The 50,209-nt window shown below is 65.0% G+C and carries 42 protein-coding genes; 17 read left to right on the forward strand and 25 right to left on the reverse strand.

The features are described from left to right. Positions 1-27: 27 nt before the first annotated feature. The 4 genes from UW3_RS0116390 to UW3_RS0116405 form a co-directional block, all read right to left on the reverse strand. A complete protein-coding gene (locus UW3_RS0116390; RefSeq protein ID WP_010223613.1) occupies positions 28-1,599 on the reverse strand; it encodes a TerC family protein in 1,572 nt (523 codons plus the stop codon). A gap of 260 nt (positions 1,600-1,859) precedes the next feature. Then, positions 1,860-4,316, reverse strand: a complete 2,457-nt coding sequence (locus tag UW3_RS0116395) for a TonB-dependent siderophore receptor (protein ID WP_010223615.1) — start codon at positions 4,314-4,316, stop codon at positions 1,860-1,862. Positions 4,317-4,393: 77 nt separating this feature from the next. Then, complete coding sequence (locus UW3_RS0116400; protein ID WP_010223617.1) at positions 4,394-5,341, reverse strand: FecR family protein; 948 nt, start codon at positions 5,339-5,341, stop codon at positions 4,394-4,396. Further along, positions 5,338-5,853 carry a sigma-70 family RNA polymerase sigma factor gene (locus tag UW3_RS0116405; RefSeq protein ID WP_026001368.1) on the reverse strand — a complete coding sequence of 172 codons (516 nt, stop codon included), beginning with the start codon at positions 5,851-5,853 and terminating at the stop codon, positions 5,338-5,340. The genes UW3_RS0116400 and UW3_RS0116405 overlap by 4 nt, the downstream gene beginning before the upstream one ends. A gap of 172 nt (positions 5,854-6,025) precedes the next feature. On the opposite strand from UW3_RS0116405, the gene UW3_RS0116410 reads away from it, so the two are divergent. Both UW3_RS0116410 and UW3_RS0116415 read left to right on the forward strand, forming a co-directional pair. Next, the gene (locus UW3_RS0116410) at positions 6,026-6,721 is read left to right on the forward strand and encodes a helix-turn-helix transcriptional regulator (protein ID WP_010223621.1); all 696 of its coding nucleotides are present in this window, start codon (positions 6,026-6,028) and stop codon (positions 6,719-6,721) included. A 5-nt stretch (positions 6,722-6,726) separates the two neighbouring features. Further along, positions 6,727-7,512 carry a PhzF family phenazine biosynthesis protein gene (locus UW3_RS0116415; protein WP_010223623.1) on the forward strand — a complete coding sequence of 262 codons (786 nt, stop codon included), beginning with the start codon at positions 6,727-6,729 and terminating at the stop codon, positions 7,510-7,512. A 128-nt stretch (positions 7,513-7,640) separates the two neighbouring features. Here the strand turns inward: UW3_RS0116415 and UW3_RS0116420 are convergent, their stop codons facing one another. After that, positions 7,641-8,813 carry an MFS transporter gene (locus tag UW3_RS0116420; RefSeq protein WP_010223625.1) on the reverse strand — a complete coding sequence of 391 codons (1,173 nt, stop codon included), beginning with the start codon at positions 8,811-8,813 and terminating at the stop codon, positions 7,641-7,643. A gap of 91 nt (positions 8,814-8,904) precedes the next feature. Further along, the gene (locus UW3_RS0116425; protein WP_010223627.1) at positions 8,905-10,809 is read right to left on the reverse strand and encodes a M14 family metallopeptidase; all 1,905 of its coding nucleotides are present in this window, start codon (positions 10,807-10,809) and stop codon (positions 8,905-8,907) included. Positions 10,810-10,882: 73 nt separating this feature from the next. Here UW3_RS0116425 and UW3_RS0116430 point away from each other — a divergent pair, with 73 nt between their 5' ends. Next, on the forward strand, positions 10,883-11,203 hold the full coding sequence (locus UW3_RS0116430; RefSeq protein WP_026001370.1) for a cupin domain-containing protein: 321 nt from the start codon (positions 10,883-10,885) through the stop codon (positions 11,201-11,203). A gap of 47 nt (positions 11,204-11,250) precedes the next feature. Here the strand turns inward: UW3_RS0116430 and UW3_RS0116435 are convergent, their stop codons facing one another. The 10 genes from UW3_RS0116435 to UW3_RS0116480 all read right to left on the reverse strand — a co-directional run bounded on the left by UW3_RS0116435 (position 11,251) and on the right by UW3_RS0116480 (position 18,200). Continuing rightward, on the reverse strand, positions 11,251-11,736 hold the full coding sequence (locus tag UW3_RS0116435; RefSeq protein ID WP_010223631.1) for a DUF2199 domain-containing protein: 486 nt from the start codon (positions 11,734-11,736) through the stop codon (positions 11,251-11,253). 100 nt (positions 11,737-11,836) lie between these two features. Continuing rightward, positions 11,837-12,457, reverse strand: coding sequence for an urease accessory protein UreG (ureG, locus tag UW3_RS0116440; RefSeq protein ID WP_010223633.1), 621 nt, complete (start codon positions 12,455-12,457; stop codon positions 11,837-11,839). Positions 12,458-12,467: 10 nt separating this feature from the next. Then, positions 12,468-13,142: an urease accessory protein UreF gene (locus UW3_RS0116445; RefSeq protein WP_010223635.1), complete on the reverse strand. Its 675-nt coding sequence runs from the start codon at positions 13,140-13,142 to the stop codon at positions 12,468-12,470. Continuing rightward, positions 13,142-13,687, reverse strand: coding sequence for a HupE/UreJ family protein (locus UW3_RS0116450; RefSeq protein WP_010223636.1), 546 nt, complete (start codon positions 13,685-13,687; stop codon positions 13,142-13,144). Before UW3_RS0116450 ends, UW3_RS0116445 begins: the two co-directional genes overlap by 1 nt. A 22-nt stretch (positions 13,688-13,709) precedes the next feature. Next, a complete protein-coding gene (gene ureE / locus UW3_RS0116455; protein WP_010223638.1) occupies positions 13,710-14,189 on the reverse strand; it encodes an urease accessory protein UreE in 480 nt (159 codons plus the stop codon). Positions 14,190-14,198: 9 nt separating this feature from the next. Beyond that, on the reverse strand, positions 14,199-15,902 hold the full coding sequence (ureC, locus tag UW3_RS0116460; RefSeq protein ID WP_010223640.1) for an urease subunit alpha: 1,704 nt from the start codon (positions 15,900-15,902) through the stop codon (positions 14,199-14,201). Continuing rightward, positions 15,899-16,216: an urease subunit beta gene (locus UW3_RS0116465; protein WP_010223642.1), complete on the reverse strand. Its 318-nt coding sequence runs from the start codon at positions 16,214-16,216 to the stop codon at positions 15,899-15,901. The genes ureC and UW3_RS0116465 overlap by 4 nt, the downstream gene beginning before the upstream one ends. A 9-nt stretch (positions 16,217-16,225) precedes the next feature. Then, entirely contained in the window at positions 16,226-16,528 is a 303-nt protein-coding gene (locus UW3_RS0116470) for an urease subunit gamma (protein WP_010223644.1), read from the reverse strand. 9 nt (positions 16,529-16,537) lie between these two features. Next, a complete protein-coding gene (locus UW3_RS0116475) occupies positions 16,538-17,371 on the reverse strand; it encodes an urease accessory protein UreD (protein WP_010223646.1) in 834 nt (277 codons plus the stop codon). A gap of 253 nt (positions 17,372-17,624) precedes the next feature. Continuing rightward, positions 17,625-18,200, reverse strand: a complete 576-nt coding sequence (locus tag UW3_RS0116480; RefSeq protein WP_026001371.1) for a CGNR zinc finger domain-containing protein — start codon at positions 18,198-18,200, stop codon at positions 17,625-17,627. Positions 18,201-18,387: 187 nt separating this feature from the next. Here UW3_RS0116480 and UW3_RS0116485 point away from each other — a divergent pair, with 187 nt between their 5' ends. From UW3_RS0116485 to UW3_RS0116505, 5 genes are all read left to right on the forward strand, one after another. Next, positions 18,388-19,254, forward strand: a complete 867-nt coding sequence (locus UW3_RS0116485; protein WP_010223650.1) for an alpha/beta fold hydrolase — start codon at positions 18,388-18,390, stop codon at positions 19,252-19,254. Positions 19,255-19,360: 106 nt separating this feature from the next. After that, positions 19,361-21,211 carry a caspase family protein gene (locus UW3_RS0116490; RefSeq protein WP_010223653.1) on the forward strand — a complete coding sequence of 617 codons (1,851 nt, stop codon included), beginning with the start codon at positions 19,361-19,363 and terminating at the stop codon, positions 21,209-21,211. Then, positions 21,208-22,095, forward strand: coding sequence for an alpha/beta fold hydrolase (locus UW3_RS0116495; protein WP_010223655.1), 888 nt, complete (start codon positions 21,208-21,210; stop codon positions 22,093-22,095). The genes UW3_RS0116490 and UW3_RS0116495 overlap by 4 nt, the downstream gene beginning before the upstream one ends. Before the next feature lie 124 nt (positions 22,096-22,219). Continuing rightward, entirely contained in the window at positions 22,220-23,194 is a 975-nt protein-coding gene (locus tag UW3_RS0116500; RefSeq protein ID WP_010223658.1) for a quinone oxidoreductase family protein, read from the forward strand. An 18-nt stretch (positions 23,195-23,212) separates the two neighbouring features. Continuing rightward, entirely contained in the window at positions 23,213-24,136 is a 924-nt protein-coding gene (locus UW3_RS0116505) for a LysR family transcriptional regulator (RefSeq protein WP_010223659.1), read from the forward strand. On the opposite strand, the gene UW3_RS0116510 is transcribed toward UW3_RS0116505, so the two are convergent. From UW3_RS0116510 to UW3_RS0116540, 7 genes are read right to left on the reverse strand one after another with little or no spacing between them, the layout of a single operon-like run. Further along, positions 24,133-25,992 (reverse strand): ABC transporter ATP-binding protein, encoded by a 1,860-nt coding sequence (locus UW3_RS0116510; protein WP_010223661.1) that lies wholly within the window; start codon positions 25,990-25,992, stop codon positions 24,133-24,135. The two genes, UW3_RS0116505 and UW3_RS0116510, sit on opposite strands and share 4 nt — an antisense overlap. Continuing rightward, positions 25,989-26,807 carry an ABC transporter permease gene (locus UW3_RS0116515; protein WP_010223664.1) on the reverse strand — a complete coding sequence of 273 codons (819 nt, stop codon included), beginning with the start codon at positions 26,805-26,807 and terminating at the stop codon, positions 25,989-25,991. Before UW3_RS0116515 ends, UW3_RS0116510 begins: the two co-directional genes overlap by 4 nt. A 12-nt stretch (positions 26,808-26,819) precedes the next feature. Beyond that, positions 26,820-27,881, reverse strand: a complete 1,062-nt coding sequence (locus UW3_RS0116520; protein ID WP_010223666.1) for an ABC transporter permease — start codon at positions 27,879-27,881, stop codon at positions 26,820-26,822. Beyond that, positions 27,874-29,445 (reverse strand): ABC transporter substrate-binding protein, encoded by a 1,572-nt coding sequence (locus tag UW3_RS0116525; RefSeq protein WP_010223668.1) that lies wholly within the window; start codon positions 29,443-29,445, stop codon positions 27,874-27,876. The genes UW3_RS0116520 and UW3_RS0116525 overlap by 8 nt, the downstream gene beginning before the upstream one ends. Before the next feature lie 10 nt (positions 29,446-29,455). Next, entirely contained in the window at positions 29,456-30,631 is a 1,176-nt protein-coding gene (locus UW3_RS0116530) for an LLM class flavin-dependent oxidoreductase (protein WP_010223670.1), read from the reverse strand. A gap of 9 nt (positions 30,632-30,640) precedes the next feature. Continuing rightward, on the reverse strand, positions 30,641-31,375 hold the full coding sequence (locus UW3_RS0116535; protein ID WP_010223671.1) for a class II aldolase/adducin family protein: 735 nt from the start codon (positions 31,373-31,375) through the stop codon (positions 30,641-30,643). Positions 31,376-31,387: 12 nt separating this feature from the next. Continuing rightward, complete coding sequence (locus UW3_RS0116540) at positions 31,388-32,446, reverse strand: ABC transporter substrate-binding protein (protein WP_010223673.1); 1,059 nt, start codon at positions 32,444-32,446, stop codon at positions 31,388-31,390. 310 nt (positions 32,447-32,756) lie between these two features. On the opposite strand from UW3_RS0116540, the gene UW3_RS0116550 reads away from it, so the two are divergent. The 8 genes from UW3_RS0116550 to UW3_RS0116585 all read left to right on the forward strand — a co-directional run bounded on the left by UW3_RS0116550 (position 32,757) and on the right by UW3_RS0116585 (position 46,044). Beyond that, on the forward strand, positions 32,757-33,974 hold the full coding sequence (locus tag UW3_RS0116550) for an acyl-CoA dehydrogenase family protein (RefSeq protein WP_010223674.1): 1,218 nt from the start codon (positions 32,757-32,759) through the stop codon (positions 33,972-33,974). Positions 33,975-34,005: 31 nt separating this feature from the next. Then, positions 34,006-35,775, forward strand: coding sequence for an ABC transporter ATP-binding protein (locus tag UW3_RS0116555; protein ID WP_010223676.1), 1,770 nt, complete (start codon positions 34,006-34,008; stop codon positions 35,773-35,775). After that, complete coding sequence (locus UW3_RS0116560) at positions 35,768-37,606, forward strand: ABC transporter ATP-binding protein (protein ID WP_010223678.1); 1,839 nt, start codon at positions 35,768-35,770, stop codon at positions 37,604-37,606. Before UW3_RS0116555 ends, UW3_RS0116560 begins: the two co-directional genes overlap by 8 nt. Before the next feature lie 202 nt (positions 37,607-37,808). Beyond that, positions 37,809-38,963, forward strand: a complete 1,155-nt coding sequence (locus tag UW3_RS0116565) for an LLM class flavin-dependent oxidoreductase (RefSeq protein ID WP_010223680.1) — start codon at positions 37,809-37,811, stop codon at positions 38,961-38,963. Positions 38,964-38,975: 12 nt separating this feature from the next. Then, positions 38,976-40,016 (forward strand): ABC transporter substrate-binding protein, encoded by a 1,041-nt coding sequence (locus UW3_RS0116570; RefSeq protein WP_010223682.1) that lies wholly within the window; start codon positions 38,976-38,978, stop codon positions 40,014-40,016. 30 nt (positions 40,017-40,046) lie between these two features. Continuing rightward, entirely contained in the window at positions 40,047-41,105 is a 1,059-nt protein-coding gene (locus tag UW3_RS0116575) for an ABC transporter substrate-binding protein (protein ID WP_010223683.1), read from the forward strand. 204 nt (positions 41,106-41,309) lie between these two features. Next, a complete protein-coding gene (locus tag UW3_RS0116580) occupies positions 41,310-43,547 on the forward strand; it encodes a TonB-dependent receptor (RefSeq protein WP_010223684.1) in 2,238 nt (745 codons plus the stop codon). A gap of 37 nt (positions 43,548-43,584) precedes the next feature. Beyond that, complete coding sequence (locus UW3_RS0116585; protein WP_010223685.1) at positions 43,585-46,044, forward strand: TonB-dependent receptor plug domain-containing protein; 2,460 nt, start codon at positions 43,585-43,587, stop codon at positions 46,042-46,044. Positions 46,045-46,142: 98 nt separating this feature from the next. Here the strand turns inward: UW3_RS0116585 and nfuA are convergent, their stop codons facing one another. Together nfuA and UW3_RS0116595 are read right to left on the reverse strand one after the other, a co-directional pair. Next, positions 46,143-46,727, reverse strand: coding sequence for a Fe-S biogenesis protein NfuA (gene nfuA, locus UW3_RS0116590; protein WP_010223686.1), 585 nt, complete (start codon positions 46,725-46,727; stop codon positions 46,143-46,145). 85 nt (positions 46,728-46,812) lie between these two features. After that, a complete protein-coding gene (locus tag UW3_RS0116595) occupies positions 46,813-49,113 on the reverse strand; it encodes a fatty acid cis/trans isomerase (protein ID WP_010223687.1) in 2,301 nt (766 codons plus the stop codon). Between the two features lie 156 nt (positions 49,114-49,269). Between UW3_RS0116595 and UW3_RS29675 the strand changes: the two genes are divergently transcribed. After that, positions 49,270-50,209: homocysteine S-methyltransferase family protein (locus UW3_RS29675; protein ID WP_010223688.1), on the forward strand; the 940-nt coding region annotated here is incomplete at its 3' end.

Below are 50,209 nucleotides of genomic sequence, written 5' to 3' on the forward strand. Positions count from 1 at the left end.
CGGTGCTGGTGCTGATCGCTGAGGGCGTCAGGCACCTGCTGCGTCAACGGCGGCGTTCGGTGTAAGGCGTACCTGCCGCACCCGACGCTCCTCCACCGCGACCACGGTCATCTTCCAGCTATTGCACACCAGGCTGTCGCCGACCATTGGCAAGCGATCGAGCAGGCTCATGACCAGGCCGGCGAGGGTCTGGTAGTCCTCGGTGGGTTTGGCGGCAAAACCGGTGCGCGCCTGGATCTGGCTGAGGTTCAGGGCGCCGCTGACGACAAAGCCCTGCTCGTCTTCGACAATGCCCGGCCCCTCGACCTCACTGGCATCCGGTAGCTCGCCGGCAATCGACTCGAGGATATCGGTCATGGTCAGCACCCCGGTGAAATCACCGAACTCGTTGACCACGAAGGCAATGTGCGTCGACTGGTTGCGCATCTGCTCCAGGGCGTTGAGGATGCTGAAACTCTCCAGCAGGTTCAGCGGCACCCGGGCCAGGCTCTCAAGGTCGGGCTGATGACCGGCCAGCAGCTCCTTGAGCAGCTCCTTCTTGTGCACGAAGCCCAGGGGTTCTTCGATGCGCCCGTCGCGAATCAGCGGCAGGCGCGAATAGGACGAATGCATCAGAGCAGTGCGAATCGCCTCGGCCGGCTGCGCCAGGTCAATCGCGTCGACCTCGGCCCGAACCGTCATCACCGTCTTGATTGGCCGCTCGGCAAGGTTCAGCACGCCGCTGATCATCACCCGCTCGCGGCGGTCGAACAGCACCTGCGCTTCACCGCCTTCAACCAGGTCGGCGATCTCCTCGCCAACGTCGTCGGCCTCGACCCGACGCCCGCCCAGCAGGCGCATGACCGCATGGGCGGTACGCTCACGCAGCGGCCGGTGCTGCTGCAGGCTACGTTTGCGCCGGGCACGGGCCAACTGGTTGAACAGCTCGATGAGGATCGAGAAGCCAATGGCCGCATACAAGTAGCCTTTGGGGATATGAAAGCCCAGGCCCTCGGCGGTGAGGCTGAAGCCGATCATCATCAAGAAGCCCAGGCACAGCATGATCACCGTCGGGTGGTTGTTGACGAAGCGGGTCAACGGCTTGCTGGCGACAATCATGATGCCGATCGAGAAGACCACCGCGATCATCATGATCGACAGTTCCTCGACCATGCCCACGGCGGTGATCACCGCGTCCAGGGAGAACACCGCATCAAGCACCACGATCTGCGCCACGATTGGCCAGAACGCGGCATGCCGCACGCTGCCGGTATTTTGCGCAACGTGGCCTTCCAGGCGCTCGTGCAGCTCCATGGTGGCCTTGAACAGCAGGAATACACCACCAAACAGCATGATCAGGTCGCGACCGGAGAAGTGCTTGTCGAACACCTCGAACAGCGGCGCAGTCAGGGTCACCATCCAGGAAATGCTGGCCAGCAGGCCCAGGCGCATGATCAATGCCAGCGACAGGCCGATCACCCGCGCGCGGTCGCGTTGATGGGGCGGCAACTTGTCGGCGAGGATGGCGATGAATACCAGGTTGTCGATACCCAGTACCAGCTCCAGCACAATCAGCGTGGCAAGGCCCAGCCAGGCCGTGGGGTCGGCTAGCCATTCCATGGGCGATTACTCATGTGCGGGAACAGGCGGGAAGCGTCACAAGGACGGGAGAAAGGCCGGAACGGCCGGGTACTGGGGGGCTCCGAGAACGAAGTCATGTCAACCTGAAATCAATTGGGGAAGTGATCCTACAATTGCAGCAGTCTTTTCTCACAGCATGAAACTATTTCAAATTCTGTAAGGCTTGAGCGGCGGCCCGCACATCAAGGGCGCCGCTCTTGCCTTACCTGTGCCCTCTGCGGTTACCCCGCAGGCTGCCCTTAGAAGCTCCAGCGCGTGGTCAGCATGAAGTTGCGCGGATCACCGTACAGGTTGCCGCCGTAGGCGGTATTGCCGGCAATGCTCTGGTAGTACTTCTTGTCGAACACGTTGTTCAGGTTCAAGCGCACATCCAGGTGCTCGGAGGCCTGGTAGCTGAGCATCAGATCGACCAGGGTATAGGCCTGCTGCTCGATACGGAAACGGCTCTCGGTGGCATAGAAGTTGTTGCCCTTGTTGTAGATCTGGTTCTGCCGGTACAGGCCGCCGCCGACCTTCCAGCGTTGCAGTTCACCCGGCAGTTGATAGGTGGTGAAGGCCTTGAACACATGGCGGGGAATATCAGTATCGAACAGGCGCCCCTCGTTGGCCGGGTTGCTGTCCTTGACGTATTTGACCTGGGCAAAGGTATAGCCCGCGCCCAACTCCCACCCCGGCAGAACGGTGCCGTTGAGCTCAAGCTCGATCCCTTCGCTGCGCAGTTTGCCGGCAGCCTCCGCGCAACTGGGCACCAGCGCCGAACACTCATTGATCTCAAGCGTCTTGGCGCGGTTTTGCTGGTCGATGCGAAACACTGCGGCACTGGCATTCAAACTGCCGTCGAAGTACTCGCCCTTGATCCCGAGCTCATAGTTCTTGCCCTCCATCGGCTCGATCGCGGTGCCCGCCGCGTCCAGTTCCGACTGCGGCTTGAAGATGTCGGTGTAGCTGGCGTACAGCGAATGGTGCACGTCCAGGTCATAGATGATGCCGGCGTAACGCGTGACATGACGCGTCACCGAGTAGTCGCTGCCGGTTGGCGCGCGGCTGCCGTTGCGGGTACGGGTGTCGTTGTCGTACCAGTCCAGGCGCCCGCCGAGGATCAGCTTCAGGTCGTCGGCCAGGTTGAAGCGGGTGGTCAGGTAGGCGCCGGTCTGCGAGGTCTCGCGATCCTGATGCCAGTAACTCAGGTCCAGCTCGCGCTTGGGCAGCGAGCCCGGGTCCCAGTTGTAGATATCCATGCCGATCGCGTCGTCGCTGTAGTTGCCCTTGCCTTCGAAGGTCAGCTCACGCCGGCTGGCACCGACCACCAGTTCATGGGTCCGCCCGAGCAACTGGAAAGGCCCCGATGCGTAGGCGTCGTAACTGCTCTGCTCATCGTCATAGTGGTACTGGCCCAGGTACTGACCGAACACCTCGCCCTCATCGCCCATGCGTTCGGTCATGGTGCCCAGCATCTTCAGGTCCGACCAGGTGCGGCTGGCGGCCAACAGCAGTTTCCAGTCGTTGTCGAAGCGGTAATCCAGGCGGCTGAACACGGTGGTGTTGTCCTGGTCCCAGTACTCCCAGTCATTGCCCAGGTAGGTCTTGCGGGACAAATGCAGGTCGCTGCCATCGATTGCCGTTGGCAGGCCACCCCAGGTCGCGGTGTTGTTGACGCGCTGGTTGGAGACGCCGAGGGTCAAGGTGCTGTTGTCGCTGAGGTCGGCCTCGCCAATGGCGTAGAACACCGAACGCTCGCTATCGGTGACGTCCTGAAAGCTGTTGCGCGTCTGGTACGCCGTGACCACCCGCCCGCGCAAGGTGGCGTTGTCGTTGAGTGGCCCGGAAGCATCCACTTCGCTGCGGTAGTTGTCCCAGCTACCGGCGCTGGCGGTGATGCTCACGCGCGGGTCCGCGGTCGGGCGCTTGCGCACCATGTTGATGGCCGCCGACGGCGTACCCGCCCCCTGCATCAGCCCGGTGGCGCCGCGCACCACTTCGACGTGGTCATAGATGGCCATGTCCGGCGCCGAGTTCATGTCCCGCGACAGGTAATGCGACAGGTCGTTGGACAGCCCGTCGTTCATCAGGTTTTCCACGGTAAAGCCACGCGCGTAGAACGTCGGGCGCTGCGGGCCATCCTTGGTCATGGACATGCCGGGGGTGCTCTTGAGCACATCCTCAAGGCTGCGCAGGTTCTGGTCGTCCATGCGCTGACGGGTGATCACCGTTACCGACTGCGGTGTCTCGCGAATGGTCAGGGCCAGCTTGGTCGCCGTCTGCATCGGCCCGGTGGTGTAGGAGCCACTGTCTTCGGTGATGCTTCCCAGCACCTGCCCATTGATACTGGTGGCGCCCAGTTCCAATGCCCCATTGGCGGCGGGCACCTCGACCAGCACATAGCCATCGCTGCTCGCCTGTGCCTGCAATGCATGGCCCCGCAGGACCTGGGCGAACCCTTCCTGCACGGCGTAACTGCCCTGCAGACCGGCGCTGGCAAGGCCTGCCACTTGCCCGGCATTGAACGAGATGGCCAGGCCGCTCTCGCGGGCAAAGCGGCTCAGCACGTCACCCAAAGGGCCGCCAGGAATGTCGTAGCGTTTTATCTGCTGCTGGGCCTGTAGCGGCTGGGCCGCCAGCAGAGGCACGGCGCCGAGGGCGAAGTGGACCGCCAGGGTCAACGCACGGCAGGGCTTGAATGGCTTGGGTGAAAGCATGTTCCCGACTCTCCGATGTATTGGGCTAATACAAGGACGCTCGGGTAACAAGAACTGGAAGCGTTTGATAATAATTTTTATTCGAGCCTGACACGGGTCAGCCACGGCGTGTAGTGCTCGACCCGGATCGGGAAGCTGCGCGCCAGCAGGCGCAAGGCCCGCTCGCTGTCGTCGGCAGGCAGCACCGCGGTGACGTTCAGGTGCGCCAGAGCCTTGGCATCGAACAGCAGGTAGCCCTGGTGATTGCGGGCCAGGCGCTCCAGCACCTCGCTCAAGGGTTGTTCGCGCACCAGCATCTGCTGCCTGGCCCAGGCCTGCTCCTGGCCCGAGGCATCCACTGCCTGCACCGCCTGCATGCCTGAGGCACTGAACTGCACCTGCTGTCCGGCGCTCACCGTCTGGGTGCTGGCGCCGCTGCGCACTTCGGTGCTCGACTCGATCATCACCAGGCGCGTGCTTTCGTCCAGGCGCTCCACCCTAAAACGCGTGCCCAGTGCGCGAATGCTGCCATGCTCGGTCACCACCCGGAACGGCCGGGCGGCATCCTTGGCCACGTCCACGAGGATGTCACCGCTGAGCAACCGAACGGTACGGGTCTGCGCGTCGAACTGCAGGTCGACCGCCGTACGGCCCTCCAGGCTGATCCGACTGCCGTCCGGCAATTGCTCGCTGCGCCACTGGCCCGTACCGGTGCGCAGATCGGCCATCAGGTAGGCCGGCGGATAATGCTGGAGCAAGGCAGCGCCGGGCAGCAACAGCGCCAGGCTGACGGCCAGCGCCTTGAGTGCCTGCTTGCCGGGGGCTCGCGCCGTCACCCGCTGCAAGGCGGCACGGGCCGGCGCACGCGGCAGTTCGCGCAGCGGTGCGAGGCTGCCTTGCAAACGCTGCACGGCGTCCAGGTGTTCATCGGCCTCGGCCAACCAGGCGCTGAACGCCTGCTGGTCGGCAGCGCTCGGTTCATCATCCAGGCGTACCAACCATTCGGCCGCCTCGCGCAACACCGCGGCGCTGGGTGACGGGCTCATCGTGCCGACTCGCTGGCGGCATGACACTGCAGCAAGGCCTGGACCAGATCGTTCTGCACGGTTTTGCTCGAGACCTGGAAGCGCTCGGCGATCTGCGCATGGCTCAGGCCTTCCAGGTGGCGCAGGATAAACACCTGACGTGCGCGCGCACTCATCTGCTCCAGCGCGCGGGCAATGTGTTCAAGGGCATTTACGGCCGCCAGCAGTTGTTCGGGTGAAGGGGCCTGCTCGAGGTGCTCGACGTGCCGCGCGAGTTCTTCACGGTACGCCTGCTCAAGCTTTTGCCGACGGCCGCGATCGACCAGCAGGCGGCGCGCCACCGTGGCCAGAAACGCTCGCGGCTCGCGCGGCGCCACGTAGGCACCGGCATTGAGCAGGCGCACGAAAGTGTCCTGGGCCAGGTCGGCGGCATTGTGCGGACAGTCCAGGCGCCGTCGCAGCCACCCCAGCAACCAGCCGTGATAGCCCTTGTACAAGGTGTCGAGACTGTCAGCAGGAGGAGGCACTTTCATCGGCGCAGGCATTAAATGAGAATGGTTATATCTTAAGTGTCTGAGCCGGGCGGACGCAATCCTGAAGGGCCCTAGCGGGTGGAGATGCTGGACATAAAATCTACAGTTAGTTGATATTTCAACTACTAGTTGATAATTTGACCGCGACCATTCAACTCCCTCGAAGGCCCTGATGAAGGTTTCCAGCGCATTGAGCAGCGAACGACAGCTGATCCTCGGCGTACTGCACAGCACCCTGAAAATGCTCAGCCATGCACTCGGCTCCCATACCGAAATCGTCCTGCATGACGTGCTCAACCCGCAGCGCTCCATCCTCGCCATCGCCAACGGCCATGTCACCGGGCGCCAGGTCGGTGATTCGGTGTTGGCCGGGCCGCGTCATGACCAGGGTTTCGCCGCCGTGCGCCGGGCGATGGACGATCGCTCCAGTAGCGAGCCGATCGTGGTCGAGAACTACGCCACCCTCGCCCCCGACGGCCGCCCCTTGCGCAGCGCTACCGTGGTTTATCGCGACAGCAGCGGGCAGCCGTTTGCCAGCCTGTGCATCAACACCGACCTCAGCGCGATCGCTGCCGCGCATCACGTGCTCGCAGGCCTGCTGGGGCTGGCCAGCGCACCTGCGCCAGTGCCGGATGAATCCCGGGACATGGAACAGTTGATGATCGAAATCATCCAGGACGCCTGCCCCGGCGGCGTGCTCGGCATGAAGAAAGCGCAAAAGATCCAGGCCGTGCGGCACATGCAGGAGCGCGGCCTGTTCATCGTCAAGGGCGGTATCGAGAAAGCCGCCGCCACACTCGGCGTGACCCGCTACACCATCTACAACTACCTGGAGCAGATCCGGGCGACAGACAACGGACAGGGATGAGCAGCATGCAACTTGAAATGTTCCAGGTAGACGCGTTTTCAGCCACGGCGTTTGGCGGCAATCCGGCCGCAGTGTGCCCGCTTGAGGCCTGGTTGCCGGATGCGACGCTGCAGCAGATTGCTGCCGAGAACAACCTGTCGGAAACCGCCTATGTGGTGCGCAATGGCGAGCTGTTCGAATTGCGCTGGTTTACCCCGACGGTAGAAGTCGACCTGTGTGGCCATGCCACCCTGGCGACCGCCTGGGTGCTGTTCGAGCAGTTCGCTGAACAGCGCGACACCCTGCGCTTTGCCACCCGTAGCGGCGAGTTGCGGGTTCGCCGTGACGGTGCTCGCCTGGCCATGGACTTCCCGGCCAAGCAGCCACAAGCCGTGGCAGTGCCCGATGGCTTGTTGCAGGCCCTGGGCCTGGAGCGGATCGAGGCGCTGTACCGCACCGATGACTACCTGGTGGTGGTCGAGGATCAAGCGCTGATCGCCGATCTTGAGCCCGACTATGCTGCGCTGGCGGCCTTTGACGTGCGCGGTATTGCGGTCACGGCCCCGGGCAAGCACTTTGACTTCGTCTCGCGCTGGTTCGGCCCGCGGGTAGGCGTCAATGAAGACCCGGTCACCGGCTCCGCGCACACCTCGCTGGCCCCCTACTGGGCCGAGCGCCTGGGCAAGCGCAGCCTGACGGCCGAGCAAGGCGGCGTGCGCAAGGGCCAGCTGCACTGTCAAGTACTGGACAACGGCCGGGTGATCATCAGCGGTGAGGGTGCGCTGTACCTGCGCGGAACGATCTTTATCTGAGCAGGCTCAACAACTGGCTGCCCTGGCCACAGGGCTCGGCTGGCGCAGAACCTGTGGGAGCTGGCTTGCCAGCGATGAGGACCGCCCAGCCAGCACACCCGGTGGCGCCTGGATTGCGACCGCTGCGCCTAAAGGGTCCTTGGCAGGTAGCTATGCAGTTGCCGCTCGACCCACCAGGACAACGGCAGGGTCAGCAGCAGGAGCGCCGCCAGGCCGATTACCGCCGCAGTGATGCCGGACCCATCGCCTAGGCGGCCGAACACCACCGGCGCCAGCGCGCCGCCACCAATGGTGCCGGTGTAGAACAAGGCAAAGGCCTGATCGCGCCTGCCCGCCCCCGCCAGTTCCGGCACCACGCCGTACAGCACCGACGAGGTGCCATTGAGCACCAGGCCCAGCAGCGGCAACAGCGCCATCATCGCCGCTAGCGGCAGGAACAACATCAACAGGATCAGCAACGCAGTGGCCGACTCGGTGAACCACACGGTTCTCATCATGCCAATGCGCGCACCCAGGTAGCCGCACACCAGCTTGCCGAAGGCGCCGCCGACAAACAGCAGCATCAACGCCAGGCCGATACCCGCGGAGCCGGCGCCCTTGCCTTGCAGCAAAAACGGTAGAAAGGTAAGAAACCCCATGCGCACGGCGCTGTCGAGGGTGCCGGTCAGCAGCAAGGCGGCCAGGCCGCTGCCGGAGTCGTTACCACGGGCAGACACGGTTTTGCGCGGGCTCGACGGCAACGACGGCTGCGGCGCAAGCAGCCACCAGAGTACGCCGGCGGCAGCCAGGCCAAGCAGGCCCAGCACGGTGACGCTGGTTTGCCAACTGGTTACCAGCAACAGCAAACCGACCCCGGCAGGCACCAGCATCTTGCCGATATCGCCGGCAAAATTGTACTGCGCCAGCGCCTCCTTGACCCCGCCCCCGGCCTCATGGGTGTCGGTGACCAACGACGACGCCAGGGGGTGCTGGGTACTGGCGCCAAGGCCGCCCAGCAACAGCGCGAGCAACAGCACAGCGAGGCCACTGGCCTGCCCGGCAACCAGGTAAGCCAGCCCGGCCAGGGCGGTGCCGCCGACCAACAGGCGCTCCCGGCCCCAGCGCTTTGCCGCGCGGCTGGCCAGCAGTTGCAGGCCCGCCATCATCCCGGCATAGGCGCCACGCAGCAGGCCGACCTGAGCAAAACTCAGGGCGAACTGCGCCTGCCACAGCGGCAGCAATACGTAGATAACGTCGGTAAGGCCGTCGTGCACGGCGTGGGCCATGCTGGCGGCGAAAAGCGAGCGACGGCGGATGTTCATGCAATGTAGGCTCTGGCTGAAAGACCAGAGCCTTTATAGATCACCGCTTTTGCCCAAGACCAATACCGATTTCAGACCGATTGATACCCGGTCAGTACACCGCGCCCACCGGATAGACAAACGCATTGACGTCATAGAACGGCGTGCGCGCGTAGAACCAGTGCAGGCGTGCGCTGGGGCTGGCGGCGAAGGCCTTGTCGTTCTTGAGCTTGCTGTCGAACTCGGCCTTCAGTTCCGGGCTCTCGGCGAGCATTTTGCGCGCCATGGGTTCCATCACGTATTCCTCCGGCTCTTCAGCCGCCACCAGGGTCGAATTGAAGAAGCCCCAGGCCCAGAACGAGTCCGGGCTTTCGGGGTATAGCAGGTTGACCGCCAGCACGCCCAACGGCTGGTCGGTATCGATCACCACCGAACCGGCCGGGAAGGTCTGCAAGCGCTCCAGCGGCTTGGCCACGCCACTGACCAGCAAGCGCCCTTCGTAACCGGGGATCTGGTTGCTTTGCGTGCGATCGGGTTCGAAACCACCCGCCACTTTCACCTCATCCATGCGATACAGCGTAACGGCAATCGGTGTCGGCTTGTCGAGAGTGGTCATGTGGATGCCATGGGCCTTGAGCCGGGCGATCACCTCGCGCCACTGCCCCGGCACCACGTACTGCCGGGGCCGCTTGACCACCAGGTCGGGCTCGGTGTTGCCGGTGACCGGGACCTTGAGTTTTTTCGCCGTGTTGCTCCAGACAATGGTCCTGGCGCCAGTAATCGGCGACTGCTCATAGCGGTAATCACCTACGGTAAACGCTGTGGTCTGGGCCTTGCCCGGCTTCCAGGTCAGGGTCACCTGCTCTTGCGTCTCCAGGCGTTCGCGGTCCTGGCGGATGGCTTCGTTGAGCGACACCGCCTGATCGCCGATCACCTGGAACATGCTCTTGAGCATCACGTAATTGCCCAGCACCTGGGTCTGGTACGGGTGCAATGCGTGTTGCTCGATCAGGATCGACGGTACATTGCGGATATCGCCGTACTGGTTGGAAAAACGTGCGTAGTCCGTGCGGTACGGGTAGTAGCCCTGGCTCGGGTCCTGGTTGCTGTTGAGGCTGATGCACTCGTGCACCACATGGCCGTCGGCCTCCAGCGCCTGGTACACCGGTGCGCGCATGACGTTGTCCATCCAGGCGCTGCTGGCCGGCGACCAGCCATTGCCATTGTGGCAATACGAACTGTCGTAAGGGTACATGGCGCCATCAGTGGAGTGGGTGTCAGCGAAGAAACTCAGTTGGTAGGTGTTGAACACCCAGGCGACGTTGCGGATTTCGGCACTGTCGAGCTTGGTGAAGTCACGGTTGAGGTTGTAGTTCAGGCCGTTGACCCGCCAGCCGGTTTCATCCGGGCCGTTCTGGTTGATCCGCCCGTAGGCACTGCGGCGCAGGTCGCCGTCGACATTGACGGTGGGAATGAACAGGATGTTGACCTTCTCCAGCAAGGCAGCCAACGGTTTGTCACCCGTGGTCATGTCACGCAGGAGCATGAACATCGCATCCTTGCCATTGGCTTCGCCCGGGTGAATCTGGGCCTCGACGAAGATCGTCGGCTTGCCCGATTCATTCAACCCGGCCGGCGATTTGTCGACCTCAAGGGAGGCGATGGCCATCAACATCGGGTGACCTTCGGCGCTTTTTTCCGGCAGGTCGTTGAGCACGATATTGCCACCGGAGGCCGCCGCCAGGCGGGTCATGTAGGCGCGGGTTTCGTCGTAGTTGCTGGTCTGGCGGAATTCGCTGGCTTCGGCCTGGGTGATCAGCGGGTTGTCCGGCTTGGCAAGGTAGCGGGTGCTGGTCAGGGTCTGGGCGAACATTGGCGGCAGGATGCGCTGCTTGGCAGCCGGCGAATAACCGCTATCGTCGATGTAGGACGGCGCGCTTGGCAATGCCGCCAGAGCTGGCAGGGCCGCGCCCAGCAGCATTGCAACAACGAGGGGCCGCAAAAGCGGGTGTTTCATGATCAATCCCTATCATGAGTGGCAGGTGCCCACCTTAAACCACAACGTGCAACCAGACGAGAGCCAGGCCACCATGCTCGACAACCTGTTTGATCCACTGCCCACGGCGGGCGCACAAGAGCACTTCGAACAACTGCTGACCCGCCCGGGGCTGCGCATTGAACGCATCGTCTCCCACGGCCAGGCCAGCCCACCGGGGTTCTGGTACAACCAGGCGCAGGGCGAATGGGTGCTGCTGCTGGCCGGGTCTGCCGGGTTGCGGCTGGAACATGAGCCTGCCGAGCGGGTGCTGCGACCGGGGGATTTCATTGATATTCCGGCGCACTGCCGGCATCGGGTCGAATGGACCGACAGCACCCAGGCCACGGTGTGGCTCGGGGTACATTATGACTGATGGGTGGCATAGGCCTGGCCACCCAGCACGATACGGGCCTGGGCCTTTCAGGCGAAGATCACGCTGTACTCATGCGCGCGGTGCAAGGAAATCCCGTTGGCCTGCTCCACGGCCAACGGGTGGCTGCTGGCGCTCAGCGTCACACTGGGGCGTGAGGTCGGCCCGCTCAACTGCAGCAGGCCTTCCAGCCCCAGGGTCTCTGGCAGGTTGGCAATGCTGTTGGCCAGGCGTACGGCAAAAGGCGGCTCGCCAGCCTGGCCCTCATCACGCCAGAGCTCGCAGACACGTTCGAAATCGCTCGGCTGCAGTTCAACCCAGATACCGATGCAGTAGCTATCGTTCATTTGCGCCACGGCCAGTGGCAACAGTGCCCGCAGAAAAAACCGCTCGCCGGCGATCACACACCAGTCGTTGCTTTCCCTAACCTTGTGCTCGCGCTCCTCGGCGCTAAGCGCGAACAGCGCATCCGGACGCCGGAACGCCAGTTCACCCAGGTCATCGGCGTGGTCCTTGCCGCACTGACTGCACATCATCAAAGTTGCCTCCTGCATTGGATCGAGTCGTTGGGGGTGGCGACTCTATCAGGCCCACGCATTCCTGCGGAAGCTGGCTTGCCAGCGATGCTGTTGACGATCACAGCGGTTTCAACATGCCCCGCTCGACGATGAAATCGATCACCTGCTGCAAGCCTTGCCCGGTCTTGAGGTTGGTGAAGGTCCACGGCCGTTGCGGGCGCATGCGCTGGGTGTCCTTTTCCATTACCTCCAGCGAAGCTCCGACGTAAGGCGCCAGGTCAATCTTGTTGATCACCAGGAAGTCCGACTTGGTGATCCCCGGCCCGCCCTTGCGCGGGATTTTTTCACCTTCGGCGACATCGATCACGTACACGGTCAGGTCCGCCAGCTCCGGGCTGAAGGTGGCGCTGAGGTTGTCGCCGCCGCTCTCGACAAAGATCACTTCGAGGTTGCCGAACGTGCGCGCCAGTTCTTCCACCGCCGCCAGGTTCATCGAGGCGTCCTCGCGGATCGCGGTGTGCGGGCAACCGCCGGTTTCCACCCCGACAATGCGCTCGGGGGCCAGGGCGCCGGCCTCGGTGAGGATGCGCTGGTCTTCCCTGGTGTAGATGTCGTTGGTCACCACGGCGATCTCATAATGGTCGCGCATGGCCTTGCACAGCGCTTCGAGCAGCGCGGTCTTGCCGGAGCCGACCGGGCCGCCGACACCGACGCGCAGGGGTTGTTGGTAGCTTTGCATGGGGGTTTCCTCAGGATCGGAACAAGCGGGTGTATTGGGTTTCGTGCCGCGCCGAGGCAATCGCCAGCAACGGCAAGCCGCCGCCGAGCTGGTCATCGCCAAGGGCCAGGGCGGTTTGCAGCACCTGGGGTAGAACTTCGCTCAGGTCACGCAGCAAGGTCTGTGCCGCTTGCTGGCCAAACGGCACCAGCTTGACCCCGGCCATCACCGCGCCTTCGAGCCAGGCATAGCCGTGACCAAGGGCCAGATCACGCAACGGGATCTCCCAGTGCACAGCCAACCAGGCCATGCCACCGAGCTGGCTGAGCTCCAGCGACGCACGCCATTCAGGCGCCTGGCCCAGTTGCCAGCCATCGAGCAGGCGGGTCAGGGCCATGCCGCGTTGGCGTTCTTCCAGGCGTAGTTCGGCGGTTTCGCGGTTGGCCAGTAAAAACCGGCTCCAGCGCGCGAACGCCTCGGCATCGTCATCCAGGCAAGCTTGATACAGCCGCGCCAGCAGCGGCCAGTCGAGGTGGCACAGGGTGTCCTCGATCTGTTGGCATTGCCAGTTGCGAAAACCTTCGGCGCCCTGCACCCAGCCGGCCTCCACCGCCCACTCCAGGCCTTGCGAGTAGGTGAAACCACCCACCGGCAGGCTCGGGCTGGCCAGTTGCAGCAAGCGCAGCAGCTTCAGGTCGTGGCTCATCAACCGGCCAGCACCAACGCGGCGCCGGCCAGCAGGCCGCCAGCGAAGGCCTTCTGCAAGCCCTGGTGCCGACGCAGCAGGCATCCCGCGCCAAAGCCGACCAGCAACAACAGGCCACTGACGCTGACGAACCCTGCGCTGAACACCCAGAACGCGCCCGGGCTGGCTTCAACGCCATGGGCCCAACCGTGGAACAGGGCAAACAGCGGCATGGCCAGGGCCAGCAACACCTGGCGGCTGGGCACCAGCAGCGCCGCGGCGGCCACCAGCAGCGAGCCGATGATCATGGTTTCCATGCCGAGCACACCGCCGAACACGTGGCCCATCAGCGCCCCGCCGAACATCGCGCCCAGGGTCAGCAACGGCAGCGCCAGGGTGCGCCCGGTCAGGGCCGCGAGCACGCCGGTGCCGAGCAGCATCAGCAAGTGATCAAGGCCGGTCAGCGGGTGCAGCAAACCGTCCTGCAACGGGTTGGCGTCATGGCCGGGGTGGGCGAACGCCGGAACCGCAACCAGCAGCAGTGCGAGGGTAATGAGTTTTTTCATCGGGCAATCTCCTTATCGACAATCAGTGCTGAGCGACGCGAACGAACAAATGGTCACTGTGGGCGTGGCTGTGCGGCGCGCTCTGGTAGGCACCGGCTTCAGGCTCGAACGGCGCCTGCTCGAGCTCCACCTCCAGGCCCAGGCCGCGGACCATCTCATCGAGCACATGGTCGTGCTGATAACGCACCAGGCCGGCCTCGATCTGCAGCGGTACATGGCGGTTGCCCAGGTGGTAGGCGGCGCGGGCCAGCAACAGCGGATCGGCGCAGCGCACCGTGGACACCTGCTCGGCCGCCGCCAGCACGCGAATCACCTCGCCGCCCTGCGCTTCGCCAAGCAGTTCGCCACCGCGCAGCAACTGCCCGCGTTCGAGCATCAAGCCGGCCTCGCGGCCATCGTCGAGGGTGACGCGCACGCGGCTCTTGATGCGCGTGTCGACAGTGAGGGTGACGGTGCCGCTTACCTGGGCGGTGTCGCTCAGGCGACGGGTCAAGAGGATCATGCTCGCTCCTTAAAACAGAAAATAACGCTGGGCCATCGGCAACACCGTGGCCGGTTCGCACACCAGCAGCTCACCGTCGGCGCGCACCTGGTAGGTTTGCGAGTCGACCTCGATCATCGGCAACCGGCCGTTATGAACCATGTCGCCCTTGCGCACCGTGCGGCAGCCTCGAGCCTCGCCGATCAGGCTGTGCAGCCCCAGTTGCCGGTGCACGCCACGGTCGATCGCCGCCTTGGACAGAAAGGTCATGCGCGTGGCATGGCGCGCGGCGCCCAGGGCGCCGAACATCGGACGGTAGTGCACCGGTTGTGGGGTCGGGATCGAGCCGTTGATATCGCCCATGGGTGCCATGGCGATCATCCCGCCCTTGATCACCAGCGCAGGTTTCACCCCGAAGAACGCCGGCGCCCAAAGCACCAGGTCAGCCAGTTTGCCGGCCTCGATCGAGCCCACTTCATGGGCGATGCCATGGGTCAGCGCCGGATTGATGGTGTACTTGGCGATGTAGCGCTTGACCCGGAAGTTGTCGCTGCGTGCGCTATCTGGCGCCAAGGGGCCACGGCGCAGTTTCATCTGGTGCGCCACCTGCCAGGTACGCAGCACCACCTCCCCGACCCGGCCCATGGCCTGGGAGTCGGACGAGGTCATGGAAAACGCCCCGAGGTCATGGAGGATGTCTTCGGCGGCAATCGTCTCGCGGCGGATGCGCGACTCGGCGAAGGCCACGTCTTCGGCAATGCTCGGGTCCAGGTGGTGGCAGACCATGAGCATGTCCAGGTGCTCGTCGACGGTGTTCTGGGTGTAGGGCAAGGTCGGGTTGGTCGAGGACGGCAGCACGTTGGCAAAGGCTGCGGCGCGGATGATGTCCGGCGCATGGCCACCGCCGGCGCCTTCGGTGTGGAAGGTATGGATGGTGCGGTCGCCAATGGCCGCCAGGGTGTCCTCGATGCAGCCGGATTCATTGAGGGTGTCGGTGTGGATCGCCACCTGCACGTCGTGTTCTTCGGCCACGCTCAGGCAGCAGTCGATGGCCGCCGGGGTCGAGCCCCAGTCTTCGTGCAGTTTCAGGCCGACGGCGCCGGCTTCGATCTGCTCGCGCAGGGCCTCGGGCCGTGAGGCGTTGCCCTTGCCCAGCAGGCCGATATTGATCGGCAACTGGTCGGCGGCCTGGAGCATGCGCGCCAGGTACCAGGGCCCGGAGGTGCAGGTGGTGGCATTGGTGCCGGTGGCAGGCCCGGTGCCGCCGCCGATGAAGGTGGTAATGCCCGAGGTCAGCGCTTCTTCGACCTGCTGCGGGCAGATGAAGTGAATGTGCGAGTCGATGCCGCCAGCGGTGACGATCTTGCCTTCGGCGGCGATCACCTCGGTGCCCGGCCCCACCGCCAGGGTCACCCCCGGTTGCACATCGGGGTTGCCGGCCTTGCCGACGCCGACGATGCGCCCGTCCTTGATGCCGATGTCGGCCTTGACGATGCCCCAGTGGTCGATGATCAGCGCATTGGTCAGCACCAGGTCCAACGCCTGGGCGGCAAGCATCTGGCCCTGGCCCATGCCGTCGCGGATGACCTTGCCGCCGCCGAACTTGACCTCCTCGCCATAAACCGTGAAGTCCTTCTCGACCTCGACCCACAGCTCGGTATCGGCCAGGCGCACGCGGTCGCCCACCGTCGGGCCGAACATGTCGGCATAGGCCCTGCGCGATATCCGGCTCATGCCTGATTCTCCAGCTTGCCCATGACCTTGCCCTGAAAGCCGTAGACCTCGCGTTTGCCGCGATACGGCACCAGGTGGACGGTGCGTGCCTGGCCCGGTTCGAACCGCACGGCGGTGCCGGCGGCGATATCCAGGCGCAAGCCACGGGTCGGCTCGCGCTCGAACACCAGGGCGTTGTTCACCTCGTAAAAGTGATAGTGCGAGCCGACCTGCACCGGCCGGTCGCCGTGGTTGGCGACGGTGACGCTGATTACCGCCAGGCCTGCATTGAGTTCGATGTCGCCGTCGGCGACCTGTACTTCTCCGGGAATCATCCTGCGCTCCTAGATGATCGGGTCATGGACGGTGACCAGCTTGGTGCCGTCGGGAAAGGTCGCTTCCACCTGCACATCGGGGATCATTTCGCTGACCCCGGCCATCACCTGGTCGCGGCGCAGCACTTCGCGGCCCAGGTTCATCAGCTCGGCCACGGTGCGCCCGTCGCGGGCACCTTCCATCACCGTGGCGCTGATCAATGCCACCGCTTCCGGGTAGTTGAGTTTCAGGCCACGGGCCAGGCGCCGCTCGGCCAGCAGCGCGGCGGTGAACAGCAGCAGTTTGTCTTTCTCTCGCGGGGTCAGCTCCATGGCGTTCTCTCAAGTGGCCCAGATCCGCGGCGGGCATGGCGCCAGGCCGACCACGACGGGTCGCAAGGCGTGCCAGAGCCGCTGCAGGGTAAGTTGCAGGCGTTGGTTGTCGTGGTCGAGCAGGCGTACCACCAGCAGTTGGCCGAGCAGGGTCGCGCCGGCCGGGGCGCCCAGGTCTTCGAGCAGGGCGCGGCTGTGGTCGAGCAGTTCGCTGCTGGCCGGGTAGGCGCAGAAGGTCGCTTGCAGGGGGAAGCCTGCGAGCTTGTCGAGCGGCCCGCCGTCGATGCGCAAGCGTTCGTGCAGGCCCGGGTCGTCGGCCACCTCGATGTGCAGGCGACTGTCGAGGGCGCCGTGGCTGAAGGTCTCGCCCATCACCGGGCGGCCCAGGCACAGGGTTTCCCAGGCCAGCAGGCGCGCGCCAGGCGCCAGGGTAAAACGGTTTTCCAGATGCACGCGGGCGCCGGCAAAGCAGATGTTGCCCTGGGGCAGCCATTCGAGCGTGCTGTCTTCGGCCAGGCAGAAGTGCTGCTGGAGAATCGAGGTCGGGCCGGCGCTACGGTAGAACTTGGTCGCTCCGGGCATGGTCAGCAGCGCATGGCTACCCGCCTCCAACTGCACATCGAGCAGCAGCTTATCGCCACCGACCACGCCGCCTGGGGGGTGCAGCACATAGACGTGGCACGGTGCGCCTTCGGGATAGAACGGCCGCTGCACCAAAAGAGGACCGAAATGGCGCCGCGCACCAATACAGGTCCTGGTCTCGCCCCGGACGAAACGCAGCCTGAGCTCGGCGCGCCAGCCGGCATCAGCGTTGACCTGGTCGGGGAGTTCGGGGAGCGACATGCCTCAGGTTCCAGTAAACGCTGCAGCTATCGGGCTACAGGCGCATTTGCAAGAAACAACCTGCGCGCTCAAGCCAATGCGGCGACTTGCAGGTTTGACCAATCGATCAGCAATCGATGGCAGAGGCAAAGCACATAGCGGGCCAAGATGGCGCGCTGGAGGGGTTTGTTTAAACCGCCGGCATGCACCGGTTTAGCGCTGCCCGGCTGCCGGGTGTTTAAACCCGGGCATCAGAGCCTTCCTACAATGGCGGCTACTCCTGGCGCAGGCGCTTGCGGTGCTCGGCGACTTTATGCCGGTTGCCGCACACCGCCATGCTGCACCAGCGCCGACGGTGGGACTTGGTGCGGTCGTAGAACCAGAGGATGCAGTCCGGGTGTTCGCAGGTCCTGACCAGGCTGAAGTCGCCGCCGGCCAACAGCTCGGCCGCTTGCTCGGCCAGGGGCGCCAGCAGTTGCTCGGCCGAACGCTGCTCGGCCACTCGCAGCAGTTTCGGGCCATCGTGGTTGTCCCACAGCAGTTGCCCGTGGCTGGCGCCCTGGGCCAGGAAGCGGTTGAGGATCGCCGGATCGCCGCGCCCGCCCGCCTTGCGTTGCTCGACCAGCGCGCGCAATGACTCGCGCAAGGTAACTGCCGCTTCCAGCAAGGCGCCCTTGGCCAGGCGCGGCACCGCCCCCTGGTGCAAGCCCAGGCGCTGCAGCCAGGCCAACACGTCGGCATCGCTGTGCCAGAAGTCGGTGCGCTGGCCGTCGACGATGGCCACGGTGTTGAGCATGTCCAGCACCGGGTGATCGGCAAGGACATAGGGTTCGGTGATGGCGTCGGTCATGGCCGTTCTCGGCAGCGGGCGTGGCTCCATGGTAACCCTTATTTTCAGCGTTTCAAGTTACAGAGCCGCTCATCGATGAGCTTATTGTAACCCTTAAAATGAGTTTGACAGGTTACTTGAGCCGTGCAAGATTTGTTTGCGTAGTAACCCTTCATATCAACTAAACAGGTTACAGAGGAACAGTCCGATGAGCACTCCTGCCCCAACCGTGCGCTACCAGTTCGTCGACGCCGACGGCATTCGCGTGTTCTACCGTGAAGCCGGCGAGCCCGGTGCCCCGGTGTTGCTCCTGCTGCATGGCTTCCCGAGTTCATCCCATCAGTTTCGCGACCTGATCCCGCTGTTGGCCGCGCACTTTCACCTGATCGCCCCGGACCTGCCGGGTTTCGGCTTCACCGAAGTGCCGGCCGCGCGCGAGTACCGCTACAGCTTCGATGCCCTGGCGCAGACCCTCGGCGCCTTTGTCGAGGCGCTGGAACTCAAGCGCTACGCGATGTATGTGTTCGACTATGGCGCGCCCACCGGCCTGCGTCTGGCCGTGGCGCACCCAGAGCGGGTCACGGGCTTCGTGTCGCAAAATGGCAATGCCTACTTTGAAGGGCTGGGCGATGCCTGGGCGCCGATTCGCGCCTATTGGGCCGACCCCTCTGCCGCCAACCGCAAGACCGTCAGCGACGCGGTCCTGCACCTGGAAGGTACCCGCTGGCAATACCTGTATGGCGTGGCTGATCCTACCCTGGTCGCGCCGGAGTCCTACACCCTGGATGCGCTGTTGCTCGAGCGCGCAGGCAACAAGGAGATCCAGCTCGACCTATTCCTCGACTACGCCAACAACCTTGAGCGCTACCCGCAGTTCCAGGCGTTTTTGCGCGAGTATCAGGTGCCTTCGCTGATCATCTGGGGCAAGCACGACCCGTTCTTCATTGCCCCGGGGGCCGAGGCCTACAAGCGCGACAACCCCAATGCCGTGGTCGAGCTGCTCGATACCGGCCACTTTGCCCTGGAGACTCATGCGCCCTGCATTGCCCGGCGAATTATCGAGGTGTTGGCCTGACTGCCCTGCTGGCACCTCGTCGCCCGGCACCGGCGCCGCACTGGATAAGCGCAAAAACCGCCCCATACTGATAGCACTACGCCTCTAGCGGACCGAGGGCCGGGCCATGAGCCGAAACGTTGGTTTGATTGCCGTCGGGGTGGATCACACTGGCATTCTGGATTCGTTGAAGGGCGCGGCCAGCGGGGCACTGCAATTTGCCCGCTGGCTGGAGGAGCAACAGCAGTTCGGCATCAGCCCGAGCATCAGCGTGCTGACCGATCAGAATGACCAGGTGGTCGAAGCCAAGGCGATCCAGACCGCCGCCCGCGACTTGCTCGCGGTCGGCGGGCTCGACCTGTTGATTCTGTATTTCTCCGGGCACGGCATTGTCAAGAACGGCGCCGATGAACAAGTCTTGCTGTCGAACGTCAAGGACTACCCCGACGAAGCCATCAACATTGCCGCAACGGCGCTCAACGCCCGCCATATTGGCGTACCCCATGTCGTGATCATCTCCGACGCCTGTCGCAATGCGGTCGACCCCTTTGGTTCATTGGGCCAGGTCAGTGGCAGGCCGGCGGTGAAACGCGGTGCGGTGGTCGGCATCAAGCCCGGCAAGGTCGATATCTTTTACGCCACCGAACCGTCACAAACCGCCAAGGAGTACAAAGGCGAAGGCTTCTTTACCAAGGTCCTGCTCGAAGCGCTGCAAAGCCCACCGACAGAAATTTGCGAGACCTGGCCGGGCTCCAGCGTGCCGATCATTCCCACCTGGCTTCTGGAAGACTACCTGTACAACCAGGTGCCGACCCGCGCCCAGCAGCAAACACCGCGATTCGAGCAAACGCCGGACATCATTGTCCAGGCGCGCCAACCGCTGTTCCTCGGCTATGCCAGCCCGCCGCTAGTCTTTGCGAGCCCTTCCCCGCTGCCTGGCCCCGGGCCGCTGGACTACGGCCTGCCGGCTGGAGCCGGAGCACCCTACTTTGAGCAAATCCAGATCCTGCCGCTTCCCGATCTGTTTCCAGCAGACCTCAGGGTCACCAGCCGAAACCAGGCGATACAACAGGTGGCCAGCAGCTTTCTCAAGGAACCCGAGGCGTACATCAGCACCACATTGCTTGAACAAGCCGGCCTCGACGAAGCCTACCGGCGCAACCTGCAGCGCTACACAGCACTCCCCCAGAGCCTGGCCGAAAGCGGATTGCGCATCATCGGCAGCCAGGCCATCAGCGTGCTGGTGGCCCCCGGCCAAGCGGCGCCCCTTGTGCAAACCCATGACCAGCAGAGCATCATCAGCCTGGCGCCGTCTGCTCAGGCACAGTCAGTCATCGTCACGTTCAGCGACGACACCCTGATCGTCTTGCCGGTCATGCCCGGCTACATCGGCACAGTCCACGTAGACGAAGGCCTGGTGCAGTCGGTTTCGTTCGAGATGGGTATGACCCTGGCCCAGACCTTTGCGCAAACTCCGAGCAGGCGCCTGCACCTGCACCACCTGCAAGCACTTGCCGCAGCCTTCGCCAGCAGCGCCAAACTGCGCACCTTGGCCGCGACCCAGGCATCGAGCTTCGCCGATGTCCTGCGCCAGGAAAAGCGACTGGACCCGACCTTGGGCATCTACGCCGCCTACGCCTATCTGCTGGCCGCTGACGACCAAGGCGTGCGTTCGGTACTGAGCTACTTCCTTGACTACCAGGCATCGTCCCAACCGCCTTTGCCCGTGCCGTTCGATGTGGCTTTGCTCGCCGGCGCCCTGGCATCCGGCAAGCGCAAGGCACGGCCGCTGATCGCCCCGTTCTGCCCGATGATGAGCCTGGGTTGGACAGTGCTGGCAGCCCATGGCAAGAACCAGAAGCTCCACCCTGCAATCCTCGAAGCCGGTAAATACCGGCTCAATACTGAATGGTCGACCTTTCGCCGCCGCGATACCCAACCGCTTATCGAAGCTTTTCTACAAGGAGAGTTGTCATGAAAGTCGTGTTCATCCATGGCCGGTCACAACAAGGCAAGAACCCGCTCACCCTGCAAAACACCTGGACCAATGCCTTGATCAAGGGTTTTGAAGACATCGGTTCGCCCTACACTGGCGTGGTCGATGTGGCCTTCCCTTACTACGGCGATCTGTTGTTCGACGAAACCTACCGCAGAGCGCAGAAAGACTTTCAGGTACTCACCGACAAAGGCGCCGACGCCGCGGCCCCGGGTGGCGAGGAAGAAGAGTTCATGCGCCAGGTCATTTACGACATTGCCAAGCAGCAAGGTATCAGCAAGGAACAGATCAACGCCGAGGCCAATGGCGAGATGCTTGAGAAAGGTGTTCAGAACTGGCGCGGCGTGCTGGCGGCCCTGCGCCTGCTCGATCAGTTACCCGGTGTCGGCGCGACCTCGGTCGAGTTATTCACCCGCGATGTGTGGTACTACCTGACCGAAAAAACCATCCGTGACGCGGTCAATACGTTGGTCGATGCGCAGCTTCCAGAAAACGATCCGTGCATCGTGGTGGCCCACTCCCTGGGTACCATCATTGCCTATAACCTGCTGATGAACCGGCCTGCTCGCAGCAACATCAAGGGCCTGGTGACCCTCGGCTCGCCCCTGGGCATTGAAGCCATCCTGAGCCGGCTGCCCTCCAACGGTTCGCCGCGCAAGGCCCCGGATGGCGTACCCAGCTGGGTCAACATTCGTGACAAACGCGATGTGGTGGCGCTCTACGAAATTCCCGCCGCGCGGTTCAGTGGAGCACCTGCGGTGCAAAACCACAGCAACGCCAGCAACGGCAGCGATAACCGCCACGGCATCGTCGAGTACCTCAACGACACAATCGTAGCGGGCGTATTACGGCCTTTGCTGGCATAAGCACGTTCAAACCCTCAGACTCGTGCACTGGCTGCTGCAATCAACTGCATGCAAGCCGATTGCTGGACCCTGGTTGAGAAAATACCCTTGAACGCACCTTAACTGTGTTTCAGGATTCTCAACCATGGTCATGCACATCCGCCTCCAGCAGACTGGCGCACCACGTGTTCTGCACCTCGAACAAACCACCGCGCAAGTACCCGGCCCCGGCGAGGTCTGGCTTGAACAGGCGGCGATCGGCGTCAACCCGCTGGACGTCAGCCAGCGCAAGGGCGATGTGCGCATCGCCCTGCCCTCGGGCCTGGGCCTGGAAGGCGCCGGGACGGTAGCGGCAATTGGCGCGGGGGTCAGCGGCATCGCTGTCGGCGAGCGCGTCGGCTACGCCACCGGCCCGCTGGGCGCCTACGCCAGCGCCCGGCTGTACCCCGCCGAACGGCTGGTCAAACTCCCGGACACGCTCGGCCTGGACCACGCCGCCGCGCTGCTGTTCAAGGGCATCACCGCCCACTACCTGCTTCACAGCACTTACCCGGTCGGGCCCGGCACGCGGCTGATGATCTACGGCGCCGCCGGTGCCCTGGGGCAGTTGCTGGTGCCCTGGGCCAAGCACCTGGGCGCGTTTGTCATCGGCGTGGTGTCGAAACCAGAAAGTGTCGCCCGCGCCCGGGCCGCCGGCTGCGACGAGGTGCTGGTGTTCGACGCCGCCACCCTGGCTGCGCAGGTGCTGGAACTGACCCAGGGGCAGAAACTCGACGTGGTCTACGACCCGATTGGCCGGGTGTCGTTCGAGGCCTCGCTGGACAGCCTGCGCCCACGCGGCTTGCTGGTGTCCTGCGGCATGGCTTCGGGTGCACCACCGGCCATCGAACTGAGCACCCTCAACGCCAAGGGCTCGTTGTTCATCACCCGCCCGTCGCTGGCGGCGCACACGGCAACGGCTGCCGAATACCAGCAACGTGCCGGGGAGGTGCTGGCGGCGGTGGCGGCAGGTATCATTCGCCCGCAGATCTGCAAGCGTTATGCCCTGGCCGACGCCGCCATGGCCCATGAAGACCTGCAATATGGACGTTCACAGGGCGCGATCATCCTCACGCCCTGACCTACCGAGGTAGCCCCGATGGACCCGTTCGACAGTCGCCAGGCCGATGAGCTTGCCACCCTCCTGGCGCTGTTCGAGCAAGGCTCGTTTGCCGCCGCCGGGCGCACGCTGCAGCGCCACCCGTCGGTGCTGTCCAAGCGCCTGGGTGCGCTGGAGCAGCGCTTAGGGATTCGCCTGGTCGAGCGCACCACCCGCCAGTTGCGCTTTACCGATGAAGGCGCACGGCTGGTGGAGCGCCTGCGCCAGGCCGCAAACCTGATCAGCGAGGCCGAACGCGAAGCAGCCCAGGGCGCTACGCAGATTCGCGGGCGGCTGCGCATCGCCCTGCCCTCGTCGATGGGCCGGCTGTGGCTGAGCCCGATGCTCGCCGAGTTTGCCCTGGCGTTTCCCGAGGTACAGCTTGAGACCGAATACGCCGAACGCTTTGTCGATATCGTCGCCGAAGGCTTCGATGCCGCAATCCGTATTGGCGAGCTGGCCGACAGCCGGCTGGTGGCGCGCAAGCTCTGTGAGCATCGGCGTATCCTCTGCGCGGCGCCGGCCTACCTGCAACAACACGGCCAGCCGCAAACACCGACCGACCTCGCCCGCCATAACTGCCTGGGTTTTACCGGGCTGCGCTCGTACCCCGAATGGCGCCTGGCAGGCTTTGGCCAGCAGCAGACGGTAAAAGTACGCGGTTCGCTGGTCAGTAACGACAACGAAGCGCTACTGGCCGCCGCGCGCGCCGGGGTCGGCATCCTCGCCGGCGGTGACTGGCTGATGCAGCACGACCTGGACAGCGGCCGCCTGCTGCCGGTGCTGCCCGACTGGCAACTCGATAGCGACGCCGGCATCTACTTCGTGCGCCCCGGCGCCCGCTACAACAGCGCCGCGACCCTCGCCTTCAAGCAGTGGATCGAGGCGCGTTTTGCCAACGGCGCGCCCTGGCGCCGCCGCTAAAGCGCTGCTGCCAATCTCGGCGTATGGGCCAGCAGGCTCTGGGTGTAGCGGTCTACCGGCCGGTCCAGCACCTGATCCACCGGGCCTTGCTCGACGATGCGCCCTTGCTTGATCACCACCACCCGGTCGGCAATCGCCCGCACCACGCCCAGGTCGTGGGTGACGAACACCAGGGTCATGCCCTCGCCTTGCAGTTGCTTGAGCAGGGCCAGGATCGCCGCCTGGACTGAAACGTCCAACGCCGAGGTCACCTCATCGCAAATCAGCACGCTCGGCTCGCACACCAACGCGCGGGCAATCGCCACCCGCTGGCGCTCGCCGCCGGACAGCTGGTGGGGGTACTTGTCGGCGACCGTGACCGGCAAGGCCACCCGTTGCAGCGCCGCCTCGATACGCGCCCGGCAGGCCTGGCCCTTGAGCTTGAAGAAGTGCTCCAGCGGTGCCTGCAGACATTGGCCAACAGTCTGCCGGGGGTTCAAGGCCCGGTACGGGTTCTGGAAGATGTACTGGATGCGATGGCGGGTAGCGCTGGGACGTTGCCGGGCCAGCAGGCTCAGCGCCTGGCCATCGAAGCGCAGCTCACCCGTAGCGTTGTCGCCCAGGCCTGCCAGGGTACGGGCCAGGCTGGTCTTGCCCGAGCCAGACTCGCCGACCACCGCCAGGCACTCCCCCGCCTGTACGTCCAGGGCCAGGTCGAACAGCACCGGCCGGTCGTAGGTCAGGTTGAGGTTGCTGATCGCCATTAACGGTGCCTGATCCGCCCGCGTCGCCCGTACCTGCGGCGCCGCTGTCGGCGCCAGCGCCTCAAGCTGCGGATGCAGGCAAGCGACCTGTTGCCGGGCCTCAAGCGTTTGCAAACCCGGCTCCCCCTGCTCGCAGGCCGCCGTACGCCGAGGGCAGCGTGGTGCGAAAGCACAACCGTTGGGGCGCTGGCCCGGTGCCGGGGCATGGCCCGGGATCGCCTGCAGCGGGTGCTGGCGGGCAACGTCCGGGATCGCCGCCAGCAACCCCAGGGTATAGGGATGGCTGGGGCGGGCGAACAACCGTTCGCGGCTGGCCATTTCGACGATGCGTCCGGCGTACAGGACCAGCACCCGGTCGACCAGGTCCTTGATCACCGCCAGGTCGTGGGACACGTACACCGCCGCCACGCCCTGCTCTTTGCACAGCCGGCGCAGGGTTTGCAGGATGTGCGCCTGGGTGCTGACGTCCAGGGCCGTGGTCGGTTCGTCGAGCACGATCAGGCGTGGCCGCAGGACGAACGCCAGGGCGAGCATCACCCGCTGCTGCTGGCCGCCGGACAGTTGATGAGGGAAGCGCTGCAGAAACTGCGCGTCGCCCGGCAGGCCGACGTCGACCAGGGTCTGTTGCAGGCGCTGTTGCTGCGCGGCTTTTGGCAACTGCGGTTCATGGGCGTGCAGGGTTTCCAGCAGCAAAGGGCCGATGCGCAGGGCCGGGTTCAGGGCTTGCGCCGGGTCCTGGGCGACATAGCCGATCAGCCCGCCACGGGCCTGGCGCAGGGGCTCGCCGTGCAGCTCAAGGAGGCTGACGTCGGCAACCTGGATATGCCCTGCGGCGATGCGCGCACCGCGCCGGGCATGGGCCAGCAAAGCGGTGGCCAGGGTGGTCTTGCCCGAGCCGGACTCGCCGACCAGGCCGAGGATTTCGCCAGAGGCCAGGGTGAAGTTGATGTGGTCGATGATGTCGGCGCTTGTGTTGAGTTCAACCCGCAGGTTTTGCACCTGCAGGGCCGGCCTCTCGCGGGTCAAGCCCGCTCCCACAGGGTTCGGTGCATGCAGTTCCACTGTGGGAGCGGGCTTGACCCGCGATGGGGCCAGTGGGGCATATGAGTTCATCGACGTTCTCCCGCGCTATGCCGGGCAATGCCTTCGGCGAAGATATTGGTGCCGTAGGCGAACACCCCGATCAGCAACGCCGGGGCCAACACCGCCCAGGGCTGGACCAGCAGGCCGGCCTGGTTTTCGTTGATCATCAGGCCCCAGTCGGCGGCCGGAGGCGCTACGCCGTAACCGAGATAGCTCAGCCCCGAGAGCATGCCGATGCCCCAGGTGAGCATGTTGCCAAAGTGCACCAGCAACGGCGTCAGCACATTGGGCAATATCTCGCGCAAGAGGATGCGCGTGCGCGAAAAACCCATCATCTGCGCCGCCTCGACGAACTCCTGGCTGGCCACCGCCACCGCGCTGCCACGGGCCAGGCGGATCACCCCGGGGGTGAAGGCGATGGCCACGGTGAGCACGATCAACCACGGCGCCCGGCCAAGCATCGAGACAATCAACAGCACCAGGATCAAGTCGGGAAACGCCAGCCAGACATCCGCCAGCCACGTGATCGCCTGGTCCAGGCGCTGGCGCGACAAACCGGCCAGCAGCCCCAGCACGGTACCGACGATCAAGGCGATGGCCGCTGCCGCCAGCGACATCCACAAAATCGACAAACCGCCATTGAGCAACCGTGACAGCACGTCATGACCAAGAAAATCATGGCCCAGCGGCGCGTCACTGGCCGGAGTACCGTAGACACCGCCAACCATGTCGGTGGGCGCATGGGGGGCCAGCCAGGGGCCGAACAGGGCGAGGAGGACGATGGCCAGGGTCACCAGGGCGCCGCGGCGAATCTGTGGCTCACGCCACCAGCGTGCATAGAACATGGGCTATTCCTTTCAAGGGGCTTTGGCCGCCGGGCGCCGCCACCAGCTCTGGATGCCGCGGCGGTTGCGCTGGATCAGGGTGGCGCGGCGGGCGGTGCGCAGTTTCGGGGTGAGCAGAACGGTAAGCAGGTCAGCCACCAGGTTGATCAGCACCACCCCGAGGGTGATGACCAGCACCACGCCCTGCACCAGCGGCAGGTCGCGCATCTGGATCGCGCTATTGAGCTGGGTGCCGATCCCCGGGTAGCTGAAGATCACCTCGGCCAGCAACGCACCGCCAATCAGGGTGCGCAGGGTCAGGGCCACGCCCTGGATCGCCGGCACCAGGGCATTGGGCAAGGTGTGGCGCCAGACGATGCGCCATTCGGCGATACCGCGCAGGCGCGCCGCGCTGACGTAGTCCGAGTCCAGCGCTTCGATCATCGAGGCGCGGACCATGCGTGCCAGGTACGGCAGCGACGACAGGCTCAGGGCGAAGATCGGCAGCAACAGGTACTCAAGCTGCTGCCACAGGGCCTTGTCCGGGTCGAGGATCGACACCGCCGGCAGCAGATTGACCTGGGGCATGGAGAACAGCAGCACCAGGCCGATGGCCAGCAGAAAGCCTGGCGTGGCCTTGAGGAAAATCAGCGCCGACAGGCCAAAGCGGTCCAGGCGGCTGTCGCGGCGCAAGGCCAGGCTGACACCGATGCTCAAGGCCAGCGGCACCACCAGCACCAGCACCCCGGCCAGCAGCGCCAGGGTATTGCTGAAGCGGCTGAAGATGATCGAGGCTACCGGCTGGTTGGAGTCCAGGGAAATCCCCAGGTCAGCGCGCAGCACCTGGCCGAGCCAGCTGAAGTACTGCACCAGGATCGGCCGGTTCAGGCCCAATTGCTCGCGCAGGGTCAGCACGCTTTCCAGCGGTGCCTCGGGGCCGAGAATGACCCGCGCCGGGTCCGAAGGCAGCGCCTGGGTGGCGATGAACACCACCAGGCTGATGACCCAGGCGGTGAGCAGGCCGTAGCCCAGGCGGCCGATGAACCACGGCAGCCAGGCCGGGAGTCGGGAGGTTCGTGCGCACGGTTCAGGCATGGTTCAACCACAGGCTGTCAAAACGCCAGGAGGCGAAGGTGGTCTGTTCGCCGTGCAGGCCGCCAACCTTGCTGGAGGCGGCATCGAGCACGTCGGTAAAGCCCCAGATCAGCAAGCCGCCGCGCTGGTGCTGGATGGCCTGGGCCTCATGTACCAGTTGCTTGCGCCGCTCAAGGTCGGGCTGGCCGAGGGCCTGGGTGAACAGCTCGGAGAAACGCTCATCGCGAAAATTGCTGCGGTTGTAGATCGCCAGCGGCGCGTCGTTGTGCAGGCCGGTGGCAAGAAAGCCACGGGCTGGCGTGGAGCCTGGCGACATCAGCCACTGTTCTTTTTGCGGGCCGTTGAACACCGAGCTGTCCACCGGCGTGACCTTGACTTCGACCCCGGCCTTCTTCGCCTGCTGGGCGAACACCAGGGCGGCGTTGACTTCGTTGGCAGTGGTGGTCAGCTCGACGCGCAGGTCGCTGGCGCCGGCCTGGCGCAGCAGCGAGCGGGCCTGGTCGAGGTCGTGGCCGCGCTGGGCGATGGCGTGGTTGTAGGTCGGGTCCTGCGGTGAGTACAGGTCGTTGGCGATGCGCCCGAAGCCATTGAGGCCACGGCCGATCAGCTCCTGACGATCAGCCAGCAGGCGGAAGGCCTGGCGTACCCGTTCGTCCTGGAACGGCGCCTTGGCGGTGTTGAGGTTAAAGCCACTGAACGAAGTGGTCGGCGACACCACCAGTTGCAGCCGCGGGTCGGCCTTGATCAAGGCGCTGTGCTCGGCCTGCACGCCGCTGGCAACGTCGATCTGCCCGGCGCGCAACGCCGCGACCCGCGACACCTGGTCCTTGAATTCAATGATCTCCAGCTCATCGGCATACGGCTGGTTGGGTTTGAAGTAATTCTCGAAACGGCTGAACAGCGCGCGCTGGCCCGGCACGAAGCTTTTCAGCCGGTACGGCCCAGCCCCCACCGGGTTGCTCACCGGGTGGTAATCGGTCGGCACGATGCCGCCGAAGGCGATCAGGGTTTCATCCAGCGGGAAGAAGCTGCGGCCCTGCTTGAAGCGGATCTCGATGGTGCGCTCATCGAGCTTGCGCAGGGCCTGACGGTCGATGGCGCCGACCAGCCCGGCAAACGGCGAAGCCAGTTTCGGGTCGGTCAGGCGCAGGATCGAGAACAGCATGTCGTCGGCAGTGATGCTCTTGCCATGGTGGAACTCCAGGCCCGGCTTGATGCGGATGGTCCAGGCGCTGGCATCGGCGTTGGGCTCGGCAAACTCGGCCAGGCCCAGGCGCGTGCTGACGTCGTCGTTCCACTCCCAGAACTTGCTGTACAGCGCCCAGCCGCGAATGATCCCGCCGCCAGACGGCTTGTGCGCATCGAGGTTGCCGGCCTGGTCGCCGTCGATGATGCCGACCCGCAGGCGCCCACCGCGCACCGGCTGGGTGGGGCGGCTGATGGCACCGACCACGGCAGGCTCACCGCCGCCGCAGCCGCTGAGCAGGCTGGAGCCTAGCAACAGGCCGCCACCGACGGCCAGGCTGTTGCCGAGGAACACCCGGCGGGAAAATTCGTTTGGCATGGGCAACTCCTTAAGCCGGTTCGGCAACCGTGCGCGCACTCAGGCGCGGAATGTCGAAACCGTGGTCCAGGTCCAGCAAGGGGAACAGCAGGTCGGCGACCCGGTGGGCTTCATCGATCAGCGGGAAGCCCGAGAGAATGAACGCCGAGGTGCCCTGGGCTTGGTACTCGCGAATCCGTTCGGCCACCTGCTCGGCGCTGCCGACCAGATAGGTGCCGGCCGCAGGGCCGAGGATGTTGAAGCCGAACAGGCTCGGGCCGGTCCAGACGTTGGGGTAGATCTCAAGCTCCCGCGCGCTGGGCAGGCGGCCGTCGCGGATACTTTGCACATTGCGCTGGATCTGCGGGTTGTCGCTGGTGAAAGTGTCCAGCGTTTGCCCTGGCGGCAACTGGCGCTCGATGGCGGCGCGGGCGGTGGCCAGCGAGGTCTGTTGCAGCAGCTTTTCGGCGTGGGCCCAGGCCTCTTCTTCGGTTTCGCGGACGATAATCTGCAGGCGCGTGCCGAAGGTCAGTTCGCGGCCGATCTTCGCCGCCTCCGCCGCCACCCGGCGGAACTTGTCGCCAAGCTTTGGCGGAGTGTCGGCAAAACTCAGGTAGACATCGAGCAGTTGCACCGAATGGGCAACCCCCGGGCCCGAGGTACCTGCGCCCCACAGCGGAACGCTTGCGCGTTTTGGCGGATGCCAGCCTCCGAGCGGGTGGCGCGCCGCCGCAGCCGGGCGCGGCGCCAGCTTGACGTACTGACCGTCGAAGCCTGCGGTTTCACCGGCGTAGATGCTCTGGAAGGCGCGCCAGTATTCCAGGCTGAACTGGTAGCGCTCATCGTGCGGATAGTGCACACCGAGGGGGGCCAGGCCGGCATCGCTGCCGTTGACCACGTTGAACAACAGGCGGCCGTTGGAAAACTCATCGAAGGTCAGCGCCCACTTGGCCAACACCGCCGGCGACAGCTCGCCCGGGTGCTGGGCGACCAGAAAGCGCAAGCGCTCGGTGGCGTCGATCAGCGCGGCGGCCACCGCCAGGCTTTCATTGGGGCTCGAGCCCAGCAGCGAGCCGTAGTAGCCGAGGCGATCGCTGGCCACCGCCAGTTGCTTGAGGTGGGCAAAATCGGTCTTCCAGCGCCCCTGGGCTTCCCATGGATAAGGGCCGTCGGGGCTGGTCAGGTACCAGAGAATCTTGACTGCCATGGTCTTTCCTCAGGCGCGAATGCGGTCGGTGGCGGGAATCAGGCCCAGCTCGTTGGCCTTGTCGATCAGCTTGCTCATCTTCCATTGCTGGGTGAGCACGCCCGGGCCGAAGGGCCGCGAGCCACCGATGGCTTCGGCCAGCAGTTGCAGTTGCGCGCCCTCCTCCAGCAGCACGATGAACTCGGCGGTGGCGCGCAGGCCGTGCTGCCCCCAGACCGTGGCGCCGCCGTTGGCTTCGAGGATGGCCGGGGTGAACGGGTTCTCGACCAGGCGTTCGAGGATGAAATCGACCTCGTCCTGGCGCCGGTCGATGTAGGTTGGCAGCTCGCGGGCCAGCTGGAAGCGCTGCACCGGCACATAGTTGAACGGCAAGGTGCGCTGGGTCTGGGCCCAGGCCCCCAGGTACGGCGAGTGCACATGGGACACCGTGGTGATCTGCGCCTGCTCGCGGAACAGCTTGGCGTATCGGCCCAGGCCGCCCTTGCCCTGGCCATGCACCAGGTTGCCGGCCAGGTCGCTGACCGTGGCCTGCAGCGGTTTGCGGTACTCCCACGGCCCCGGGTAGTTGACCGACACCAGCAGCTCGCGGCCCGGTACCCGCTCGATAAAGCCGACGGTGCCGTTGGCGGTGATGGTGTTGGTTTCGCGGAACACGGTGAAGGCCTGCTCGGCCTCGTTGATCACCTGCTCGATGAAGGTTTTCAGTTCGGCATCGATCAGGTGGTCGCTGGTCAGTACAGTCATGGCAATGCTCCTTTAAGCGCGGGCGCGGCGTTCGGCCAGCAATTGTTGGGCGGCTTGCAGTGGACGCGGGTCGACCCAGTCGGCCAGGGCAAAATCGGCTTCGAGAAAGCCGTGCAGGTTGAGGAAGGTTTTCTGGATGTCGAGGTAGGCCAGGCGCTCGGCCGAAAGGTCCGGGGCCAGGGTGGTATGGAAGTCGCCGCGGTAGGCTTGATCGACGCCTTCGGCACCGGCGCGGGTTTCGTCCTGAAGGATGCGCAGCAGGCCGGCGCGGTTATCGCGGGCCCAGTCGGCGGCGCGCAGGGTCTGGGCGAGAAAGCGCACCACCAGCTCGAAGTGATCGTCGAGCAGGCTCTGGTGCACGGTGATCGGCCGTGGCGTGCCGTTGTTGATGCGCAAGCGTGGGTCTTCGATCTGGTCCAGGTCGATACCCACCACCAGGCCCAGGCGCCGGGCAGCGTCGGCGGCGGCAGCGCCCTTGACGTAGACCGCATCGACCTCGCCGCGCACCAGGTAATCCAGGCCCGACCACAGGCGCTGCAACCCCTGCTGCGGGGTCGGTGCATCGTCCTGGGAGTGCAGCGCCACTTCCACCAGCTGGACATCATCGAAGCTCAGCCCGGCCAGGCTCAGGGCACCTTTGTAGCCGTGCAGGCTCATGGCCCGGGCGATGCTGCCGGGGCGGTTGGCGCCCCAGGCCGGCAGAGCCAGGCGCTTGCCCTTGAGGTCAGCGGCGCTGCGAATGCCTGAGTCGGGGCGAACCAGGATGGTCTGCCACTCCTCGATCCAGGTCAGGCCGATCAGGCGGCTCGGCGCACCGGCGGCGCGGGCGGCCAAGGCCGGGACATTACCGCCCTCGCGAAACAGCCCGGGCAGTTGGTGATCGTAGTGGTGATGGCCCAGTTGCCGGGCTTCCTGCAGGGTGTGTACCGGCAGGCCGTCGGCGGCGAATTCTTCCGTGAGCCAGCCCAGGGTATAGGCGATGCCGGAAGCGGTCGGCACCGGGCAGCGGGTAAACCAGAGTTGCTCAAGCGAAGTTGCGGTAGGCAGCGGCAAGGTGGCGGCGATTGTCATGGGCATGCTCCATCAAGCGGATCGAATCGGCCAGGTGGCCTTTGCCTGAGGTATTGCAGCGCCCGTGCCAACTCGGCAAGGCCCTGATTTCATTGAACTTTGCCCTTTGTCAAAGGCATCGACTGCTGATCTGCCAGCAGTTGTGCCGCAGCCTTGCTGCTGCCAGAGCAACAATCACCCGCCGATTGCTGCTCCAGCAACACCCGGCCTTGGCAAACGCTGCGCAAGCCTTGCTGCGCGGGGCTTTGCCGCCAATGGCACAGAACCTGCTCAAGGCCCTGGGTACCTGTTCATTCAAGGAAGCCCTATCGTGAGTACCCTGCCCCGTCGCCTGCACAGCCCCGCCCAGGCCATCGCCGCGGCCCATGAGATTGCCGAGGCCATCGCCGCCCTCGCCGCCGACCCGTTGCTCAACCGCGAACTGCCCCGGCGCCAGGCGCAGTTGCTGTCCGACAGCGGCATCACCGCCATCGGTGTACCCGCAGCGCTGGGTGGCCTGGGCGCGTCGGTAGAAACCATCGTTGAAACCGTGCGCATCATCTCCCGCGCCGACGGCGGCGTCGGCCAGTTACTGCAGATTCACAACGTGATGCTGCGCGGCGTGCTCAGCGGCTACCCGGACGAGGTGCGCGACGGCGTGGTCAGCGACGTGCTGGCCGGCAAGCGCCTGGGCAATGCCCTGGCCGAGGTCGGCGGCAAGAACAAGTTCGCCCTCAAGACCCGGGTCGAGCGCCGCGCCGATGGCAAGCTGATCCTCAACGGCAGCAAGTTCTACTCCACCGGCGCCTACCTGGCCGAGTGGATCTCGCTGACCGCCGCCAGCGATGACGGCGGCGCCGGGGTGCTGCTACAGCGCGACACGCCCGGCCTGACCCTGGTCGACGACTGGGACGCCTTCGGCCAGAACAATTCGGTCAGCGGCACGGTGATCTTCGACAACATCGAACTGGACGAGCGCTACGTACTGCGTCGCCAGGGCCCGATGAAGCGCACCGGCCTGACCTTCCCGCAGATCCTCCACGCCGCCATCGACACCGGCATCGCCGCCGGCGCCTTGCAGGCCGGCATCGACTACCTCAACCAGCACGCCCGGCCGTGGGTCGAGAGTGAGGTGGAACGGGCCAGTGACGAGCCGCATATCATCCGCCAGATCGGCGAGTACGCAGTGGCCCTGCGCGCGGCCGAATCGTTGCTGCGCGACGCCGCGCGAACCTTCGACGCCCATGAGCGGGAGCCGGACAACAAGGCCCTGGAAGACGAGCTGATCCTCTCGGTGGCTACCGCCCGCGCCCATGCCGATGGTGCTTCGCTGAAAATCTCCAGCGACATCTTCTCGCTGCTCGGTGCCAGTTCATCCTTGAGCAAGTGGAACCTCGACCGTTTCTGGCGCAACGCCCGCGTACACACCACCCACGACCCGATCCGCTGGCGCCTGCACCACGTCGGCAACTACTACCTCAACGGTATCGACCCGGGCGAATACACCGCCATCCTCACTGCCAAGCAAAAGGCCGGCGCCAGCCGCTGAGCACACACTTTCCTTCTGCCGCGAGTCCTTCATGAGCCCTCGACACCCGCTGCTGCGCAGCCTGGCGATCTACCGCGAAATGCCCTGGCGTTTCGCTCTGGTCGCCGGGCTGTTCGTTTCCATCAACCTCGGGCTGGTCGGGCAGCAATGGCTGATCGGCCACGCCCTCAACGAGGTCAGCGCCGGCACGGCGGTGCAGCGCCTGGCCGATGATAGCCTCGACAGCCAGCGCGCCTGGCGCTGGTTCTGGCTGATCCTCGGCGTGGCCCTCGGCCGGGCGCTGTTGCAGTACGCCGCCGCCATCGGCTCGCTGATCCTCGGCCAGGCATTGCTGACGCGCCTGCGCGAACGCCTGCTCGAACAGGTGTTGCGCCTGCACCTGGGCTATCACTGGCAGCATGGCATGGGCGAGATGGTCACCCGCACCACTCGCGATGCCGACAAGGTTCGCGATGCGCTGGTGAGCTTCTGGCGGCAATTGATCGAAACGCCGTTGGTGGTGCTGGCCACCGTCGGCCTGCTGGCCTGGTACGACCCGTTGCTGGCTCTCGGGCCGTTGCTGCTGACGGTGCTCGGGGTGTGGATTTTCGTCCTGCAGACCGAGCGCCTGGTGAGCCTCGACCGCGCGGTCGGCGCCGCCTACGACCGGGTCAACCAGGACCTGGCCGAAGGCATTGGCTCGGTGCGGGTGATCAAGTCGTTCGGCCTGCAGGCCCAGCGCATCGCCGGCTTCGAGCGCCAGGTTGTGCAGTTCAGCGCCCTGGCCCGCCAGGCCCTGGCCTACGCCAGCTCGCGGATACCGCTGCCGCAGGCGGTGGTGGCGCTGGGGCATGTGTGGATACTAGTGATGGGTGCACGATTGGTCGCAGAAGGCCGGATCGGCATTGGCGAACTGGTGACCTCGCTGCTGATCGCCACCACCCTGGTGTTTCGCATCGAAGGCATTGGCCGGGTGATGCAGACCTTCGCCGACGCCCGCGCCTCGGCCGGGCGTATCTGGCAGTTGCTGGATGCGCCGGCGCTGATTGTCGGCGGTAGTCAGCGCTTGCCCGAGGGGCCGTTAGGGCTGAGGCTCGAAGACGTCAGCGTGGCCGCCCCCGGCGGTGGCCAGGCGATCCTGCGCCACTGCGCCTTCGAGCTGGCACCCGGTGAAACCGTCGCCCTGGTCGGCGCTACCGGCACCGGCAAGAGCCTGCTGGCCAGCCTGTTGCCTCGCCTGACCGATGCTGCCGGAGGCCGTGTGCTGCTCGGCAACGCGCAATCCGGCTGGCAGGACATTCGCGACCTGGACCTGAGCGACCTGCGCCGGCGCGTGCATGTACTGCCCCAGGAGAGCTTCCTGTTTGCCGACAGCCTCGCCGCCAACCTGCGCCTGAGCGCCCCCGGCGCCAGCGGCCAGCAACTGCTCCAGGCCCTGCACCAGGCCGCCGCCGAGGATATCCTCGAACGCTTGCCCGATGGCCTCGACAGCCCGCTCGGCGATCGCGGCGTGACCCTCTCCGGCGGCCAGCGCCAGCGCTTGTGCCTGGCCCGGGCATTGCTCGCCGCGCCCGCCATTCTCTGCCTGGACGACGCCACCAGCGCCCTCGACGCGCACAGCGAAGGCCGAGTGCTGGACAACCTGCGCCGGCAACCACAGGCCACTACCCTGCTGTTGATCGCCAGCAAGGTTTCCACCGTGCAACGCGCCGACCGCGTGCTGCTGCTCGACAATGGCGCCATCGCCGACAGCGGTACCCACGCGCAACTGCTGCAACGCAACCCGACCTACCGTGACCTGCTGGGGATCGACCATGGCTAAGCCACTGCCGGGCAACGCCCTGAGCGATATCGAAATCGAAGAACTGCTGGCCAAAAAAGCCCTCGACCGCAGCATGTTCCAGCGCCTGCTGCCGTTGCTGCGGCCGGTGCGCAAGCAGATCGCCTGGGTGATTGGCCTGGAGCTGGTGCTGGTGTTCACCGTGTTCCTGCGCCCTTGGTTCGTCCGTGAACTGCTCGACCGCGGCCTGATCCACGACGGCAACCGCTGGCTGCTCGCCCAGCCACTGGTGCTATGGCTGGGGTTGGGGCTTACGGCCAGTTGGCTGGGGCGTTTTCTACTTGCCGGGGTGTCGCAGTACATTGCCGGCAGCGCCGCCATCGGCGTGCTCAACCAGTTGCGGGTGCGGGTGTTTGCCCATGTCCAGGCCTTGAGCGTCGGCTACTTCGATCGCACCCGCGCCGGGCGCATCATTTCCCGCGCCGACCGCGACGTCGATGCCCTGGAGCCGCTGCTGATCCAGGGCCCGCCGGAGCTGCTCGGCGCCCTGCTGCGCTGTAGCCTGGCGGCCGTGATGCTGTGGCTGATCGAACCGCTGTTCTTCTTCAGCCTGATCGGTAGCGTGCCCTTGCTGCTGGCGGCGACCTGGGCCTTCAAGCGCATCGCCCAGCGCAACTGGGCCAAGGTCGCCGAACAGCGCAGCCGCTTTACCGCGCACCTGGTCGAGAGCGTCAGCGGCGTTCGCCTGTTGCAGCAGACCGGCCAGCAAGCGCCGAACCTGGCGCGCTACCAGCAGTTGCTGCACGCCTTCAACAACGCGCTGATCGTCGGCAGTTTGCGCTCGGGCTGGTTCGCGCCCTTTACCGCCCTGCTCACCGCCGCCGGCATGGCGGTGCTGGTGCTGGTCGGCGGCTACAGCCTGGCCGCGGGCACCGTCACAGTCGGCCAGGTGGGCGAGAGCCTGTTCTACGTGATGCTGTTCCTCGGGCCATTGCAAGAGCTGACCGACCTGTTCGAACGCTACGCGACCGGTTCCGCCTCGGCCCAACGGATCTTCCTGTTGCTCGACACGGCGCCGCAGATCCTCGACCCGCTTACCCCGGTTGACCTGCCCCGGGCCCGTGGCGAGGTGCATTTTCAACAGGTGCAGTTTGCCTACCTGCCACAGCCGGCCCGGCCGGTGATCGACGGCCTGGACCTGCGCATTCATGCCGGTGAAGTGCTGGCGATCGTCGGCCCGTCCGGGCATGGCAAAAGTACCCTGGTGCAGTTGCTCACGCGCTTCTACGAAGTCGACCGGGGCGCAGTGACCCTCGATGGCGTCGATATCCGCCAGCTCAGCCAGCAACAGTTGCGCCGCCATGTGGGTGTGGTGCTGCAGGACAACGTACTGTTCAACGGCAGCATTCTCGACAACCTGCGCCTGGCCGCACCGGATGCCGAGGATCAAACCCTGATTGCTGCGGTGCGCGAGCTGGGTGCCGACGAGGTGCTGGAGCGCCTGCCCCATCGCTACGACACCCAGGTCGGGCCGCTGGGCAGCCACCTGAGCCAGGGCCAGCGCCAGCTGGTGTGCCTGGTGCGGGCGTACCTGGCCGACCCGGCGGTGCTGGTGCTGGACGAGGCCACCTCGGCGGTCGACGTGCACACCGAGCGGCGCATCCAGCGGGCACTGCGGCGGCTGTGCGAGGGGCGCACGGCGATCATCATCGCCCACCGCCTGGCGACCATCCGCGATGCCGACCGGATCGTGCTGATTCGCGAGGGCAGGCTGGTGGAGCAAGGGCCGCATCAGCAGTTGTTGGCCAGGAGTGGCGAATATGCGGCGTTGTACCGGCGCTATCAGCATGGTGCTGAACTGCAAGCTAGTTGAGGGCCTTTTCGCGGGGCAAGCCCGCTCCCACAGCCTGTGGGAGCGGGCTTGCCAGCGATGCTGTTGTGCTGCAACCGCCGCAGCCACTGCTGACCCGCTGCTGCCCTGGCAACACCCCTGCCCTCAACCCCCTGTAATTCCGGGCCCGCGCGGCGTGGCATGGGCGTTGCACCAGTGTCCTCACATTCACCGAGGAACAGCCATGAGCACCGAATTCTTCTGGCGTCTGCCCCTGGGCACCGACGGCCCGCAACTGAGCACCGACAAGCACAACCGCGGCAGCTTCAGCCACACGCCCGGGCATATCGCCCCCGGCCTGCTGCAGGACGGCAGCGCCGACGGTTTCACCTACATCGACTACATCGCCCAGGTGGCCAAGGCCGCGGAACTTGCAGGCTTCGAAGGCGCGCTGTTGCCCACCGGCCCCGAGCCGTGGATCGCCGCCGCGGCCCTGGCCCGGGAAACCCGCCGGCTGCGCTTTCTGATCGCCTTCCAGGCCACCTGGACCCTGCCCGCCTACGCCGCCCAGCAGGCGGCGATCCTCCAGCACCTGAGCCACGGGCGCCTGGACTGGAACATCATCACCGGCGGCAACCCGGCCAGCCAGCGCGCCCAGGGTGACTTTCTCGACCACGACCAACGCTATAAGCGTACCGGCGAGTTCCTCGACATCATCCAGGGTTTGTGGAGCAACGAGCGCTTCTCTTACGACGGCGACATCTACCGCCTGGAAAACGGCGCACTGCCGCCGCACCTGGGTAACGAACGCAAGCCAGGGGTGTACTTCTCCGGCTTCTCCGAGCCGGCACTAGAAGTCGCCGCCCGCCACGCCGACGTGTACCTGAACTGGGCCGAGCCGGTTGAGCAGCTCAAGCCGCACATCGAGCGGGTACGTGAGCTTGCCGACAAGCAAGGGCGCACGGTGCGCTTCGGTCTGCGGGTCGACCTGTTCGCGCGTGAAACCGAAGAAGCCGCCTGGCGCGACCTGCGCCGTCAGTTCGACAAGCTCGGAGGCAAGCCCAGCGCCGTCTCCACGGCCTTCACCAGCGCCAGCGACTCGGTCGGCGGTGCACGGCAAACCGCCTATCACCAGAACATCCAGCGCTTCGACGACCTGATCATCGGTCCCAACCTCTGGGCCGGATTCGCCAAGGCCAAGCCTGGGCCGACCGTGGGCCTGGTGGGCAGCCACGAGCACATTGCCGAGCGCCTGGCCGAGTACCGCGACGCCGGCTTTTCGACCTTCATCCTGGCCGGCAACCCGCACCTGGAAGAAGCCCTGCGCATCGGCCAAGAGGTGCTGCCGCTGGTGCGTCAGGCGCCGCCCGCCGCCCTGCCCCTGACCGCTACTGCCTGACCGGAGCCTGACATGAGCACACCCCTCGATACCCTCTGGTACACCCGCTGCCCGGTGCCCACGGGGCTGGGCATCGCCGTGCAGCAAGGCTGGTTACAGGACAGCCTGCGCAGCCTCGGCACCCAGGTGCAGTCGATCCGCGAGGCCGACGATGCTGCTGTGCGCGAGTCGCACTTCGATCACAGCCTGCGCCATTCGGTGCGCCATGGCGGCAGCATCCCGGCGATCTGGGCCCGCGCCCAAGGCCGTGCCACGCGCCTGATCGGGCTGTCCTGGGCCGATGAAGCGCAGTTGATCCTGACCCGCGCCGACAGCGGCATTCACAGCATCCAGCAGCTGGCTGGCAAGCGTTTCGGCTTGCCCGACCGCGCCCGCGCGCAGATCGACTTCACCCGCGCCCAGGCCCTGCGCGGGCTGGAAAACGCGCTGAAACTCGAAGGCTTGCAGGTCGGCGACTTGCAGCTGGTCAACTTCCGCTACGACAGCGGTTTCAGTGACAGCCCGGTGCGCGTTGTTGCCGGCAGCAGCGTGACCAGCAGTGAAGAAGCGCGCAATCTGGAATTGATCGGCCTGCTGCGCGGTGACGTCGATGCGATCTTTCTCAAGGGCGCCAGCGCCGTGCAGCAGGCCCATGATTTCGGTCTGCGCACATTACTGGACATCGGCGCCCACCCCGACCCGCTGATGCGCAGCAACAACGGCACGCCGCGCACCCTGACGGTCGACCAGGCGCTGCTCGACCAGCACCTGCCCGTCGCCACCCGGGTGCTCGACAGCGTGCTGCGCGCCGAAGCCTGGGCTCACCAGCACCCGGAGCAGACCCGCCGCTACCTGGCCCTGGAAACCAACAGCAGCGAGTACTGGGTCAGCCGCGCCTACGGCGAAGACGCCCACAAGCGCCTGCACACCGCCCTCGACGAACAGGCCATCGCCGCCCTGCAGGACTTCATTGCCTTCCTGCAGCGCTGGCGCTTTATCCGCACGGCGTTCGATGTGCGCCAATGGATCGACCGCCGCCCCATGGATGGGCTGCAGACCACACTGGCCGGCTAACCGGCCACTCTACAAGGACTGGAACCCACGATGAGTACACCCCTCGACACCCTCTGGTACACCCACAGCCCGGTGCCCACCGGCCTTGGCATCGCCGTGCAAAGCGGGCGCCTGGCCGAAGCCTTCCAGCCGCTGGGCACCTCGATACAGTCGCTGCGTGAATCCAGCGAGCGCGAAGTGCGCGAAGCCCATTACGACCATCACCTGCGCAACTCGGTGCGCCACGGCGGCAACATTCCGGCGATCTGGGCCTATGCCAGCGGCGTGCAGACCCGCGTGCTGGGCCTGAGCTGGGCCGATGAAGTGCAGTTGATCCTGACCACCGAAGACAGTGGCGTGCGCACGGTTCGCGACCTGAAGAACCGCCGCTTCGGCCTGCCGAAATGGGCCAACGTGCAGATCGACTTCACCCGCGCCCAGGCCCTGCGCGGGCTGGAGAACGCGCTGAAACTCGAAGGCCTGAGCGTGGCCGATGTCGAGCTGGTCGACTACCCCTATGGCGGCACTCACAGTGATGAACAGGTCACCCATGTGCATGGCGCAGCGGTGACCCTGGGGGTGAACCGGGTCAGCCGGCGCAACAACGAACTGATCGGCCTGCTGCGCGGGGATATCGATGCGATCTTCCTCAAGGGCGCCTCAGCGCTGCAACTGGCCCACGAGTTCGGCTTGCGGGTGGTGATCGACACCGGCTCCCACCCTGACCCGCTGATTCGTTCGAACAACGGTACGCCGCGCACCTTGACCGTGGATATCAACCTGCTGGAGCAGCACTTCGGTGCCTGCAAGCGCATCGTTGACGTGCTGCTGCGCACCGAGCAGTGGGCCTGGGCCAATGCCGATGAAACCCGGCGCTACCTGGCCCGTGAGCTGAACACCAGCGAGTATTGGGTGGCGGCGGCCTATGGCGAGGATGCCCATCGGCGCTTGCGCACCACGCTCGATAGCCGCTCGATCGAGGCGTTGCAGGATTTCACCGATTTTCTCCATCGCTGGGCCTTTATACCGCGGCGCTTCGATGTGCGTGAGTGGATTGATTTCAGGGTGCTGGAGGCGGTGATCGGCTCCACTTCGCGGGTCGCTACCTGATCGCGGGGCAAGCCCGCTCCCACCCTGTAGGAGCGGGCTTGCCCCGCGATTGCTGCCCCAGCAACAGGAATTCCACACCCCCTGCTGAATAGCTAACAATCACTCCCCAAAAATCCATTAAACACCCTTAAATACAGTAACTTACAAACATGGCACAAACCCTGCTCTATCCCCTTCAACTGCACATCCGGGGAGACCAGCAGCATGCACACACTTAACCCAATCGCCACAGGCATCGGCCTGAGCATCCTGCTGGCCAGCCAGTCGCAACTGCTCAGGGCCGACGACAGCACCACACCGGCCCTGAAGACCGTCACGGTCACCGCCCAGCACCGCGAAGAAACCCTGCAGGAAGTCCCTGTGGCGGTCACCGCCGTGCAAGGCAGCAGCATCACCGCCGACGGCGTTCGGGCCATGGGCGACATCACCACGTTCATCCCCAACGCTTCAGCGAAGAACCCCGACGGCGACGGCCGCCCGCGCTGGTACATCCGCGGCCTGGGCACCGGCGACACTGGCGCTGCCACCGTCTACCCGGTGGGCATCTACGCCGACGACGTCTACCTCAATGCGCCGGTGGCCGGCGGCGGCCCGCTGTTCGACCTGGAACGCATCGAGATCCTGCGCGGCCCGCAAGGCACCCTGTACGGCAAGAACACCACCGCCGGTGCGGTGAACATCATCTCCAAGAAGCCGGGCTTCGAGACCGACGGCTTTGGCACGATCGGTTTTGGCAGCAAGAACGAGCGCATCCTCAGTGGTGCCATCGGTGGCGCGCTGGTCGATGAGCGCTTGGCCGCACGGGTGTCGCTGTACTCCGAAGAGCGCGATGGCTTCACCCACAACCTGAGCAACGACCAGACCTACGGCGACGTCAACAAGAAGGCGGTGCGCGTGCAGTTTCTGGCCAAGCTCAACCCCGACCTGGAAGCGCTGTGGAAGATCCACGGCCGCCAGTTCAAGGGCGATGGCAGCAGCGGTTCGCTAACGCTCGGCCGCTACTACAACGTCGGTTACCAGCGCCCGGAAGGCCGGCGCATCGAGCTGAACGTCGATGAAGATGCCAAGCTCGACCACAACGGCACCTCGCTGACCCTGAACTGGGACATCGGCGACTACACGCTGACCTCGATCAGCGCCTACGACTACATCCGCAACCAGCAGCTCAGCGACGCCGACTACACCCCCTATGAAGTCAACGGCGCCGCCGACAGCGACAACCGCTACGACCAGTATTCCCAGGAGTTTCGCCTGGCCTCGCCGCAGCAGGAAACCCTGCGCTGGATGCTCGGCGCCCACTACTTCCACGAAACCCTCGACAGCAGCGCCCTGCGCACCGTCACCCCGGGGCCGACGCCCAATGGTACGGGCTCCAACCAGACTGGCGGCGTGGTGGACTTTCGCGACCTGAGCTACACCCACAAGACCGACAGCTACGCGCTGTTCGGCAACCTGGCTTACGACGTCACCGACAACCTGACGGTGACCGGCGGCCTGCGCTGGACCACCGAGAAAAAGGACATCGACCTGGACCTGGTGCAACTGACCCGCGCCACCGCCAACGGCCCGCTGATCCCGCTGACCGCCAACGGCAGCAACGGCTCCCAGGAAGAAGCCAAGCGCTGGGATGCCTGGACCTACGACCTGACCCCCGAGTACCGCATCAATGACAACCTGCGGGTGTTCTTCCGCTACGCCCATGGCTTTCGTTCCGGTGGGTTCAACACCGGGCTGTCGACCAGCCTCGCGCAGTTGACCACGGTCGATCCGGAAGAGCTGGACGCCTACGAGCTGGGGCTTAAATCCGAATGGCTCGACCATCGCCTGACGGTCAACGCCAACCTGTTCTACTACGACTACCAGGACATCCAGGTCAACCTGCTGACGGTCAACAACGGCATCCTCACCACGGCGCTGACCAACGGTGCCAAGGGCAAGGTCAAGGGCGCCGAGCTCGAAATCGAGGGCCAGCCAACCGACGCCCTGCACCTGCGCGCGGCGCTGTCGTTCCTCGACACCGAATACACCGACTTCAAGAACACCAACCCCACCACCGGTGCTGTCACCGCCGACTACAGCGGCAACAGTTTCGTGCGTTCGCCGCGCTACGTGGTGTCGCTGGGTGGCGACTACACCATCCCGCTGGAAGTCGGCGGCAAGCTGGTGGCCGGTGCCGATGTCAGCTTCCGTGACCGCGAGTACTTCCTCGCCGATCGCCAGAGCAGCGCCGACCAGCCCCTCAACCAGCCGCACTACACCCTGGCCAATACCCGCCTGACCTGGTTCAGCCCGGATGAAAAGCTCAGCGTCACCGGTTTCGTCAACAACCTCACCGACCGCCGCTACCAGGTCCACGGCCGCCCCAACGGCACCGCCGGCCAGTACGTGATCACCTATGGCGACCCGCGCACCGTGGGCCTGAGTGTCACCAGCCGGTTCTGATCGCTGCACCTTTTGCGTCTTACAGGAGTCTGTTCCCATGTTCCGACCTACCCCCAAGGCCAGCGCCATCGCGCTGGTCATCGGCGGCTTCGGCGCGCCCGGCGTTTACGCCCAGGCGCCCGCCGCCAGCGACAGCAAGCTCGACACCGTGGTGGTGGTCGGCACCCGTCGCAGTGATGTCACCGCCCTGGAAAGCGCCGCCCCGGTGGATGTGCTCAGCGCCGAGCAGTTGCAGGAAACCGGCGCGCAGGATTTGTCCGCTGCCCTCACCGCACTGTCGCCGTCGTTCAGCTTCCCGCAGTCGCCGCAAGGGGCCTTTGCCGGCTCCATTGCCCAGGGCGCTTCGTTGCGCGGCCTGGCCTCCGACCAGGTGCTGGTGCTGGTCAACGGCAAGCGCCGCCACAGCAGTGCCAACGTCACCCGCCAGGGCCTGGCCAACGGCCGCGGTGCGGCGGCGGTGGACTTGAGCCTGATCCCGCTCAGCGCCATCTCGCGGGTGGAGATCCTGCGTGATGGCGCCGCTGCCCAGTACGGCTCGGATGCCATCGCCGGGGTGATCAATATCGTGCTCAAGGAGAACGACGCCGGCGGCAACATCGGCTATCGTTTTGGCGGCTACGCCAAGGGCGACGGCCTGCAGCGCAAGCTCAGCGGCTGGAAGGGCCTGGCCCTGCCCAACGATGGTTTTCTCAACCTGAGTTTCGATGCCGGCAGCCAGGACCCGGCCAGCGACACCCGCCCGGACAACCGCATTTTCTACCCCGGCTCCCCCAGCATCAACAGCGAGCGCGAACAGAACAACCGCTACCGCACCTGGAACTGGGGCTCGGGCAATGTCTCCGACCAGTACAACCTGGTGGCCAACAGCGAGCTCGGCATCGGCGACGGCCTGACCGCCTACGGCTTTGCCACCTACGCGCACAAGAACACCGACGCCGAAGGCTTCTTCGACCCGCCGACAACCCTGCGCAACAACTACGGCAGCGTGGCCCTGCAGCGCTACCCGGACGGTCGTTTGCCGATCACCCGCTACAACCTTGAAGACTATGCCGTGACCGGTGGCGTGCGTTACGAAGACGAGCAACTGGGCAAGTTCGACCTGGCGGCCAACTACGGCAACGACACGCTCAAGTCCACCGACCGCAATGCCATCAACCCCAGCTGGGGCAACGCCAGCCCGCAGAAGATCTACACCGGCGAGCGCGAGAACGAACAGACCAACCTGACCCTGGACTGGGTCCGCGACTTCCCTACCGACCTGCTGGCCAAGCCGCTGACCCTGTCGGCGGGCCTGGCCTGGCGCAAGGAGCACTACAGCCTGAGTGCCGGCGAAGCGGCTGGCTGGCAGAACGGGCCGCTGTTCAACACGCTCGACCCACTGAGTGGCCGGCGCATTCCCGGTTACTACGCAGGCATCACCCAGGTCGATGCCGCGTCGCTTGAGCGCAAGGTGTTCGGTGCCTATGTCGATGTCGAAGGGCAGATCACCGACAAGTTCCAGGCCGGGGTTGCGGTGCGTTCCGAGCATTATTCGGACTTTGGCGACACCACCAACGGCAAGCTTTCGCTGCGCTACGACTTCACCCCGCAAATCGCCGCACGCGGCAGCATCAGTTCCGGTTACCGCGCGCCATCGCTGGTGCAGAGCGGTTTGTCGTCGTTCAGCGTGCAGGTGGTCGAACAGCCTTCAGGCAGCGGCAACTGGGTCGAAGTACAGCAGCGCACCCTGCGCGCCGACAGCCCGGAGGCGGCCTTGCTCGGTGGCCGCGCATTGAAGCCCGAGGAGTCCACCAACCTGTCCCTGGGCCTGGTCTGGCGCCCGCTGAGCAACGCTTCGGTGACCCTGGATGCCTACCGCATCGATATCGACAACCGCATCACCCTCTCCGACCAGTTGCCCAGCAACGTGGTCGGGCCGATCTTTGCCGGCACGCCCTACGCCAACATCCAGAGCGCGGCGTTCTACACCAACATCGCCGACACCCGCACCGACGGCCTGGAACTGGCGGGGCAATACCAGTGGGACTTGCAGCAGTTTGGCCGGCTCAACCTCAACGCAGGCGTTGCCAAGACCCGCACGCGAATCACCGAGCTGCGCGATGTCGGCGGTATCAGCGGCGAGCAGATCGTCGGCCGCGCCACCCAGGGCCTGATCGAACACGGCACGCCGGAAGACAAGCTGACCTTGAGCGCCAACTGGCTGTACGAGAACTGGGGCGTGACCCTGACCCAGCGCCGTTATGGCCAGTGGCAGAGCCTGAACAGCAGCAACCCGAACCTGGACCAGACCTTCAGCCCGCAGTGGATCACCGACCTGGACCTGAGCTACAGCTTCGACCAGGGGCTGAAACTGTCGGTGGGCGCGATCAACCTGTTCGACAGCCATCCGGACAAGCTCGAAGGGCCGCAGTTGTACGGGGTGCCGAAGTATTCGATTACGTCGCCGGAGGGGGCGCAGGGGGCGTTTTACTATGTGAGTGTCAGTTATGACTTTTGAGGCTTGAAGACCGCCATCGCTGGCAAGCCAGCTCCCACAAGGTTCGGTGCATGCTGTACCTGGGGGAGCTGGCTTGCCAGCGATGGGGCCCTATGGAGCTAGTAGTAGGCGTTCTCTTTCTGACTGTGGTCAGTCACATCACGCACACCCTTGAGTTGCGGAATACGCTCGAGCAAGGTCCGCTCGATGCCTTCCTTCAAGGTCACGTCGGCCTGGCCGCAGCCCTGGCAACCGCCACCGAACTGCAGCACGGCAATACCGTCCTCGACCACTTCGATCAGGCTGACCTGGCCGCCGTGGCTGGCCAGCCCCGGGTTGATCTCGGTTTGCAGGTAGTAGTTGATACGCTCGTTGATCGGGCTGTCTTCGTTGACCATCGGCACCTTGGCGTTCGGCGCCTTGATGGTCAGCTGGCCGCCCATGCGGTCGGTGGCGTAGTCGACCACGGCGTCCTCGAGAAACGGCACGCTGACCGCGTCGAGGTAGGCGGTGAAGGATTTAAGGCCCACCGCTTGGTCTTCCGGCTTCTCTTCGCCCGGCTTGCAGTAGGCAATGCAGGTCTCGGCGTAGGTGGTGCCCGGTTGGGTAATAAAAATGCGAATGCCAATACCCGGGGTGTTCTGCTTTTCCAGCAGATCGGCCAGGTAATCGTGCGCGGCGTCGGTAATAGTTATGGCGCTCATGGAAGTTCCTCACAGACTTGTCGGCAGTTTACGCCAACCTGGCCGCCGAACAAAGTCCTAGTAATTCTGTCGGAAAAGATCATGTTCAGAGATTCTCGTAGCGGTTCATGTCGAGCACGCCCGACTCTACCGGCTCGGTCTCCTTGATGTAGCTGTCGAGGTCATGGAAGTACTGCCAGAACTGCGGATGGCTGCGACGCACGCCCCAGCGCATGACAATACGCTCGAACTTGGCGGTGTCATCACGGGCCGCTTCCAGGTCCTCGACGAACTCCGGCACATCACTGGCCGGGACGTTGAAGATGAAGTTCGGGTAGCTGCTGAGCACGCCCGGCACCAGGGTCAGGGTGTCCAGGCCCGGCTGGTAACGGTAGGCCTCGCCGAGCATGAAGGCGACGTTGCTGTGGGCGCGGTTGCGCAGCAGGCTATAGACCTGGCGCTGGCCGCCCGGCCCTTCGATGCGCAGCATGGTCGCTTCCGGCAACTGGTTGATCACCTTGAGGCCGGCCGCCGGGCGTGATACCAGGCGGCTCAGGGCCTGTTCGACATCGCGGAACGCTTCGCTCATCTGCGGGCGCGAGCAGTAGGCACCCTGGCAGCGGTTGATCGGGTCGGGCGTGGCATTGAGGCTGCCGGTACGCTGGATCAGCTTGAGGCCGAAGTCACGCTTGGGGTCGCGTTTGTCCAGCTTCAGCGCGCTCGGGGTGTCGGTGTCGATGTCCTCATAGTCCATCCACATCTTCACCTTGCCGCTGTTCTGGTACCAGTCGCCGAGGATCGCAGCACGGGCATCGGCCGGCATCAGGCGCAGGAAGTTGACCTCGGCGCCATTGCGGATCAGGTCGAAGTACAGCCGCGTCTGCGCCTGGTGCGAGACGTTGCCATAGACGTCGAAGTTGACCGCCAGCTGGTAATAGGTGCGCTCGAACAGCGGGTAGTCGAACAGCCAGATGGTCTTCGGCACGTCACCGATCAGGCCCTTGCTCACCGAGGCGCTGTCGAAGTGGCGGAAGATGGTCAACAGCGCGTTGTCATTACCGGCCCACAGGGTCGACCAGCTCGGCGGCGGGACTTCGGCATAGGCATCGCGGCGCAGCTTTTCGTACTCGTTGCGCTTGTCGCGGTAGGCATGCCAGAGGGTCAGGATGCTGCCGACGTCGTCGATCTGCCCGGGCATGGCCAGCAGCGGCGTGGCCTGGCCGCGATACTCGGCATCGGTCAGGTAGCGGTCGTGGGCCGGTTCCTGGAACAGCGTCCAGAAGTTGTCGCGGATCACGTCGGTGGCGATCTGGCCACGGCACACCGGGCCACGGATGAAGGTGCGTACGAAGTACTCGGCGTTATCGAGCATGAACTGGTAACGGGCCACCGCCGGAATCGCTTCGAAGGTCTCGAACGGGTTGGCACGGTGGCGCGGGCCATAGCCGGGCAGCGCATTGGCGTGCCAGTCGCCGCTGTAGAACAGCTGCTTGACGCGCTTGAGCTTCTGCGGGCCCATCGGGTAGGTGATGTGGGTTTTATGCACGATCACGCCCTGCACCGGCATCAGCCGGTAATAGAAGTCGGTGCCCGGCGGGTCGTTGGGCCGGCGCGTGGCGATCAGGTCGATCGGCTGGCCGCTTGGCGTGCGCGAACGCACCCACTGGAAGAAGTGCCCCTGCTCGCCACCGACAAAATGAATGTGGGCCAGGAACAGGTGCTCGTACAGCCAGCGGCCGACCAGCGCTTCGGTCGAACCCGGGCGGTTGAGCAGCGCCTCCCAGTCGGCGATCTGCGCGGCCTCTTTGGCGCTCGGCTGGATCGGGTTGTGCTCCACCGGCGCACCGGCCGCCAGCCAGCGTTGCAGGGTCTGGTACTGGGCATCGGTGAGGCCGGTGACCGCCAGCGGCATGCCCTCTTTCGGGTGCGCGCCGGCATAGGCGTCGAACTCGCCGGGCAGCGGGCACATGTTGTTGCGGTTCAGGCCCAGGACGATCTCCTCGGGCAGCTTGGCGTTGGGCGTCAGCGGGGTTTTGTGCCCCAGTTCGAGCATCCGCGCCATCAGCGCAGCCTGGCTGCCCTGGTTGTCGAGTACCGAGTAAAAGCCCTTGCGCTGCCAGGCTTGCGTGCTGTTGGCGTCGTAGAACAGCCGCGTCGGCGCCACCGCCGTGCTGCGGTCGCCCTGGTACACCGGCACTTTCGAAGCGCCCCGCGAGGCACCCTCGGCACTGCCCAGGTTCAGCTGGCAGGCCGCGTCGTTGCAGGCGTGGCAGGCCACGCATTTCTCGGTAAAGATCGGTTGGATGTCCCGGGTATACGAAATAGCCGAGCTTGATTGAGGGGCTTGCCCCAACGCCACGCCGCTGATGAACAGAGCGAAAGCGCCGGCAAGTAAGCGATGCACCATGTGCCGAATGTCCTGGGTATTGATAGCTTCACGATTCTACCGGTGCTGGCGGCGTGCCAACATGAATGAAATTCATGTAAATCTTCAACACGTCTAAAAACCGCGCAGCTTTGTTATTATTCCGCAACTTTTGTTTTTGCCCGACCAGGTAGTCCTATGTCTGACCGCAGCGCTCGTTTCCAAGCACTTCAGCAAGCACTCAAAGAGCGCATCCTGATTCTCGATGGCGGCATGGGTACTATGATCCAAAGCTACCGCCTCGAGGAACACGACTATCGTGGCACGCGCTTCGCCGATTGGCCAAGCGATGTCAAAGGCAACAACGACCTGTTGCTGCTGTCGCGCCCCGACGTCATCGCCGCTATCGAGAAAGCCTACCTGGACGCCGGCGCCGACATTCTCGAAACCAACACCTTCAACGCCACGCAGATTTCCCAGGCCGACTACGGCATGGAAGCACTGGTCTACGAGCTCAACGTGCAAGGCGCGCGCGTCGCCCGCCAGGTGGCCGACGCCAAGACCCTCGAGACGCCGGACAAACCACGCTTCGTTGCCGGCGTACTCGGCCCGACCAGCCGCACCTGCTCGATTTCCCCCGACGTCAACGACCCGGGCTACCGCAACGTCACCTTCGATGTGTTGGTAGAAAACTACATCGAGGCCACCCGCGGCCTGATCGAGGGCGGCGCCGACCTGATCCTGATCGAAACCATCTTCGACACCCTCAACGCCAAGGCGGCGATCTTCGCCGTGCAGCAGGTGTTCGAGGAGGACGGCGTCGAACTGCCGATCATGATCTCCGGGACCATCACCGACGCCTCCGGCCGGACCCTGTCGGGGCAGACCACCGAAGCCTTCTGGAACTCGGTGCGCCACGCCAACCCGATCTCCGTGGGCCTGAACTGCGCCCTCGGCGCCAAGGACCTGCGCCCCTACCTCGAAGAGCTGTCGACCAAGGCCGGCACGCATGTCTCGGCGCACCCCAACGCCGGCCTGCCGAACGCCTTCGGTGAATACGACGAAACCCCGGCCGAGATGGCCGTGGTGGTCGAAGAGTTCGCCGCCAGCGGCTTTTTGAACATCATTGGCGGGTGTG

The sequence above is a fragment of the Pseudomonas donghuensis genome, assembly GCF_000259195.1.
GTDB classification, from domain to species: Bacteria; Pseudomonadota; Gammaproteobacteria; order Pseudomonadales; family Pseudomonadaceae; genus Aquipseudomonas; species Aquipseudomonas donghuensis.

Excerpts from the sequence above, each read along its gene's own strand:
- UW3_RS0116390 (WP_010223613.1), bottom strand. The coding sequence starts at position 1,599 with ATGGAATGGCTAGCCGACCCCACGGCCTGGCTGGGCCTTGCCACGCTG.
- UW3_RS0116395 (WP_010223615.1), bottom strand. The coding sequence starts at position 4,316 with ATGCTTTCACCCAAGCCATTCAAGCCCTGCCGTGCGTTGACCCTGGCG.
- UW3_RS0116400 (WP_010223617.1), bottom strand. The coding sequence starts at position 5,341 with ATGAGCCCGTCACCCAGCGCCGCGGTGTTGCGCGAGGCGGCCGAATGG.
- UW3_RS0116405 (WP_026001368.1), bottom strand. The coding sequence starts at position 5,853 with ATGAAAGTGCCTCCTCCTGCTGACAGTCTCGACACCTTGTACAAGGGC.
- UW3_RS0116410 (WP_010223621.1), top strand. The coding sequence starts at position 6,026 with ATGAAGGTTTCCAGCGCATTGAGCAGCGAACGACAGCTGATCCTCGGC.
- UW3_RS0116415 (WP_010223623.1), top strand. The coding sequence starts at position 6,727 with ATGCAACTTGAAATGTTCCAGGTAGACGCGTTTTCAGCCACGGCGTTT.
- UW3_RS0116420 (WP_010223625.1), bottom strand. The coding sequence starts at position 8,813 with ATGAACATCCGCCGTCGCTCGCTTTTCGCCGCCAGCATGGCCCACGCC.
- UW3_RS0116425 (WP_010223627.1), bottom strand. The coding sequence starts at position 10,809 with ATGAAACACCCGCTTTTGCGGCCCCTCGTTGTTGCAATGCTGCTGGGC.
- UW3_RS0116430 (WP_026001370.1), top strand. The coding sequence starts at position 10,883 with ATGCTCGACAACCTGTTTGATCCACTGCCCACGGCGGGCGCACAAGAG.
- UW3_RS0116435 (WP_010223631.1), bottom strand. The coding sequence starts at position 11,736 with ATGATGTGCAGTCAGTGCGGCAAGGACCACGCCGATGACCTGGGTGAA.
- ureG (WP_010223633.1), bottom strand. The coding sequence starts at position 12,457 with ATGCAAAGCTACCAACAACCCCTGCGCGTCGGTGTCGGCGGCCCGGTC.
- UW3_RS0116445 (WP_010223635.1), bottom strand. The coding sequence starts at position 13,142 with ATGAGCCACGACCTGAAGCTGCTGCGCTTGCTGCAACTGGCCAGCCCG.
- UW3_RS0116450 (WP_010223636.1), bottom strand. The coding sequence starts at position 13,687 with ATGAAAAAACTCATTACCCTCGCACTGCTGCTGGTTGCGGTTCCGGCG.
- ureE (WP_010223638.1), bottom strand. The coding sequence starts at position 14,189 with ATGATCCTCTTGACCCGTCGCCTGAGCGACACCGCCCAGGTAAGCGGC.
- ureC (WP_010223640.1), bottom strand. The coding sequence starts at position 15,902 with ATGAGCCGGATATCGCGCAGGGCCTATGCCGACATGTTCGGCCCGACG.
- UW3_RS0116465 (WP_010223642.1), bottom strand. The coding sequence starts at position 16,216 with ATGATTCCCGGAGAAGTACAGGTCGCCGACGGCGACATCGAACTCAAT.
- UW3_RS0116470 (WP_010223644.1), bottom strand. The coding sequence starts at position 16,528 with ATGGAGCTGACCCCGCGAGAGAAAGACAAACTGCTGCTGTTCACCGCC.
- UW3_RS0116475 (WP_010223646.1), bottom strand. The coding sequence starts at position 17,371 with ATGTCGCTCCCCGAACTCCCCGACCAGGTCAACGCTGATGCCGGCTGG.
- UW3_RS0116480 (WP_026001371.1), bottom strand. The coding sequence starts at position 18,200 with ATGACCGACGCCATCACCGAACCCTATGTCCTTGCCGATCACCCGGTG.
- UW3_RS0116485 (WP_010223650.1), top strand. The coding sequence starts at position 18,388 with ATGAGCACTCCTGCCCCAACCGTGCGCTACCAGTTCGTCGACGCCGAC.
- UW3_RS0116490 (WP_010223653.1), top strand. The coding sequence starts at position 19,361 with ATGAGCCGAAACGTTGGTTTGATTGCCGTCGGGGTGGATCACACTGGC.
- UW3_RS0116495 (WP_010223655.1), top strand. The coding sequence starts at position 21,208 with ATGAAAGTCGTGTTCATCCATGGCCGGTCACAACAAGGCAAGAACCCG.
- UW3_RS0116500 (WP_010223658.1), top strand. The coding sequence starts at position 22,220 with ATGGTCATGCACATCCGCCTCCAGCAGACTGGCGCACCACGTGTTCTG.
- UW3_RS0116505 (WP_010223659.1), top strand. The coding sequence starts at position 23,213 with ATGGACCCGTTCGACAGTCGCCAGGCCGATGAGCTTGCCACCCTCCTG.
- UW3_RS0116510 (WP_010223661.1), bottom strand. The coding sequence starts at position 25,992 with ATGAACTCATATGCCCCACTGGCCCCATCGCGGGTCAAGCCCGCTCCC.
- UW3_RS0116515 (WP_010223664.1), bottom strand. The coding sequence starts at position 26,807 with ATGTTCTATGCACGCTGGTGGCGTGAGCCACAGATTCGCCGCGGCGCC.
- UW3_RS0116520 (WP_010223666.1), bottom strand. The coding sequence starts at position 27,881 with ATGCCTGAACCGTGCGCACGAACCTCCCGACTCCCGGCCTGGCTGCCG.
- UW3_RS0116525 (WP_010223668.1), bottom strand. The coding sequence starts at position 29,445 with ATGCCAAACGAATTTTCCCGCCGGGTGTTCCTCGGCAACAGCCTGGCC.
- UW3_RS0116530 (WP_010223670.1), bottom strand. The coding sequence starts at position 30,631 with ATGGCAGTCAAGATTCTCTGGTACCTGACCAGCCCCGACGGCCCTTAT.
- UW3_RS0116535 (WP_010223671.1), bottom strand. The coding sequence starts at position 31,375 with ATGACTGTACTGACCAGCGACCACCTGATCGATGCCGAACTGAAAACC.
- UW3_RS0116540 (WP_010223673.1), bottom strand. The coding sequence starts at position 32,446 with ATGACAATCGCCGCCACCTTGCCGCTGCCTACCGCAACTTCGCTTGAG.
- UW3_RS0116555 (WP_010223676.1), top strand. The coding sequence starts at position 34,006 with ATGAGCCCTCGACACCCGCTGCTGCGCAGCCTGGCGATCTACCGCGAA.
- UW3_RS0116560 (WP_010223678.1), top strand. The coding sequence starts at position 35,768 with ATGGCTAAGCCACTGCCGGGCAACGCCCTGAGCGATATCGAAATCGAA.
- UW3_RS0116565 (WP_010223680.1), top strand. The coding sequence starts at position 37,809 with ATGAGCACCGAATTCTTCTGGCGTCTGCCCCTGGGCACCGACGGCCCG.
- UW3_RS0116570 (WP_010223682.1), top strand. The coding sequence starts at position 38,976 with ATGAGCACACCCCTCGATACCCTCTGGTACACCCGCTGCCCGGTGCCC.
- UW3_RS0116575 (WP_010223683.1), top strand. The coding sequence starts at position 40,047 with ATGAGTACACCCCTCGACACCCTCTGGTACACCCACAGCCCGGTGCCC.
- UW3_RS0116580 (WP_010223684.1), top strand. The coding sequence starts at position 41,310 with ATGCACACACTTAACCCAATCGCCACAGGCATCGGCCTGAGCATCCTG.
- UW3_RS0116585 (WP_010223685.1), top strand. The coding sequence starts at position 43,585 with ATGTTCCGACCTACCCCCAAGGCCAGCGCCATCGCGCTGGTCATCGGC.
- nfuA (WP_010223686.1), bottom strand. The coding sequence starts at position 46,727 with ATGAGCGCCATAACTATTACCGACGCCGCGCACGATTACCTGGCCGAT.
- UW3_RS0116595 (WP_010223687.1), bottom strand. The coding sequence starts at position 49,113 with ATGGTGCATCGCTTACTTGCCGGCGCTTTCGCTCTGTTCATCAGCGGC.